The organism is Pseudomonas sp. Q1, from assembly GCF_009935975.1.
Taxonomy (GTDB): Bacteria; Pseudomonadota; Gammaproteobacteria; order Pseudomonadales; family Pseudomonadaceae; genus Aquipseudomonas; species Aquipseudomonas palleroniana.
In genome coordinates, this window is sequence record NZ_QODI01000011.1 from 54,466 (window position 1) to 110,591 (window position 56,126).

Annotated in this window: 55 protein-coding genes (2 of these 55 only partly in view); 22 read left to right on the forward strand and 33 right to left on the reverse strand. The window is 60.3% G+C overall.

Annotated features, from left to right (window positions below; all coding sequences use genetic code 11):
- From DK870_RS18320 to DK870_RS18355, 8 genes are all read right to left on the reverse strand, one after another.
- Positions 1-641 carry the 5' portion of an ornithine cyclodeaminase family protein gene (locus tag DK870_RS18320; RefSeq protein WP_161549347.1) on the reverse strand. The gene continues 364 nt to the left of window position 1, outside the view, so only the first 641 of its 1,005 coding nucleotides appear in the window; it begins with the start codon at positions 639-641; its stop codon lies off the left edge, out of view.
- A 2-nt stretch (positions 642-643) separates the two neighbouring features.
- On the reverse strand, positions 644-1,570 hold the full coding sequence (locus DK870_RS18325) for an aliphatic sulfonate ABC transporter substrate-binding protein (RefSeq protein WP_060754097.1): 927 nt from the start codon (positions 1,568-1,570) through the stop codon (positions 644-646).
- On the reverse strand, positions 1,570-2,583 hold the full coding sequence (locus tag DK870_RS18330; protein ID WP_161549348.1) for an ABC transporter substrate-binding protein: 1,014 nt from the start codon (positions 2,581-2,583) through the stop codon (positions 1,570-1,572). Before DK870_RS18330 ends, DK870_RS18325 begins: the two co-directional genes overlap by 1 nt.
- 63 nt (positions 2,584-2,646) lie before the next feature.
- The gene (locus DK870_RS18335) at positions 2,647-5,283 is read right to left on the reverse strand and encodes a TonB-dependent receptor (protein WP_161549349.1); all 2,637 of its coding nucleotides are present in this window, start codon (positions 5,281-5,283) and stop codon (positions 2,647-2,649) included.
- A gap of 241 nt (positions 5,284-5,524) precedes the next feature.
- A complete protein-coding gene (locus tag DK870_RS18340) occupies positions 5,525-6,469 on the reverse strand; it encodes a FecR domain-containing protein (RefSeq protein ID WP_161549350.1) in 945 nt (314 codons plus the stop codon).
- Positions 6,466-6,975, reverse strand: coding sequence for a sigma-70 family RNA polymerase sigma factor (locus tag DK870_RS18345; RefSeq protein ID WP_090368967.1), 510 nt, complete (start codon positions 6,973-6,975; stop codon positions 6,466-6,468). The genes DK870_RS18340 and DK870_RS18345 overlap by 4 nt, the downstream gene beginning before the upstream one ends.
- A gap of 108 nt (positions 6,976-7,083) precedes the next feature.
- Positions 7,084-7,875: a phosphate/phosphite/phosphonate ABC transporter substrate-binding protein gene (locus DK870_RS18350; protein WP_161549351.1), complete on the reverse strand. Its 792-nt coding sequence runs from the start codon at positions 7,873-7,875 to the stop codon at positions 7,084-7,086.
- A 9-nt stretch (positions 7,876-7,884) separates the two neighbouring features.
- Entirely contained in the window at positions 7,885-8,814 is a 930-nt protein-coding gene (locus DK870_RS18355) for a fatty acid desaturase (RefSeq protein ID WP_090368963.1), read from the reverse strand.
- A 133-nt stretch (positions 8,815-8,947) separates the two neighbouring features.
- Here DK870_RS18355 and DK870_RS18360 point away from each other — a divergent pair, with 133 nt between their 5' ends.
- Positions 8,948-9,352 (forward strand): GNAT family N-acetyltransferase, encoded by a 405-nt coding sequence (locus DK870_RS18360; protein WP_161549352.1) that lies wholly within the window; start codon positions 8,948-8,950, stop codon positions 9,350-9,352.
- A 37-nt stretch (positions 9,353-9,389) separates the two neighbouring features.
- Here the strand turns inward: DK870_RS18360 and def are convergent, their stop codons facing one another.
- The 3 genes from def to DK870_RS18375 form a co-directional block, all read right to left on the reverse strand.
- Entirely contained in the window at positions 9,390-9,929 is a 540-nt protein-coding gene (def, locus tag DK870_RS18365) for a peptide deformylase (protein WP_060754105.1), read from the reverse strand.
- 3 nt (positions 9,930-9,932) lie between these two features.
- Positions 9,933-10,883: a YihY/virulence factor BrkB family protein gene (locus tag DK870_RS18370; RefSeq protein ID WP_060754106.1), complete on the reverse strand. Its 951-nt coding sequence runs from the start codon at positions 10,881-10,883 to the stop codon at positions 9,933-9,935.
- 180 nt (positions 10,884-11,063) lie between these two features.
- Positions 11,064-11,249, reverse strand: a complete 186-nt coding sequence (locus DK870_RS18375; protein WP_161549353.1) for a CsbD family protein — start codon at positions 11,247-11,249, stop codon at positions 11,064-11,066.
- 200 nt (positions 11,250-11,449) lie between these two features.
- Between DK870_RS18375 and DK870_RS18380 the strand changes: the two genes are divergently transcribed.
- A complete protein-coding gene (locus tag DK870_RS18380; protein WP_161549354.1) occupies positions 11,450-11,827 on the forward strand; it encodes a hypothetical protein in 378 nt (125 codons plus the stop codon).
- 100 nt (positions 11,828-11,927) lie between these two features.
- Here DK870_RS18380 and fadD1 read toward each other — a convergent pair whose 3' ends face one another.
- Together fadD1 and fadD2 are read right to left on the reverse strand one after the other, a co-directional pair.
- Positions 11,928-13,619: a long-chain-fatty-acid--CoA ligase FadD1 gene (fadD1, locus tag DK870_RS18385; RefSeq protein WP_090368953.1), complete on the reverse strand. Its 1,692-nt coding sequence runs from the start codon at positions 13,617-13,619 to the stop codon at positions 11,928-11,930.
- Between the two features lie 416 nt (positions 13,620-14,035).
- Entirely contained in the window at positions 14,036-15,724 is a 1,689-nt protein-coding gene (fadD2, locus tag DK870_RS18390) for a long-chain-fatty-acid--CoA ligase FadD2 (protein ID WP_104994654.1), read from the reverse strand.
- A gap of 234 nt (positions 15,725-15,958) precedes the next feature.
- Between fadD2 and DK870_RS18395 the strand changes: the two genes are divergently transcribed.
- Both DK870_RS18395 and DK870_RS18400 read left to right on the forward strand, forming a co-directional pair.
- Complete coding sequence (locus DK870_RS18395) at positions 15,959-16,903, forward strand: alpha/beta hydrolase (RefSeq protein WP_161549355.1); 945 nt, start codon at positions 15,959-15,961, stop codon at positions 16,901-16,903.
- Positions 16,904-16,968: 65 nt separating this feature from the next.
- A complete protein-coding gene (locus tag DK870_RS18400; protein ID WP_060754119.1) occupies positions 16,969-17,439 on the forward strand; it encodes a MaoC family dehydratase in 471 nt (156 codons plus the stop codon).
- Between the two features lie 101 nt (positions 17,440-17,540).
- Here the strand turns inward: DK870_RS18400 and DK870_RS18405 are convergent, their stop codons facing one another.
- Positions 17,541-18,008 carry a PA2169 family four-helix-bundle protein gene (locus tag DK870_RS18405; protein WP_060754120.1) on the reverse strand — a complete coding sequence of 156 codons (468 nt, stop codon included), beginning with the start codon at positions 18,006-18,008 and terminating at the stop codon, positions 17,541-17,543.
- A 218-nt stretch (positions 18,009-18,226) separates the two neighbouring features.
- On the opposite strand from DK870_RS18405, the gene DK870_RS18410 reads away from it, so the two are divergent.
- Together DK870_RS18410 and DK870_RS18415 are read left to right on the forward strand one after the other, a co-directional pair.
- Positions 18,227-18,463 (forward strand): DUF3820 family protein, encoded by a 237-nt coding sequence (locus tag DK870_RS18410; protein WP_060754121.1) that lies wholly within the window; start codon positions 18,227-18,229, stop codon positions 18,461-18,463.
- A gap of 9 nt (positions 18,464-18,472) precedes the next feature.
- The gene (locus DK870_RS18415) at positions 18,473-19,648 is read left to right on the forward strand and encodes an aminotransferase class V-fold PLP-dependent enzyme (RefSeq protein ID WP_161549356.1); all 1,176 of its coding nucleotides are present in this window, start codon (positions 18,473-18,475) and stop codon (positions 19,646-19,648) included.
- Between the two features lie 108 nt (positions 19,649-19,756).
- On the opposite strand, the gene DK870_RS18420 is transcribed toward DK870_RS18415, so the two are convergent.
- The 3 genes from DK870_RS18420 to zwf are packed head-to-tail and all read right to left on the reverse strand — an operon-like array spanning position 19,757 to position 22,606.
- Positions 19,757-20,422: a bifunctional 4-hydroxy-2-oxoglutarate aldolase/2-dehydro-3-deoxy-phosphogluconate aldolase gene (locus tag DK870_RS18420; RefSeq protein ID WP_060754123.1), complete on the reverse strand. Its 666-nt coding sequence runs from the start codon at positions 20,420-20,422 to the stop codon at positions 19,757-19,759.
- Between the two features lie 17 nt (positions 20,423-20,439).
- Positions 20,440-21,153, reverse strand: a complete 714-nt coding sequence (gene pgl / locus DK870_RS18425; RefSeq protein ID WP_090368947.1) for a 6-phosphogluconolactonase — start codon at positions 21,151-21,153, stop codon at positions 20,440-20,442.
- Positions 21,140-22,606: a glucose-6-phosphate dehydrogenase gene (gene zwf, locus DK870_RS18430; protein ID WP_161549357.1), complete on the reverse strand. Its 1,467-nt coding sequence runs from the start codon at positions 22,604-22,606 to the stop codon at positions 21,140-21,142. Before zwf ends, pgl begins: the two co-directional genes overlap by 14 nt.
- 221 nt (positions 22,607-22,827) lie before the next feature.
- On the opposite strand from zwf, the gene DK870_RS18435 reads away from it, so the two are divergent.
- The gene (locus tag DK870_RS18435) at positions 22,828-23,688 is read left to right on the forward strand and encodes a MurR/RpiR family transcriptional regulator (RefSeq protein ID WP_174554056.1); all 861 of its coding nucleotides are present in this window, start codon (positions 22,828-22,830) and stop codon (positions 23,686-23,688) included.
- Positions 23,689-24,210: 522 nt separating this feature from the next.
- Here DK870_RS18435 and DK870_RS18440 read toward each other — a convergent pair.
- The 10 genes from DK870_RS18440 to DK870_RS18485 all read right to left on the reverse strand — a co-directional run bounded on the left by DK870_RS18440 (position 24,211) and on the right by DK870_RS18485 (position 35,298).
- The gene (locus DK870_RS18440; protein WP_060754127.1) at positions 24,211-25,056 is read right to left on the reverse strand and encodes a D-hexose-6-phosphate mutarotase; all 846 of its coding nucleotides are present in this window, start codon (positions 25,054-25,056) and stop codon (positions 24,211-24,213) included.
- Positions 25,057-25,158: 102 nt separating this feature from the next.
- A complete protein-coding gene (locus DK870_RS18445) occupies positions 25,159-26,505 on the reverse strand; it encodes a carbohydrate porin (protein ID WP_161549358.1) in 1,347 nt (448 codons plus the stop codon).
- A gap of 84 nt (positions 26,506-26,589) precedes the next feature.
- Positions 26,590-27,750 (reverse strand): ABC transporter ATP-binding protein, encoded by a 1,161-nt coding sequence (locus DK870_RS18450; RefSeq protein ID WP_161549359.1) that lies wholly within the window; start codon positions 27,748-27,750, stop codon positions 26,590-26,592.
- A gap of 2 nt (positions 27,751-27,752) precedes the next feature.
- Positions 27,753-28,598 carry a carbohydrate ABC transporter permease gene (locus DK870_RS18455; RefSeq protein WP_060754130.1) on the reverse strand — a complete coding sequence of 282 codons (846 nt, stop codon included), beginning with the start codon at positions 28,596-28,598 and terminating at the stop codon, positions 27,753-27,755.
- Entirely contained in the window at positions 28,591-29,499 is a 909-nt protein-coding gene (locus tag DK870_RS18460; protein WP_060754131.1) for a carbohydrate ABC transporter permease, read from the reverse strand. The genes DK870_RS18455 and DK870_RS18460 overlap by 8 nt, the downstream gene beginning before the upstream one ends.
- Before the next feature lie 92 nt (positions 29,500-29,591).
- Positions 29,592-30,878 carry an ABC transporter substrate-binding protein gene (locus tag DK870_RS18465; protein WP_161549360.1) on the reverse strand — a complete coding sequence of 429 codons (1,287 nt, stop codon included), beginning with the start codon at positions 30,876-30,878 and terminating at the stop codon, positions 29,592-29,594.
- A gap of 104 nt (positions 30,879-30,982) precedes the next feature.
- Positions 30,983-32,242, reverse strand: coding sequence for an AGE family epimerase/isomerase (locus DK870_RS18470; protein WP_161549361.1), 1,260 nt, complete (start codon positions 32,240-32,242; stop codon positions 30,983-30,985).
- Between the two features lie 112 nt (positions 32,243-32,354).
- Positions 32,355-33,179: an ATPase gene (locus DK870_RS18475; RefSeq protein WP_161549362.1), complete on the reverse strand. Its 825-nt coding sequence runs from the start codon at positions 33,177-33,179 to the stop codon at positions 32,355-32,357.
- Between the two features lie 127 nt (positions 33,180-33,306).
- Positions 33,307-34,305: an NAD(P)-dependent oxidoreductase gene (locus DK870_RS18480; protein ID WP_090368932.1), complete on the reverse strand. Its 999-nt coding sequence runs from the start codon at positions 34,303-34,305 to the stop codon at positions 33,307-33,309.
- 96 nt (positions 34,306-34,401) lie between these two features.
- A complete protein-coding gene (locus tag DK870_RS18485) occupies positions 34,402-35,298 on the reverse strand; it encodes a LysR family transcriptional regulator ArgP (protein WP_060754136.1) in 897 nt (298 codons plus the stop codon).
- Positions 35,299-35,414: 116 nt separating this feature from the next.
- On the opposite strand from DK870_RS18485, the gene DK870_RS18490 reads away from it, so the two are divergent.
- The 7 genes from DK870_RS18490 (at position 35,415) to DK870_RS18520 (ending at position 42,906) form a co-directional block, all read left to right on the forward strand.
- A complete protein-coding gene (locus DK870_RS18490; RefSeq protein WP_060754137.1) occupies positions 35,415-35,816 on the forward strand; it encodes an ACT domain-containing protein in 402 nt (133 codons plus the stop codon).
- Between the two features lie 5 nt (positions 35,817-35,821).
- Positions 35,822-36,421, forward strand: a complete 600-nt coding sequence (locus DK870_RS18495; protein WP_060754138.1) for a LysE/ArgO family amino acid transporter — start codon at positions 35,822-35,824, stop codon at positions 36,419-36,421.
- A gap of 178 nt (positions 36,422-36,599) precedes the next feature.
- Positions 36,600-37,196: a superoxide dismutase gene (locus DK870_RS18500; RefSeq protein ID WP_003212997.1), complete on the forward strand. Its 597-nt coding sequence runs from the start codon at positions 36,600-36,602 to the stop codon at positions 37,194-37,196.
- Between the two features lie 128 nt (positions 37,197-37,324).
- Positions 37,325-37,528: a hypothetical protein gene (locus DK870_RS18505; protein WP_060754139.1), complete on the forward strand. Its 204-nt coding sequence runs from the start codon at positions 37,325-37,327 to the stop codon at positions 37,526-37,528.
- A gap of 159 nt (positions 37,529-37,687) precedes the next feature.
- Positions 37,688-39,739, forward strand: coding sequence for a bifunctional diguanylate cyclase/phosphodiesterase (locus DK870_RS18510; RefSeq protein ID WP_060754140.1), 2,052 nt, complete (start codon positions 37,688-37,690; stop codon positions 39,737-39,739).
- A 126-nt stretch (positions 39,740-39,865) separates the two neighbouring features.
- Entirely contained in the window at positions 39,866-41,203 is a 1,338-nt protein-coding gene (locus tag DK870_RS18515) for an imelysin family protein (RefSeq protein ID WP_060754141.1), read from the forward strand.
- Between the two features lie 248 nt (positions 41,204-41,451).
- On the forward strand, positions 41,452-42,906 hold the full coding sequence (locus tag DK870_RS18520) for a TrkH family potassium uptake protein (protein WP_060754142.1): 1,455 nt from the start codon (positions 41,452-41,454) through the stop codon (positions 42,904-42,906).
- Here DK870_RS18520 and DK870_RS18525 read toward each other — a convergent pair.
- Positions 42,863-43,921: an AraC family transcriptional regulator gene (locus DK870_RS18525; RefSeq protein WP_161549363.1), complete on the reverse strand. Its 1,059-nt coding sequence runs from the start codon at positions 43,919-43,921 to the stop codon at positions 42,863-42,865. The two genes, DK870_RS18520 and DK870_RS18525, sit on opposite strands and share 44 nt — an antisense overlap.
- A 161-nt stretch (positions 43,922-44,082) precedes the next feature.
- Between DK870_RS18525 and DK870_RS18530 the strand changes: the two genes are divergently transcribed.
- The 3 genes from DK870_RS18530 (at position 44,083) to DK870_RS18540 (ending at position 46,227) form a co-directional block, all read left to right on the forward strand.
- The gene (locus tag DK870_RS18530; RefSeq protein ID WP_060754144.1) at positions 44,083-44,394 is read left to right on the forward strand and encodes a DUF962 domain-containing protein; all 312 of its coding nucleotides are present in this window, start codon (positions 44,083-44,085) and stop codon (positions 44,392-44,394) included.
- Positions 44,395-44,743: 349 nt separating this feature from the next.
- Positions 44,744-44,926 (forward strand): hypothetical protein, encoded by a 183-nt coding sequence (locus DK870_RS18535; RefSeq protein ID WP_090368921.1) that lies wholly within the window; start codon positions 44,744-44,746, stop codon positions 44,924-44,926.
- A 104-nt stretch (positions 44,927-45,030) separates the two neighbouring features.
- Complete coding sequence (locus DK870_RS18540; RefSeq protein WP_060754146.1) at positions 45,031-46,227, forward strand: MFS transporter; 1,197 nt, start codon at positions 45,031-45,033, stop codon at positions 46,225-46,227.
- Here the strand turns inward: DK870_RS18540 and arfB are convergent.
- The gene (arfB, locus tag DK870_RS18545; protein WP_161549364.1) at positions 46,224-46,637 is read right to left on the reverse strand and encodes an alternative ribosome rescue aminoacyl-tRNA hydrolase ArfB; all 414 of its coding nucleotides are present in this window, start codon (positions 46,635-46,637) and stop codon (positions 46,224-46,226) included. The genes DK870_RS18540 and arfB overlap by 4 nt on opposite strands.
- Positions 46,638-46,903: 266 nt before the next feature.
- Here arfB and DK870_RS18550 point away from each other — a divergent pair, with 266 nt between their 5' ends.
- Positions 46,904-47,434, forward strand: a complete 531-nt coding sequence (locus DK870_RS18550; RefSeq protein WP_161549365.1) for a GNAT family N-acetyltransferase — start codon at positions 46,904-46,906, stop codon at positions 47,432-47,434.
- 76 nt (positions 47,435-47,510) lie between these two features.
- Here the strand turns inward: DK870_RS18550 and DK870_RS18555 are convergent, their stop codons facing one another.
- Complete coding sequence (locus DK870_RS18555) at positions 47,511-48,398, reverse strand: LysR family transcriptional regulator (protein ID WP_161549366.1); 888 nt, start codon at positions 48,396-48,398, stop codon at positions 47,511-47,513.
- Positions 48,399-48,535: 137 nt separating this feature from the next.
- Here DK870_RS18555 and DK870_RS18560 point away from each other — a divergent pair, with 137 nt between their 5' ends.
- Positions 48,536-49,522 carry a zinc-binding alcohol dehydrogenase family protein gene (locus DK870_RS18560; RefSeq protein WP_161549367.1) on the forward strand — a complete coding sequence of 329 codons (987 nt, stop codon included), beginning with the start codon at positions 48,536-48,538 and terminating at the stop codon, positions 49,520-49,522.
- 17 nt (positions 49,523-49,539) lie between these two features.
- The gene (locus DK870_RS18565; protein ID WP_104994671.1) at positions 49,540-50,025 is read left to right on the forward strand and encodes an SgcJ/EcaC family oxidoreductase; all 486 of its coding nucleotides are present in this window, start codon (positions 49,540-49,542) and stop codon (positions 50,023-50,025) included.
- An 80-nt stretch (positions 50,026-50,105) separates the two neighbouring features.
- Here DK870_RS18565 and DK870_RS18570 read toward each other — a convergent pair whose 3' ends face one another.
- Positions 50,106-51,533 carry an amino acid permease gene (locus DK870_RS18570; RefSeq protein ID WP_060754149.1) on the reverse strand — a complete coding sequence of 476 codons (1,428 nt, stop codon included), beginning with the start codon at positions 51,531-51,533 and terminating at the stop codon, positions 50,106-50,108.
- 647 nt (positions 51,534-52,180) lie between these two features.
- Between DK870_RS18570 and DK870_RS29370 the strand changes: the two genes are divergently transcribed.
- Positions 52,181-52,318 carry a hypothetical protein gene (locus tag DK870_RS29370; protein WP_003175756.1) on the forward strand — a complete coding sequence of 46 codons (138 nt, stop codon included), beginning with the start codon at positions 52,181-52,183 and terminating at the stop codon, positions 52,316-52,318.
- Between the two features lie 74 nt (positions 52,319-52,392).
- Positions 52,393-53,352, forward strand: coding sequence for a leucyl aminopeptidase (locus DK870_RS18575; protein WP_161549368.1), 960 nt, complete (start codon positions 52,393-52,395; stop codon positions 53,350-53,352).
- 567 nt (positions 53,353-53,919) lie between these two features.
- On the opposite strand, the gene rluB is transcribed toward DK870_RS18575, so the two are convergent.
- Together rluB and scpB are read right to left on the reverse strand one after the other, a co-directional pair.
- Positions 53,920-55,131: a 23S rRNA pseudouridine(2605) synthase RluB gene (gene rluB, locus DK870_RS18580; protein WP_060754151.1), complete on the reverse strand. Its 1,212-nt coding sequence runs from the start codon at positions 55,129-55,131 to the stop codon at positions 53,920-53,922.
- 276 nt (positions 55,132-55,407) lie between these two features.
- Positions 55,408-56,126: the 3' portion of an SMC-Scp complex subunit ScpB gene (gene scpB, locus DK870_RS18585; RefSeq protein WP_161549369.1), read on the reverse strand. It continues 226 nt past the right edge of the window; the window shows 719 of its 945 coding nt (coding positions 227-945); its start codon lies off the right edge, out of view; it ends in the stop codon at positions 55,408-55,410.

Genomic DNA, 56,126 nt, shown 5'->3' on the forward strand with positions numbered 1-56,126 from the left:
TCGGGCTGATCCAGGCGAGACGCCTCGACCACGATATCGGCGCCACGCACGGTGGATTCCCAATCCTCGGTGACGATCACCGGTTTGCCCAGGTCCTGGCGCAGGCGTTCGGCAAAGGCTTCGCGACTTTCACTGCGCCGCGAATGCACGCGGATTTCGTCGAAGTCGAACAGGTGGTCGAGCAGGCGCACATTCCAATACGCGGTGCCACGCGCACCGATGTGCGCCAACACTTTGCTGTCGGGCCGGGCCAGGTACTTGGCGCCGATGGCAGTGATGGCGCCGGTACGCATGTCGGTGATCGCCGAGGCATCGAGGATCGCCTTGGGAATCCCGGTAGCCGGGTCCAGCAGGTTGAGGATCGCCAGTTCAGAGGGCAGCCCCTTGCGATAGTTGTCGACAAAGTCACCCACCACCTTGACGCCCGCGTAGCCGATATCGCCGCCCAGTACACCGCGCAATACGTTGAAGTGACCGTTGATCTCGCCGCCGGGAATCAGGTGGGTACGTGGCTCAATCACCGCTTCGCCGCGGCCCTGGATCGCCAGGCTGGCTTCAATGGCGGCAAGGATTTCATCGTTGGTCAGGCCCAGTTCGTCGATATCGAGGCCGTTGAGAAAATCAATGTAGATCGGTTGCATGATCAGGGCGCCTTGAACACGGCTTGCTGCACATCGACCTTCTTCGGGATCAGGCCGTTGGCAAGGAACAGGTCGGCAGTGCGTTGCTGGTTGCCGATGTCGACGGCTTGCAGCGGACGAATCGGCGCGGACGAGCGGTGTTCGAAGTAGCTTTTGACCACCGCCGGTTGCAGGCCCAAGGTCTTGGCCATCAACGCGATACTCTGCTCGGGCTGGTCGAGGGACAGGCGCTGCGCCTTGGCCAGCGTCTTGATGATCGCCCCGATGGACTGCGGGTACTGCCTGGCAAACGGGCTACTGACCACGAAGAAACTGCCCGCAGGATTGAGGCCCTGACCGTCACCCAGCACGCGGGCGCTGCCGTCGATTACCGCAGCGGAATAGTACGGGTCCCACACCACCCACGCGTCGACCTTGCCCTGCTCGAACGCAGCACGCCCGTCCGATGGAGACAGGTACACCACATTCACGTCCTTCCATTGCAAACCCGCACGCAGCAGGCTTTTGAGGAACAGGTTGTGGGCGCTGGAGCCCTTGAGCAGCGCCACACGCTTGCCCTTGAGCTGCGCCACGCTCTGCACGCTGCTGGCTTTGGGCACCAGCACCGCTTCGGTCTTGCCCTCGTTGGGCTCTACCGCAAAGTACTGCAAGTCGATGCCGGCCGCCTGGGCGAAGATCGGCGGGATGTCGCCAATGTTTCCGATGTCCAGGCTGCCGCCGTTCAGCGCTTCGATCAAGGGAGGGCCGCCGAGGAATTCAATCCACTGCACCTGGGTGCCGGGCAGCGCTTCTTCGAAGAGTTTGTGTTCGCGGGCCAGCACCATGCTCACCGAGCTTTTCTGGTAACCGATACGCAAGGTGGCGGGATCGGCCGCCGACACTTGGCCGGCCAGCAGGGAAAGAACCACCGCCGTGAAGACTTTAAGCATTAGAGTGCCTCCTTGATTTTGGTCGCCACAGCCGCCGGAACCCATGACTGCCAGACCTGCGGATGGTCTTTAAGGAACGCCTCAGCCACCTGGCGTGGCGGTGTGCGTTTCTCGCTCATTTCGCCGAGCACACTGTTGAGCAGGTCAATCGGCAGGTCGACCTTTTCAAACACGCTGACCAATTGCGGGTACTGCGCCTTGAACGGTGCCGAAACGCCGATTGCCAGGCGAGCCGGCATCGAGCGGGTGCCGATGGGGTTGGGGTTTTTCGCGTCGGACAGGGTTTTCCAGGCCTCGGCGTTGAAGGGCGGCTCTTCCAGCTTGACCAGCTTGAAACGGCCCAGCAGCGGCGTGGGCGACCAGTAATAGAACAACACCGGCTTGCCACGACGGATCGATGACGCGACTTCGGCATCCAGCGCCGCACCGGAGCCGGTGCGGAAGTTGACGAAGCTGTCGGTGAGCTTGTAGGCCTTGAGCTTCTGGCTGTTGACGATCTCCGAGGTCCAGCCGGTAGGGCTGTTGAGGAATCGCCCACGGCTCGGGTCTTCGGGGTCGCGGAACACGTCCTTGTAACGCGGCAGGTCGGCCACCGATTTCAGGTCCGGCGCCAGGGGTTTGATGCCCCGCTCGGCATCGCCCTTGATCACGAACTCCGGTACCCACCAGCCTTCGGTGGCGCCTTTTACGGTGTCGCCGAGGCCGAATACTTTGCCTTCGCTTTCTGCCTTGACCCACGCCGGGCTGCGTCCGGCCCACTCTTCGCCGATCACCTGGATATCATCCTTGGCCAGGGCGGCTTCCAGGCTGACGGTACTGCCCGGCAAGGTGTCGGTGGGCAAGCCGTAGCCTTTCTCGACGATCAGGCGCAGCACCTCGGTGATCAGGCTGCCGCTTTCCCAGGTGATGTCACCGAAGTGGATGGGTTTGACGGCCTCGGCGGCCGTGGTCGGCTGCGATAGAACGGCCAGCGCCAGCAGCGAACCACCGAGCAGCGTTTTAAGTCTTTTCATGCAGAACCTCGTGGTGAATCATTTTCCAGAACACAGAGAACCCCGTGTGGGATTGGAGATCGGTTAAAAGTCATAACTGAGCCGCGTGTAGTAGAACGCCCCTTCCGGCGCCGACGGCGACAGGTAGCTGTATTGCTGGCCAGGGGTCTGGCGCAGGCGAGTGTTGAAGTCATCGGGTTTGCTGTCGAACAGGTTGTTGGCGCCGACGGACACACGCAGTTGCTTGGTGAAGGCGTAGTTCACGTCCAGGTCGGTGGTCCATTGCGCGGCGAAGGTCTGGTCGTATTGCGCGTTGGCTTCGCTGGCGGCGTATTTGCGGTACTCGCCGTAGCGGGTTTCGCTGAGGGCGATGGTCCACGCGCCGATGCGGTGAGTCGCGCCCAGCACCCACTTGTCTTGCGGGTAGCCGTGCTCCAGGAAACCACGGGCTTCACGGGTGAGAATGTCGAAACCGTTGGGGTTCTCGTGGACCTTCTCGATCGTGGTGCGTGACTGGGTGTAACCGGCCGACAGGCTCAGCGCGCCGTACTGCGCCAGGTCCAGGTTGTACTTGCCGACGATGTCCACACCGCGCGTGCGCGTGTTGGCCGCATTGGTCATGAACTGCGCCCAGGTGTATTGGCCGAAGCCGGCCTGTTGCAGAATCTGCTCGGCCCGTGGGCCGGAAATCCCCCCGCTGTAGAGCAGACGGTCACGAATCGAGATCTGATAGGCGTCGATAGTCAGCGAGGCTTGTTCGATCGGACGCAGCACCAGGCCCAAGGAGTAGTTGGTGGACTTTTCGGGCTTGAGCGGCTCGGCGCCCAGGGCACGGGCGGCCGGGTTGTCGGCGGGCAGCATGCGCGTGAGGACCGGGTTGCCGTTGATGTCGACGTTGGTGGTGGTGGTCCACGAGGTGCCGATCTGGCCCAGGGTCGGTGCGCGGAACGAGTTGTTCACCGTGGCGCGCAAGCCCACTTGCGGGGTGAAGTCATAACGCGCCGAAAGCTTGCCGGTGGTGGCCGAGCCGAAGTCCGAGTAGTGCTCGGTCCGCCCGGCGATGCCTACCTGGAATTTGTCGGTGAGCTGATGCTCAAGGCCGAAATACACGCCGCCCACATCACGCTTGTAGGTGCCGGCGTCGTCCGGTGTCAGGCCAGAGGCTTGTACCGCCCCCACCTGCACGCCGTTGATGCCGCCAAACGAGTAGGACTCATAGTCGCCCTCCTCCAGACGATATTGCTCATGACGGTAGGCAATACCTGCCGAGACTGTCAGAGGATGGCTCGACCAATTGACGTCCAGATCCTTGGCGTAATCCAGGCCGATATTGGTCTGGTCATTGACCAGCGTGGCCACGTCGAATTTGGTCGGGCTGTTCAGACCATAGCTGGGGTTGACGGTGTTGAAGGCCAATTCATCGTGTTTGTCGCGACCGTAGGTGGCACTGAGATCGAAGCGACCCAGCGTCTCGTCCTCAAAGCGGGTACCGACGGTGACTGCGCCGTCTTCGTAGCGATAGCGGTACTTGGGAATGGTGCCGTTGGGGTAGATGCCCGGCACGTTGTTCGGGTTATTGGCCAGCAATGGCGGCGTGTTGTTCACCGACTTGTCCTGGCCGAAAGTGGCGAAGCTGTAGAGGCGCCACTGATCGTTCAGGCCAATCTCGGCGTTGGCCGCCAGGTTGAATTTATCGCGCCCGGCGCCGCCCCAGCGGGGGTCTTGCACCTGGCCGTTGGCGACATACTGATCGCCAATGTCGGTGGGTTTGTTGTTAAGGGTGTTGAAACTCAAGGTCAGGAAACCGTCCCCCGGCAAGCCCAGGCCGTACCAGCCGTCCGTGCTTTTGCTGAAACCGTCGCCCTGCGCATATTTGCCCAGCTGGGTGTTCACCTGGCCGCCGCTATCACGCTCCTTGAGCACAATGTTGATCACGCCGGCCACCGCATCCGAACCATATTGAGCCGAGGCGCCATCACGCAGCACTTCGACATGGTCGATGCTGCTGATAGGGATCATGTCCAAGTCCACCGGCTGCGCGCCAATGAACGGCACGCCACCGGAGATGTTCACCACCGCCGAGGCATGCCGGCGCTTGCCGTTGATCAGCACCAACGTCTGGTCCGGCGCCAGGCCGCGCAGGGACGCACCCTTGGGGTTCTGCCCACGGGTGGCGCTCTGGTTCTGCGGGAAGTTGAACGACGGCAGCAGTTGAAAGAGTGCCTGGTTGAGGCTGATGGCGCCGGTCTGTTTGAGTTCTTCGGCGTTGATCACGTCCACCGGGGCCGCGCTGGTGAGTGCGGTGGCGTCACTGCGGCGGGTGCCGATGGCGACTACGCGGTCCAGGGTCGGCGCTTGCGCTGCAGTGGTTTGCACCTTGGCATTGCTGGTGGCGTTTGTGCTCGCGCCCTCCTTGATGATGAACGCACCGTCCGGGCTGACCTGGACTTGCAGGCCGGTGCCCTTGAGCGCGGCGTCCACCGCCTGTTGCGCCGACAGCGAACCGTCCACGCGGGCCGAAGAATAGTTGCCCAGTTGCGGCGTGAACGAGATCACCTGGCCGCTTTGGCGGCTGATGTTGAGCAGCACTTCATCCAGCGGGCCAGGTGCGATGTGGTAGACCTGACGCGCCTCTTCGGCGCTGGCGGTAAACGAGAGAAACAGACTGGCCAATGGCACCAGGGCAAAGGTTCTAAGCGGCACACGGTTGAACTGACTCACTTTGGCTCCCCCCAAGGAAACGCGAGAACGCTGCTCCCCGCAGCGCTTACGCCAGTGATGTGCAACGGCGTGGGGAAACCTTGCAGATCGTTTGGTTATGTCTTTAGAACCCACACCGGATCCCGAAGCGCAGACACAACCCCTGTGGGAGGGGGCTTGCTCCCGATTGCGGTGTATCAGTGCCAAATGCATTGGCTGACACTCCGCAATCGGGAGCAAGCCCCCTCCCACATCAGCGCCATCACGCAGCACTGACGGTCACCCACAAACCGGTGCGGCGGGTGATATGGATCGGCAAGGTCTGCGCCAGGGTGTCGAGTATTTGCTGGGGGTTGTCCAGACGGTACAGGCCACTGACACGTAGACCTGCCACGGCGGGATCCAGGCGCAGCACGCCGTTGTGATAGGGGCGCAGTGCGTCGATGACGTCGGACAGCGGGCGGTCACGCACTTGCAGGAAGCCATCGACCCAGGCGGTGGCGCCGGTGGAACTGGCCTGCACCGGTCCGAAGCCTGCGCGGTCGTAGCGCACCTCATGGCCAGCAGCGAGCTGCAGGCGCTCACCGTTCTGGCCGTCGATTTGCACCGCACCATTCAGGGCGACGACTTGGCCCTGCCCTTCGCGCTCGCGCAGCACAAAGCGGTTGCCGTGGGCGCGCAGACGCGCCTGGTCGGTGTAGATCAGAAAGGGCCGAATGCGGTCGCTGGCGACCTTGGCCAGTAACTCTCCTTCGCGCAGGCGCACAAGCCGCCGTTGCGGGTCGAACTGGATATCCGCCGTACTTTGCGCATTGAGCAATAACTCGCTGCCATCCTCCAGCGTCACCGTGCGGCGCTCGCCGGTGCCGGTGCGGATATCCGCCGTGAGTTCCATCAACGGCAAGCCCAGCGGCATGGCCGACAACGCAGCGCCGAGCGCGACACCGCCGCCTGCCAGCGCAACCTGCAACACCTGGCGACGGCTGGACGGCGCGTCCAACGCCTGCTGCAACACCTGGCCACTCACCCCCTGCGCCAGGGGCACCTGGAATACGCCAAGGCGTGCTTCCAACTGTTTACACAGCGCGTCGTGGCGCGGGTCGGCGGCACGCCATTGTGCGTAGCGCTGCCAGTCGCCCGCCGTAGCCTGGCCGGAACGCAGCAGCACGTGCCAACGTGCGGCGCTGTCGATCAGTTCGTCGTTCATTCCAGGCACAGCCGCAGGCAACGGTTGAAGGCACGGTTCATGTAGTCGCTGACCGAGCGCTGGGAAATCCCCAGCTCGGCGGCGATTTCCGGGTAAGTCAGGCCATTGAGCTGGGACAGCAGGAAGGTCGCCTTGACCTTGGCCGGCAAGCCGTCGAGCAACTGGTCAATGGCTTGCAGCGCCTCAAGCATTTGCGCGAGCTCTTGTGCAGACGGTGCAGTTGAAGCTTCGTCGTTATCAAGTGCACTGAGGTAGGCACGCTCCAGATCACGGCGGCGCCACAACTGGTACACCAGGCGCTGGGCAATGGTGGTGAGCAAGGCGCGAGGCTGGCGGATGGGTACCACACCCGGTGCACTCAGGAGCTGGACAAAAGTATCGGCGGCGATGTCTTCGGCATGTGCGCGGGAATCGAGGTGACGGTGCAAGCGGCCGCACAGCCAGGCGTAATGACTGCGGAATAACCCGCCCACGTAATCGCTGTGAGAAGTGTCGGCGCCGGACATAGTGGCTCCATCTGAGTAGGTTGCACGTTATGTCCGGTGTTCCGGTGAAACGATCCTAGCAAGGCTGCTTATTCTTTAATAATACTTAAAAAGTATTTTTATATAACCTTATCTTAGATCCGCATAGCCACTGGCAATGGCCTGTCGCTGGTAGTCCAGCAGCACCCTGTAGTCGTCCTCGCTGGCCGCAAGCACTTCCTGCACGCCCAAGGTTTCAGCGACCTGCGGCAAATCTTCCAGCGCCTGATTCATCGCCAGGCGTATTGCCGTGACCTGTGCATCCTGCAAGCCCCGCGCGCCGATATACGGCAGGGTCGGGCTCGGCGCGCTGTGCGCGACGATTCGTAGCCCTGCCACTTCCTGCGGGGAGAATCGAGCCAGGTAGTCGTAGGTGACACTGTCGATGGCGGCAAGGTCGGCGCGGTCTTCCCGCAGCCAGCGCAGGCTCTCGCGGTGGGCACCACTGATGTCGACAGTGGCGAAGAAACGCCCATCGCGTTGCAACGGTGCCAGGCGCTCACGCAGCAGGTTCATGCCGCTGTTGGAGTCGTGGCCGTTGATCACACCGCGGCTGTTGTAGAAATCCGCCAGGGTGTGGCGAGGGTTATCATCGCGGGTCAGCAGCAGGCTGCAATGTGCGCCGCCACTGCTGTGGGGCAGCTCATAGCGGGGGCGGCCGATCACTCGGACCTGGCCACGCAGTTGGGTCATCAACGGATAGCCGCAGGTTTGCGCCATCAGCAACTGGGGCGCGAGCCATACGCCAGGCAAGTCAAGGTAGTCGGCGTTGAGACGACGCAGCGCCAGGTGCTCGAAGATGCGCGTCAGCCACTGGTCATTGGCCTGCCGGATCGCCTCGGGCGCGACATACATCCGCAGTTCGGCATAGTGCTCACTCATCGTCATCTCTCACGCAAAAGGGTGCCGGGGGCTATCGATGGCCTTGAGGCCATGGCGGCTGATCAACTCACCGTAGCCTTGCACCAGGAAACCACCGCTGCGGGCCACCCATTGATCACGCCGCGCACGGTAGACCGTGGGCAGCAAGTACCAGGGCAGTTTCGGCAAGTCGTGATGCACCAGGTGCAGGTTGTTGTTGAGGAACAGCCAGGTCCACGGCCAGGACGCTTCGTTGAGGACGGTGCGCTGCTCCGGTTGCGGATGCGGGCGGTGTTCATAGTAGGAACGGATCGAGGCCAGGGACAAGGCTGGCACACTGACCAGCAGCAGGTAGTGCCACACCGACAGCGCGCTGTAGTGGGCGATAAAACTCAGCATCAGCACGGTAACGCCGCCGTGGGCCAGCCACATGGGCCAGACCTGGGGCAGGCGTTGGAACTCATGACGGGCCAGCCGGCCAATCGTCAAGGGCGCCGCCAGCAGAAAGCGGCCGAGCACGGTCTTGGTCAGCCAATGCACGCCACGTTCCAATAGCACACTGTTGTCCCATTGCCGCTGGGTGAGGTAGCGGCTTTCCGGGTCGATGCCGGGCAAGGTCAGGTCTTCATCGTTGTGGTGCAGCAGATGGCTGTCGCGATACAGCGTATAGGGATACCACACGGCAAACGGCGCGTACCCGAGAATCTTATTGAACAGCGGCGATCGGGTGGGGTGGCCATGAAGCAGTTCATGTTGCACCGATAGCCACAGCGTCACGAGCGGAATCAGCAGCAGCGTACTCAACCACCGGCCCAGCCAGTGGCTGCCGAACATCACAGCGAACCATCCAGCGTACACGCCGATCAACAACAGCCAGGTCGGCCATTCGGTTCTGACGGTGAAGGTGTTGGCCAGGGCTTCGATTTCCCGGCGTTGGGTCGGATCAAGGTAATGGGCCATAGGCAGCTCGGAGCAGGTGTTTCCTGCTCTGTGCAATAAGCCGCAAAAATCTTGCAGATCATTGGGTGCTGAGCTTAGAAGCAAACCCATCAAGCGCTACAATCGCCGCCCTCGCCCTCTCACTGGTTTGAACATGCTTATCCAATTGCTCGCAGAACCCATGTGGCCGCTGCTGAACAAGTTTTATCGCAGCCACAATTCGTCGATGAAGGCGCTCAAGGGCGGGCGTCTATGGGTGGCGCGCGACAGCGAAATCGTTGCCGGTCTATGCCTGACGCCGGTGGTCGGCGGGCAGTGGCTGACCGGCGTGTTCGTAGACCCGGCGTATCGTGGCCAGGGGTTGGCCGCGAAGCTGATTCTGGAAGCGGTGGCAGCGTGCGAAGGCACCGTGTGGTTGCTGTGTCATCCGGATCTGGAAGGCCTGTACCAACGCATGGGCTTCACCCAGGACACACTGCTGCCGCAGTCCCTCAGCGAACGGCTGGTGCGCTACAAGCGCAACAAGCCGATGATCGCGATGGGCTTGGATCGTGGGTGATGCGTGATCCGTGCGTCCCCGGTCTTGTATCAGGCCGTCAGTCGTCGGCGGCGGGGTCCATATCGGGAAACATCACCTCGATAAAGCCGAATTTGCTGAAGTCGGTAATCCGCGACGGGTACAACCGGCCGATCAGGTGGTCGCATTCGTGCTGCACCACCCGCGCGTGGAACCCATCGGCAAACCGCACAATCGGCTCGCCCTTGGGGTCGAAACCTTCGTAGCGAATCTGTTGGTAACGGTTCACCGCGCCACGCAAGCCTGGCACCGACAGGCAGCCCTCGTAACCCTCTTCCAGCACCGGGCTGAGCGGCGTGATCAACGGGTTGATCAGGATGGTCTGCGGTACCGGCGGCGCGTCCGGGTAGCGTTCACTGGCCTCGAAACCAAAGATCACCAGTTGCAGGTCGACGCCAATCTGCGGCGCGGCAAGGCCGACACCGCCGACGTGTTCCATGGTCTGGAACATGTCGTCGATCAGTTGCCACAGCTCGGGGCTGTCGAACATTTCCGGTGGCACCGGTGGCGCGATACGCAGCAGGCGCTCGTCGCCCATTTTCAGGATTTCACGGATCATCGATCAGACTTCGTCGGTAGTGGGTTTGGAATGGTCCCGGCCCAGGCCTGAGACGTGGCGTTTTTCATCCGTGCCGGCGGGTTCGTCGAACTGCTTTTCGCCGGGGTCCTTGCCTTCGGCCGACATGTGCTCGATCACCGCATTCATCTCCGCCCCCAGCAACAGCACGGCGGCAGAAATGTAGAAGTACAGGAGCAGCACGATAATCGCACCGATACTGCCGTACATGGCGTTGTAGTCGGCGAAGGTTTTCACGTAATAGCCGAAGCCCAGGGAAGCGACGATCCAGACCACCACGGCCAGCACCGAGCCCGGTGTGATGAAGCGGAATTTCTGCTGTACATCGGGCATCACGTAGTACATGAGGGCCACGGCGAACATCAGCAGGATCACGATCACCGGCCAACGCAGGATGGTCCACAGGGTGACCACGAACTCTTCCATGCCGATCTGCCCGGCGAGCCATTCCATCACTTGCGGGCCCAGCACCATCAACGCGGCGGCGGCGAGGAGCATGCCGGCGATACCGATGGTGTAGAAAACCGACAGGGGAAAACGCTTCCAGATCGGCCGGCCTTCAACGACATCGTAGGCGGCGTTCATCGCGCTCATCATCAGGCGCACACCGGCGGAGGCGGTCCACAAGGCGATCACGATACCCACCGAGAGCAAGCCACCCTTGGACTGCTGCAACTGGTCGATCACCGGGTTGACTTGCTCCAGCGCCTGCGGCGGCAACACCAGTTCCGACTGCAGGCGCAGCCAACTGAAAAAGTCCGGCAGGTGCAGGAAACCAATCAGGGCGATCAGGAACAGCAGGAAGGGGAACAACGAAAACAGCATCTGGTAGGCCAGTGCCGAGGCGTAGGTGGGCATTTCGTCATCGACGAATTCCGTGACGGTGCGCACCAGCACTTTATGGAGCTTGAGACCGTTCAGTACCGGAAAAATCATAGCGTCTCCTTTCGCCGCAAAAGGTTGAGTTCGTGGGCGACTCAGGGGCCGTTTTCTACATCAAGGTAGCCCATTTGGCGACCTTGAAACAATTTCGAAACTTTAACCGCAGCACATGACACAAAAACGGCCATCCGTAGATGGCCGTCGAGCTGCGCAAAACCAGCCTGCGACTCAAGACTACTTGGTCGCTTTTTTCACCGCATCCTTGGTATCACCGACTGCCTTTTCGACCTGGCCTTTCTTTTCCTGCACGACGCCTTCGGCGCGCAGTTTGTCGTTGCCAGTGAACTTGCCGACGCCTTGCTTGATGTTGCCGACGAGCTCGTCTTTCAAACCTTTTGCCTTGTCCGATGTACTGCTCATGGTATCTCTCCGAAGAACAATCAGGTGTTTTGGGCATTGCAAGAAGATGGACCCGAAGCGGTACGGCAGAGTTTCAATTATTTTTTCGGTGCGCATTTCATCGAAAGCGGCAGGTTTGGCTTTATGTTTTGCGGCCAACCCCTGAGAATGCCCGGCACATTCAGGCTATAACGCTGAATAACAGATCCCGTAGGAAGGTTATGAAACTCAATAAAGCACAGGCCATCGCCCGCCGAAACACCGAACTGGGCGGTGCCGTACTCGGCGTCAACAACTGCCACTTCACCGACCTGGACCGCAAGCGCAACATCTGGTGGTTCGACCTGCCGGTAGGCCGCATTGCCGTGGGCCAGTACGAGTGGATTCACCTGCTGATGCACAACGCCGAGAGCGACCAGTTGCTGCACCTGAAGGTGCCGACGGTATTCCTGCGCGAAAATCTCGAAGGGCTGGTGGTGCGCAACGCCGGCAAGCGCAAGCCGGAGATCACCCTTGAGCTGAGCGCCGACAAGGATTCGTTCCTCAAGGACGTACGCCCGGCGGGTGCGGGGTTGAGTTTCGCGCAGTTCGCCCTGTAGACACCGGATTAAAATGCGTGGGGCTTGCTCCCGATAGCAGTGTGTAAGTCAGCACATCAGGTACTGAGCCACCGCTATCGGGAGCAAGCCCCCTTCCACCTTACTTCTTCAGGCCGAGCTTCTTCAGCTCTTCATCGCGCAATTCACGGCGCAGGATCTTGCCCACGTTGGTGGTCGGCAACGCATCGCGGAACTCGACGGCCTTGGGCACCTTGTAGCCGGTGACGTTGGCGCGCATATGCTCCATCACCTGGTCCTTGGTCAGGGTGGCCCCTGGCTTGACCACGATGAAGATCTTGATGTGTTCCCCGGACTTCTCGTCCGGCACGCCGATGGCCGCGCATTGCAGCACGCCCGGCAGGGCTGCCAGCACGTCTTCCAGCTCATTGGGGTAGACGTTGAAACCGGAGACCAGAATCATGTCCTTCTTGCGGTCCACAATGCGCATGTAGCCGTCCGGCTGGATGATCGCGATGTCACCGGTCTTCAGCCAGCCTTCGCTGTCGAGGATCTCGGCGGTGGCGTCTTCGCGCTGCCAATACCCCTTCATCACCTGCGGGCCTTTGATGCACAGCTCGCCGGTTTCGCCCAGCGGCAACTCGGCGCCGTCGTCGGCGATGACTTTGCATACCGTCGACGGTACCGGAATACCGATGGTCCCGATCTGAATGCTCTGGCTCGGGTTGACCGTGGCCACCGGGCTGGTTTCGGTCATGCCATAGCCTTCGCAGATGTTGCAGCCGGTGACGGCCTTCCAACGTTCGGCGGCGGCTAGCTGCAAGGCCATGCCGCCCGACAGGGTGACTTTGAGTGCAGAGAAGTCCAGCTTGCGGAAGCCTTCGTTATTGCACAGCGCCACGAACAAGGTATTCAGCCCGACAAAACCGCTGAACTTCCACTTCGACAGTTCCTTGACCATCGCCGGCAGGTCGCGTGGGTTGCTGATCAGGATGTTGTGGTTGCCGATCAACATCATCGCCATGCAATGAAAGGTGAACGCGTAGATGTGGTACAGCGGCAACGGCGTGATCAGGATCTCGCAACCCTCGTTGAGGTTGGAGCCCATCAGCGCCTTGCACTGCAGCATGTTGGCGACCAGGTTACGATGGGTCAGCATCGCGCCCTTGGCCACGCCGGTGGTGCCGCCGGTGTACTGCAGAACGGCCACATCGCCACTGGCCGGGCTGACGTCGTTGACCGGTTGCCCCTGCCCCTTGGCCAGCACGTCGTTGAACTTGATCGCCTTGGGCAAGTGATAGGCCGGGACCATTTTCTTCACGTACTTGATGACGCTGTTGATCAGCAGGCGCTTGAACGGCGACAACAGGTCAGCGACTTCAGTGACGATCACGTGCTTGACGGAGGTCTTGGGTACGACCTTTTCCGCCAGGTGCGCCATGTTGGCCAGGCAGACCAGGGCCTTGGCCCCGGAATCATTGAATTGGTGTTCCATTTCCCGCGCGGTGTACAGCGGGTTGGTGTTGACCACGATCAGGCCGGCGCGGATGGCGCCGAATACCGCGACCGGGTATTGCAGGACGTTGGGCAGTTGCACGGCGATTCGGTCGCCAGGCTTCAAGTCGGTGTGCTGTTGCAGGTAGGCGGCAAAGGCGCCGGACAATTCGTACAGTTCACCGTAGGTGATCGTCTTGCCCAGGTTGCTGAAAGCCGGTTTGTTGGCGAAGCGCTGGCAGGACTGTTTCAGTACCGCCTGAATATTCTGATACTCGTCTGGATTGATTTGTGCAGCAATCCCGGCGGGGTACTTATCCTTCCAAAAGTCTTCGTTCATGGAAGCCCACTCCTCAGCGACGCGAATTCATCATCGCATTTGATGCGATTATTATTGGTGTATGTTTTTTTAGGTGAGTCTGGCGCTTTCAAGCAGGCCGAGAAGTCACAAAGCGCGCCGAGAGTAGCAGCTTTGCCAAGGGCCGCCTAGAGCCAAAAGAGAGCCCTACAGTCATAAACACGACTGTCCTACAATATTTGGTCACACTTAAAACATTGACCGCACGTACCAGAGAAACGCTCTGGAATAGGCTTTTCAGGGCAAAAAAACAATCTGGGAGGGGGCTTGCTGTGGCGAGGGAGCTTGCTCCCGTTGACTGCGCAGCAGTCTCCGGCTGTATGGAGCCGCTTCGCCCCCCAGCGCAAGCAAGCTTGCTCGCCACAGCAAGCCCCCTCCCACATAGAGCTCATGTCAAATCAGGCGATATCGCGAAGCTCGCGCCGCAAGATCTTGCCCACCGGCGTCATCGGCAACGAGTCGCGCAGCACGATATGCTTGGGCACCTTGTACCCCGTGAAGTTGTTCTTGCAGTACGCCTTCAGCTCTTCAAGGCTAACCCCCTGGGCACGTGCCACCACGAACAGTTTCACGGCCTCCCCGGTACGCTCATCCGGCACGCCGATCACCGCACAGTTGGCCACCGCAGGGTGCGCCATCACCACGTCTTCGATCTCGTTGGGGTAGACGTTGAAACCCGAGACGATAATCAGGTCTTTCTTGCGGTCGACAATGCTGACGAAGCCATCGGTATCGATCACCGCAATGTCGCCGGTCTTGAGCCAGCCCTCGGCGTCCAGAGTCTCGGCGGTGGCCACCGGCTGTTGCCAGTAACCTTTCATGACCTGCGGGCCCTTGATGCACAACTCGCCCCGCTCGCCCAAGGGCAACTCATGGCCGTCATCGTCTATGACCTTCATGGCGGTGCCCGGCACCGGGATCCCCACGGTGCCCAGCCGCGAAAGGCTGCCGTAAGGGTTGGTGCTCGCCACGGGTGAGGTTTCGGTCAGGCCGTAACCTTCGCCGATGGAGCACCCGGTGAGCGCCTTCCAGCGCTCGGCCGTGGCCTTGACCAGGGCGGTGCCGCCGGAGTTGGTGATCTTCAGGTGGGAGAAGTCCAGAGTCTTGAAATCCGGGTGGTCCATCAACGCGACAAACAGCGTGTTGAGCCCCAGCAGGCAGGAGAATCGCCACTTCTTCAATTCCTTGATGAAGCCGCCGATATCCCGCGGGTTGGTGATCAACACGTTGTGGTTGCCGGTCACCATCATGCACATGCAGTTCGCCGTGAAGGCATAGATATGGTAGAGCGGCAGCGGCGCGATCATCACTTCCTGCCCTTCCTTCACCAGCGGCTGCCCGTCATCGGTGACCTGGGACATGCAGGCCCGCACCTGTTGCATGTTCGCCACCAGGTTGCCGTGGGTGAGCATCGCGCCCTTGGCCAGGCCGGTGGTGCCGCCGGTGTATTGCAGCACCGCGATGTCATCCAGGCTCACCGGGTGGCGCGTCACGCCCAGGCCCGCGCCCATGCGCAAAGCGCGCTTGAAGGACACGGCCCGAGGCAGGTTGTAGGCCGGGACCATCTTCTTGACCTTATCGACCACGGTATTGACCAGCCAGCCTTTGGCGGCGGGCATGAAGTCGCCCATTCTGGCTTCAATCAGGTAATCGATCTCGGTGTCGCTGCACACCTCCTGCACGCGCGAGCCGAACAGGTTGAGGTAGACCAGCGCACGCACGCCGGCATCCTTGAACTGGTGGCGCATCTCGCGTGGGGTGTACAACGGGTTGGTGTTGACCACGATCAGCCCGGCGCGCAATGCACCGAACACAGCGATGGGGTAATGCAGCACGTTGGGCATCTGCACCGCGATGCGCTCGCCCGGCTTGAGGTCGGTATGCTGCTGCAGGTAACCGGCGAACGCCGCGCTCTGGCGCTCAAGCTCGGCGTAGGTCAGGGTAATGCCCATGTTGCTGAATGCCGGACGGTCGGCAAAGGCCTTGCAGGAACGCTCGAAGACTTCGATCACCGACTTGTAGCTGGTGAGGTCGATATCATTGGAAACGCCCGCCGCGCGTTTGTCATTCCAGAAATCAGGTTGCATTATTCTTGTCCCCTTACCTGAGTATGTCCGGCCGCTGTAGCGATCACTGCAGTGATGAAAAAGCAGGCTGCTATAAAAAGCGGAGCTTTGGGGACGTTAGCAGCTATGGCCAACCAGGCAAATACGCCAAACCGTTTCATTGATTGTATGAATCTTGTCTCTGAGGCGTAGGCAGATGTCCGGCCCTCGGCGAATGAGCTATACATTGCATCGACTCCGAGCAAAGGAAGCGCCATGAACCACTGCACCTTCTGGCTGACCGCGAATGACCACAGCCGCCTGTACGTCAATCAATGGCTGCCGGACGGCCCTACCCGGGCCATCATCATGCTGTCCCATGGCATGGCCGAGCACAGTGGTCGCTACGCACGCCTGGCCCAGGCCCTGTGTGCAGCCGGTTACGGGGTGTATGCGCCGGACCAGCGCGGCCATGGCCGTACGGCGGATGAAGGCACCCTGGGGTTGTACGCCGAGCATGACGGCTGGAACAAAGTCGTCGGCGATCTGGCCAGCCTCAACCAGCACATCGCCCTTCAACAGCCGGGGCTGCCGATCATTCTGCTGGGCCACAGCATGGGCAGCTATATCGCCCAGGCCTACCTGTTGCACCACAGCGCCAGCCTGGATGGGGCGATTCTCAGCGGGTCGAATTTCCAGCCCGTGGCGTTGTACCGTGCCGCCAGGGTGATCGCACGCATCGAGCGCGCGCGCCAGGGTTTGCGCGGGCGCAGCGCACTGATCGACTTTTTATCGTTCGGCTCATTCAACAAGGCATTCAAGCCCAACCGTACGGCGTTTGACTGGCTCAGCCGTGATCCGGATGAAGTGGACAAGTACGTCAACGACCCGCTGTGCGGTTTCCGTTGCACCAACCAATTGTGGGTCGACCTGCTGGGCGGCTTGCAGCAAATCAGCAAAGCGTCCAATCTCGCCCAGATCGATCCGGGCCTGCCGATTCTGGTAATAGGTGGCGAATGTGATCCGGTGAGTGAGGGCAAGCGTCTCAAAAGCCTGGCCCATGCCCTGCGTGAGGCCGGCTGCCAGCACCTGCAATTGAATATCTACCCGCAGGCGCGTCACGAAGTATTCAATGAAACCAACCGCGATGAAGTCACTGCGGATGTGCTGACGTGGCTCGAACAGGCGCTGACTTTACGCCGGCCGACCCGCTGCGAGTAACTTCTTGATAAGTCGTTTAAAATCAGCCAATTAATTTACCGATTAGCCACAGGATGCACCCCTAGATGACCCAGGTTACCAACACCCCGTACGAAGCCCTCGAAGTCGGCCAGACCGCCAGCTACAGCAAGACCGTCGAAGAGCGGGATATCCAGTTGTTCGCCGCGATGTCCGGCGATCACAACCCGGTGCACCTGGATGCCGAGTACGCCAAGGCCACCATGTTCAAGGAGCGCATTGCCCACGGCATGTTCAGCGGCGCCCTGATCAGCGCGGCGGTAGCCTGTGAGTTGCCTGGGCCGGGCACCATCTATATCGGCCAGCAGATGAGCTTCCAGAAACCGGTGAAAATCGGCGACACCCTGACCGTACGCCTGGAAATCCTCGAGAAACTGCCGAAATTTCGTGTACGTATCGCCACCCGCGTGTTCAACCAGAACGATGAGTTGGTAGTGGACGGCGAGGCGGAAATTCTTGCACCGCGCAAGCAACAGGTCGTGACCCTGACAGCGCTGCCGCCGATCAGCATCGGCTGACAAGCCCGCCCCTACACAGGCTTGCTACCAATAAAAAAGGGTCAGTCACCCGATAAAGTGACTGACCCTCTTTTATTGGGGGAGCAAGCCCCCAGCAGCACTTACGACTGGGCGCGAGCCTGGTTACGCAGGGCTTTTACCTGGTCGTGGTTGCGCTGTACGCCGTGGTACTGACGCTCAACCAGGTCACGAATACCCAGCAGGTTGTGCTTGTTGATCTTCTCGATCGCTTCCCGGTAAGCCTTGAGGGCATGGTCTTCACCGCGCTCGGCTTCATTGAGCACCGCTTCCTCATCTTTACCGGTCACCATCGACTTCACGTCGACCCAACCACGGTGCAGTGCACCGGCTACGCTGCCGGAGTTTTCCGGATCGCCGCCCAGCGCACGCACGGCGGTTTTCAGTTCTTCAGCGGCTGTACCGCAATCGACGGAACGCTTGGCGAACAATGCCTTGAGTTCTGGGTGCTTGATGTCTTCAGCGCACTCCTTGAAACCTTTTTGACCGTCGATACTGGTTTCGATCAGGTCATTGAGTACGGAGATCGATTCTTTATTGATGTCAGTCATTTTTCAATTCCTTGGGCAGGTTTAAAGAAGCTTGTTTAAAGCTTGCATGAGGTATTGCAGCGCCCGTGCCAAGTTTTTCAATAAAAAATTTTGTTTAATTTTCAATTAGTTACGAAATATTGAACTATCTGTATGGACGTTATTTGCATGATCTGTCATTTGGCCTTCATGCAAAATACCTGTATTTTTCAGGCTCTCCCCTCAATCGCTTGATGCTCATGAACCCGGAAAAACTCGAACTGCTGATCACCCGCGAAATGCCTTTTGGCAAATACAAGGGACGGATCATTGCCGACCTGCCGGGGCCCTACCTCAACTGGTTCGCCCGCGAAGGTTTCCCCCATGGCGAGCTGGGTGGCTTACTGGCATTGATGCAGGAAATCGACCACAACGGTCTGTCCGACCTACTCGAACCGCTACGCGTGAAACACGGTAAACCCGCCCCTCGCCATTAGAGCCTTGCCATGCCACGGAATGCGCACAACGAACATCACTGGTACACCATCGCCCAGCGCTATGAGCTGGAACCCGGTCCGATCAATCTGGAAAACGGTTACTTCGGGCGCATGAGCCGTGCGGTGCGTACGCAATACCTGGAGCACGTCGCCTTTATCAATCGCAGTAACTCGGTACATGTTCGCCAGCAGTTCGAACAAGGCGAAAACGTCGAGATACGCCGCCAACTGGCCGGGCTGATCGATGCCGAACCTGAATCCATCGCCTTCACGCGCAACGCCACCGAGGCCTTGCAGTCGCTGATCCGCAACTACAATCGCCTGCAGCCGGGCGATCAGGTGCTGATCAGCGACCTGGAGTACGACACGGTCAAGGGCGCCATGCGGTGGTTGGCGGGTTATCGCGGCGTGGACGTGATCGAGGTGTCCCACACCCACCCGGCCAGTTTCGACAGCCTGCTACAGACCTATCGCGAGACCTTCAGCCGGTACCCGCGTTTAAAGCTGATGGCGCTGACCCACGTTACCCACCGCACCGGCCTGGTCATGCCCGTTGCGGCGATCGCCAAGGCTGCACGCGAGCAAGGCATCGACGTGATCCTCGACGGGGCCCACGCGCTGGGCCAGATCGAGTTCAACCTGGCCGAGCTGGGCATCCAGTTCGCCGGCTTCAACCTGCACAAATGGATCGGCGCACCGCTGACGTTGGGGTTTCTCTACATCGCTCCCGAGCGCCTGGCGGATATCGACCCGGACATGGGCGAATTCCATTACCCCAGCACGGATGTACGCGCACGCACGCCCTACAGCACGCCGAACTTTCCGGCACTGATGACGCTGCCGCTGGTGCTTGAAGAACATCGCGACCTGGGTGGCGCCGCCGCCAAGGGTGCGCGCGTTAATTACCTGCGGGATCTGTGGGTGAGCCGGGTGCGGCCATTGCCGGGGATTGAAGTGCTGACGCCGGATGATCCGCGGCTGTATTGCGGGATCACGGCATTCAAGTTCATAGGGCGGGACCAGCAGGTGATGGCGGACCGCTTGCTCAAGGATTACGGCCTGTTCACCACGACTCGCGTCGGCGCTGCGTTTGGCACCTGCATACGCGTGACGCCCGGCCTGGCGACCTCGGCGGCGGACATCGATGCCTTGGTCGACGCCATTACCGAACTGAGCACAGATTAAAAATGTGGGGTTGGCAGCAGGTTTTTCAGGCAAAAAAAAGCGGCACACCGACCAAGTGCACCGCAAAAATGCCGTTAAGCACAGCAACAACGATTCAGTAAAAGCGCATCAATCCAGCAGCGCCAGCGCTTGCGCGGTAACTTCCTGGATGCGGGCCCAGTCGCCGTTCTTGACCCACTCAGGGTCCAGCATCCAGCTACCGCCCACGCACATCACGTTTTTCAACGCCATGTAGTTTTTGATGTTGGCCGGGCCAACACCGCCGGTCGGGCAGAATTTCACTTCGCCGAACGGGCCACCGAGGGCCTTGATCGCGGCAACGCCACCGCTGACTTCGGCGGGGAACAGCTTGAAGCGGCGATAGCCCAGGCCATAGCCTTCCATGATGCCGGAGGCGTTGCTGATGCCTGGCAGCAGCGGGATCGGGCTGTGCACCGAGGCTTCCAGCAGGTCACGGGTAATGCCGGGGGTGACGATAAATTGCGAACCGGCCACCTCGGCCGCTTCGAGCATATGACGGTCGAGCACGGTGCCGGCACCGGTGCACAGTTCCGGGCGTTGCTCGCGCAAGACCTGAATGGCCTTGAGGCCGAACTCGGAGCGCAAGGTCACTTCCAATGCGGTCAAACCACCGGCTGCCAGGGCATCGGCCAGCGGCAGGATGTCCTGTTCGCGGGCGATGGTGATCACCGGCAGAATCCGCGCCTTGGCGCAGAGGCTGTCGATCAGGGCAACTTTATCCGCCATGGATACGGTCGGTTGAGGGCTGTTCATAGCGGCTGATCCTTGGCTCATGGGCACCAGTAAATCTCTAGAGTGGGTTGCAAAAACGCGCGAATCGGCATGGCAGCAACGTCATCACTGGCCAGCGCGGCGCTCAAGGTGGTCAATTTCGAACTGCCGGCAATCGACAGTACGGTGTAGTTCGCCGTGGACAGCAAGGCGCGACTCATGGTCAGGCGCTGGTGCGGCACGGTCGGCGCCAACATCGGCCAGCAACGGCGGGTACCGTTGGGTTGCAGGGCGTCGCTCAGGTTCGGGCTGTTGGGAAACAGCGACGCGGTGTGGCCGTCATCGCCCATGCCCAGCACCAGCACATCAATGGCTGGCAACTCGCCCAGCAAGCGATCGGCCTGCAAGGCTGCCTCTTCAAGATTGGCCGCGGCGCTGTACAGGCTCAGGAACCTGGCCTTGGCCGCCGGGCCTTGCAGCAAGTGCTGCTTCAACAGGCCGGCGTTGCTGTCGGCATGCTCCACCGGCACCCAGCGCTCATCGGCCAGGGTGACGGTGACCTTCGACCAGTCCAGGCCCTGCTTGGCCAGGCTCTGGAAGAACGCCACGGGGCTGCGGCCGCCGGACACGACCAGGGTCGCATCACCACGGGCACTGATGGCCGCGCGCAGCTGTTCGGCCACGTCGTTGGCCAGGCCATCCGCCAGCAAGGCGGCTGTGCGGTACTCATGGGCCGTCACGCCCTGAGGCAGTTTCAGTTCAGATATCGCCATACCACGACCTCCCATCCCGCGTGATCAGTGCAATCGAGCTCATCGGCCCCCAGGACCCCGCCGCATACGGCTTGGGCGCATCACCGGACTTCTTCCACCCGGCGATCAACTGGTCACACCACTTCCACGCGGCTTCGATTTCATCTTTGCGGACAAACAGGTTCTGATTGCCGCGCATCACTTCCAGCAACAACCGCTCGTAGGCATCGGGAATGCGTGCGCTGCGATAGGTGTCGGAAAAATTCAATTGCAGCGGGCCACTGCGCAGTTGCATGCCCTTGTCCAGGCCCTGCTCCTTGGTCATCACACGCAAGGAAATACCTTCGTCCGGCTGCAGGCGGATGATCAGTTTGTTGCTGATCTGAAGGCGCTGCTCGGGAGCGAAGATGTAGTGCGACGGTTCCTTGAAGTGGATGACGATCTGCGACAGCTTTTGCGGCATGCGCTTGCCGGTACGCAGGTAGAACGGCACGCCGGCCCAACGCCAGTTACGGATATCGGCCCGCAGGGCGACGAAGGTCTCGGTGTCGCTCTGGGTGTTGGAATTCTCTTCTTCCAGGTAACCCGGCACCGGCTTGCCGGCGCTGTAGCCGGCGATGTACTGGCCGCGCACCACTTGGGTGGTCAAGCCATCCGGGCTGATCGGTGCCAGCGCCTTGAGCACCTTGACCTTCTCGTCTCGAATACTGTCGGCGGACAGGTCGGCCGGTGGGTCCATGGCGATCAGGCAAAGCAGCTGCAGCAAGTGATTCTGGATCATGTCCCGCAGTTGGCCGGCCTTGTCGAAGTAACCCCAACGGCCTTCGATACCAACCTGCTCGGCCACGGTGATTTCCACGTGGGAAATGTAGTTCTGGTTCCACTGGGTTTCGAACAGGCTGTTGGCAAACCGCAGTGCGATCAGGTTCTGGACGGTTTCCTTGCCCAGGTAGTGGTCGATGCGATACGTGCGGTTTTCCGGGAAAAACTGCGCCACGGCGTCGTTGACCTTGCGCGAGGATTCCAGGTCGGAGCCGATGGGCTTTTCCAGGACCACCCGGGTATTTTCCGCCAGGCCGACCTTGGCCAGGTTTTCGCAGATAGCGCCATATACCGCCGCCGGTGTGGCGAAGTAGGCGATCAGTCGTTGCTCGCCTCCGACTTTTTCAGCGAGGGCGACGTAGTCGTCAGCCTGCATGAAATCGACATGGACATAGACCAGGCGCGCCAGGAAGCGCTGGGCCACGGTCTCGTCCATTTCCTTGCCGACGTAGTTGCGCAGTTCTTTTTCGATGTGGGCCAGGTGCTGTTGCTCGGACCCGGCTTCACGGGCCAGGGCCAGGATGCGCGTGTCGTCGTGCAAGAGCCCGGCGCCATCGAGTTGATAGAGGGCAGGAAATAACTTGCGCAGCGCCAGATCACCCAAGGCGCCAAACAGGGCAAAGGTGCAGGGTTCTACGGTTATCGAAGGCATGATGTTTGTTCTTTTATCAAGTTAAGCTACAAATACCTTTTTTCAAGGCATCACTCAAGGAAAAATGTAGTAATAACCACAACATTTTCCCAAAATACGCATTCCGAGTGGTGGTGTTCAGCTACCCTCAGTAGGATAGGCCACCTCAAAGGGCCGCTCGTCGATTGGTTGCTGCCCTTAATATTTGCATCGTCGCCCGAAGGAAAGACTGAATGGACCGCGTGCGAAATCTTCTGGAACAGATCCAGAACCGCCTCGAAGAATTAAACAAGGCCGAGCGCAAAGTCGCTGAAGTCATCCTGCTTAACCCGCAGCAGGCCACTCGCTTCTCGATCGCCGCCCTCGCCCAGGCCGCCTCGGTCAGTGAGCCGACGGTCAACCGTTTCTGCCGTTCGTTCGGTGTCAGCGGTTACCCTGAACTGAAATTGCAGTTGGCGCAAAGCCTGGCCAGTGGCGCGGCCTATGTCAGCCGCGCAGTGGAGGCCGATGATAACCCTGAGGCGTATACCCAGAAGATCTTCGGCAGCGCCATTGCCTCCCTGGACAGCGCCTGCCAGGCCCTGGACCCGGCCCTGATCAGCAAGGCCGTGGATTTGCTGATCCAGGCGCGGCAGATCCACTTCTTCGGCCTGGGCGCCTCGGCTCCGGTGGCCATGGACGCGCTGCACAAGTTTTTCCGCTTCAACCTGGCGGTGACCGCGCATGCCGACGTGCTGATGCAGCGCATGATCGCTTCGGTGGCCCATACGGGCGAGCTGTTCGTAATCATTTCCTACACCGGGCGTACCCGCGAGCTGGTGGAAGTGGCGCGTATCGCACGCAGCAATGGTGCTTCGGTGCTGGGCGTGACTGCCGAAAACTCACCGCTGGCCAAGGCCAGCACCGTGAGTCTTAACATTCCGCTGCCGGAAGACACCGACATCTACATGCCGATGACGTCGCGGATCATCCAACTGACGGTACTGGATGTGCTGGCGACCGGCATGACCTTGCGTCGCGGGGTGGATTTCCAGCCGCATCTGCGCAAGATCAAAGAGAGCTTGAATGACAGCCGGTATCCGGTGGGCGACGAATTCAACTAGCCACTGATCGTTCCCACGCTCCGCGTGGGAACGCCACTCTGGACGCTCTGCGTCCGCTGCTGAAAGTCGTGACGCGGAGCGTCACTGGATGCATTCCCACGCGGAGCGTGGGAACGATCTAAAGCCCACACAGACATCTGATCGTTCCCACGCTCGGCGTGGGAACGCCGCCCTGGACGCTCTGCGTCCGCTGCTGGAAGTCGTGACGCGGAGCGTCACTGGATGCATTCCCACGCGGAGCGTGGGAACGATCTAAAGCCCACACATGACACCTGATCGTTCCCACGCTCTGCGTGGGAACGCCGCCCTGGACGCTCTGCGTCCGCTGCTGGAAGTCGTGACGCGGAGCGTCACTGGATGCATTCCCACGCGGAGCGTGGGAACGATCTAAAACCCACACACGACATCTGATCGTTCCCACGCTCTGCGTGGGAACGCCGCCCTGGACGCTCTGCGTCCGCTGCTGGAAGTCGTGACGCGGAGCGTCACTGGATGCATTCCCACGCGGAGCGTGGGAACGATCTAAGCTCCGGCTCTGGCCTGCAAGCTGAGATGCGCCCTCTCCCCCGGCGCCAGGCTGGCTCCGGCCATTGCCGACTCCACGCACACAAACCCCGACGCCTCATTGAAACTCACGCCCAGCAACGGTCGGCTCCCCGGATGCCACACCACGGTGTCCGCGCTGTCGCCGGTGTCGATACACAGTTCGCGCTGCCAGGCATGGTCTTTGAGATGCAATTCGCCCTCATGCTGGAACACCCGCTGGCAGCCACCGTCCACTCGCAACTCACCTTCCTGCTGGCAGACCTGACGGTTGAGCTGGTCATAACCTTGCGCCCCATCGAGCCCAGACAGCGCTACCTCATCAACGTGACCAATACGCCAGTAAGCGTGCAAAGCATGGCTCAACTGACAAGGGAGTTCGTCCTGATGTTCAGTGCTCAGGCGCAATTCCAGGGTTTCGCCCAGGTGCGCATGCAGGTCGACCTGCCAGTCGCACAGGCGTAATTGCCAGTGCAGACGCACACCATCGTCGTCGCTGCTGCTGTCGAGCAGCTTCCAGTCGATCAGCCGCGCCCAGCCATGGGACGGCCATGCGTTTTCACTTGGATGGCGGCCATACCAGGGCCAGCACACCGGCACACCACCACGAATGGCCCCCACCTGTGGCCACTTGGCTGCACACCACAACCAGGGTTTCTGGCCGTGCGGCTGGAAATGCAACAGTTGCGCCCCCTGGCGACTGAACACCGCCTGGCACAGCGGATGATCGATCACCAATACGTCGCGCATCTGAAAGCGCTCCCAGGCGAATACCGGACGCTCGCGCAGGGATTTGAAAAAGCGTTGCAGCGGATGCTCATGCATGTGCCACGGTCCTGAAGATCATCACAGTGCGCCCCAAAAAAAGCGGGTAGCCATGGCTACCCGCAAAATGCGCACAGAGAGAAGGAGCTTATCGCAACAGCGTTAGAACGTAGACTGAATTTTCAGGCCCGCTACCAACGCGTTGTCGACCTGGTCGACGCCACCTGGGTTCTTGATGTATTGCAGGTTAGGACGCACGGTCAGCCAGTTGGTGACGTGGATGCCGTAGTTGAGCTCGACGTTGTACTCGGTGTTACGCAGAGGCGCGTAACCCGCCTGGCTGTAGTCGGTGTAACCACCCGCCTCATTGAGCAACTCGGAGTTTTTCTTCACATCACTGTTGGCGTGGATACGGGAAATACCAATACCGACGTCATCTTTGGCACGGGCATCAAATGGCCCTTTGTACACCAGCATCAGCGACTGGTAGTTATCGACCAGGTTGGTGTCTTTATCATGGAAGGTCGCGTTGGCGGCAATGTTCAAGCCGCGCGAAGCATCACCGTTATGCGTGGTGAGTTGCTGTTGCGCAACGAACCAGTAACCGGTTTTGCTGCTGCGCAGACGGTAGGCTGCACCGGTGGTGGCCGCATCGTTACCATTGACGTCTTCACGTACATCGCTGGCGTCGGCCGCGCTCTTGTAGTAACCCACACGGTATTCGCCCGGCAGGTTGTTAACCTTCGGCGACCAGACCAATTCCACCGGAATCACAGTACCCTTGGTACCGCTGCCGCTGAGCTTGAAGCCGTTACCGTGCTCCAACTGCGACGGGTTCTGGTTGTACGCACCGATTTGCGCATACAGCTCTGGCGTGATGTTGTACTTCAAGCGGATAGCGGCCTGGGCCACCGGCCAGTTGTACCAGGTGTTGACGTAGTTACCCACTTGCGAGCCGCAGAACGACAGGTTCTGGAAGTCGCATGGGAAGGTGTTGAAGTCTTCGCCTTCGCCGAAGTAGCCGAGTTTCACGTCCAGCTTGTTGTCGAACATCTGGTGCTGGATCCAGAACTGGGTCAGACGCACCATGTGGCCACGGCCATAGACTTCCATGGACGAGCTCAGCGTGCCGGCACGCGGGTCGCCGATACGGTCGTTGGAGATGTTCTGGCCATTACGGTTGGTCAACTGGATCTTGGCCTGGGTGTTGTCCCAGCCCCACAGTTTCTGCAGGTCCAGCGCCACGCCCAGACCGAACTGGTCGGAGTAACGGCCAGTCTTGTCGTCGTTGTAGCCGCCATGCAGGTTGGCGCCCATTTCACCCACGTAGTCAGCCTTGATGTCGATACCTTGCTCGATCAGCTTGGTCCGCTCGCCGCCCCAATCACCGGTCATCCACTTGGAGTCGGCACTGAATGCATCGGCCGCCATCGCATTGGCGGACAGTACAAGGGCTGCTGCTGCTGACAGTTGGCAGATCAGCCGGGTGTTGTTGTGTTGCTTTTTCATCCCTACATCCTCGTCTTTATTGTTATTAAACTGTTTTTATCTAACGCGGGTTACATTTTTTATCTAAAACAACAAGTTATAGACTCAACGACCTTTGAATTGGGCCACGTTGCCGGTGTGCCCGAGGGCAGGCGATGCGGCAGCAATGCCCAGACGCTCGCCAGTGTTGGCGTCGAACAACAGGACCTTGGCCGGATCGAATTGCAGGGTCAGGGTCTCACCGACCTGGGGCGCCACGTCGGGTGCCAGGCGGCAGCAGACCTTGGTGTCGTTGAGTTGCACGAACACCAAGGTGTCCGGGCCGGTCGGTTCGGTGACCTGGACTTCGGCACGAATGCTCGACGCGCTGTCGCCCTCGCCGTTGGCCAACATGATTTGCTCCGGGCGCAGGCCCAGGATCACGTCGCGGTCTTCAAGGCCGGCATCCGACACATTGAGCGCCAACTCGCAGCGGGCCTGGCCGCTATCGAGCAGCGCCACCAGGCGACCGTCCTTGCGCTGCAAGCGCAGCGGTACGAAGTTCATCGGCGGCGAACCGATAAAGCTCGCGACGAACTGGTTGGCCGGGTCGTTATAAATCTCTTTCGGCGTACCGAACTGCTGGATGATGCCGTCCTTCATCACCGCCACTTTGTCGCCCAGGGTCATCGCTTCGATCTGGTCGTGGGTCACGTAGACCGTGGTGGTTTTCAGGCGCTGGTGCATCAGTTTCATTTCGGTGCGCATCTCGACCCGCAGCTTGGCGTCGAGGTTGGACAGCGGTTCGTCGAACAGGTAGATCTTCGGCCGACGCGCCAGGGCACGGCCCATGGCCACGCGCTGTTGCTGGCCACCGGACAACTGGCCCGGCTTGCGATTGAGCAGGTGTTCGATCTGCAGCAGCTTGGCCACGCGCGCCACTTCGGCATCGATATCGGCCTGGGGCATCTTGCGGATTTTCAAGCCGAACTCGATGTTCTCGCGCACGCTCATGGTTGGATACAGCGCGTAGGACTGGAACACCATGGCGATGTCACGGTCCTTGGGGCTCATGCCGCTGACGTCCTGATCGCCGATCATGATCGCGCCGCCGGTGATGGTCTCAAGCCCGGCGATGCAGTTCATCAGCGTGGATTTACCGCAACCCGAAGGGCCGACCAGGATCAGGAACTCACCTTCCTTGATCGACAGTTCGATGTTCTTCAAGGTGTCGGGCAAGCCGGCGCCATAGGTCTTGTTTACATTGCGAAGTTCAAGCGTAGCCATGATTACCCCTTGACCGCGCCAGCCGTGAGGCCGCGCACGAAATACTTGCCTGCGATCACATAGACCAGCAGGGTCGGCAGCCCGGCGATCATCGCCGCCGCCATATCCACGTTATATTCCTTGGCCCCGGTGCTGGTGTTGACCAGGTTGTTCAGCGCCACCGTGATGGGCTGGGAGTCGCCGCTGGAGAACACCACACCGAACAGGAAGTCGTTCCAGATCTGGGTGAACTGCCAGATCAGGCAGACCATGATGATCGGCGTCGACATCGGCAGAATGATCTGACGGAAGATGGTGAAGAAACCTGCACCGTCCAGTCGTGCGGCCTTGATCAGCGCGTCAGGAATGCTCACGTAGTAGTTACGGAAAAACAGTGTAGTAAACGCCAGCCCGTAGACCACGTGTACAAACACCAGGCCGGTGGTGGTGCTGGCCAGGCCCATCTTGCCGAGGGTGAACGACGCGGGCAGCAGTACGGTCTGGAACGGCAGGAAGCAGCCAAACAGCAGCAAGCCGAAGAACAGCTGCGAGCCTTTGAAGCGCCAGAACGACAGCACATAGCCGTTCAGTGCGCCAATGGCGGTGGAAATCAGTACGGCCGGAACGGTGATCTTGATCGAGTTCCAGAAGTAGCCGTCCACGGTGGCCCAGGCCTTGACCCAGCCGATACCGCTGACCACGGTCGGCCAGCTCAGCAGGTTGCCGGTGCTGATATCTTCCGGGGTCTTGAAGCTGGTCAGCAGCATCACTACCAGCGGCACCAGGTACAGCAGCACCGCGAGGATCAGCACCGCATAGATCGCGATGCGGCTCAGGCTGATGGCAGGTTTGGAAGCGAGACTAGTCATGACGCTTGGTCCTCAGCTCGGAATACAGGTAAGGCACGATGATCGCGAGGATCGCGCCGAGCATCAGGATTGCACTGGCCGAGCCCATGCCCATCTGGCCACGACTGAAGGTGAACGAGTACATGAACATGGCGGGCAGGTCGGACGAGTAGCCCGGACCACCGGCCGTCATGGCGGCGACCAGGTCGAAGCTCTTGATCGCAATGTGCGCCAGGATCATCACTGCACTGAAGAACACCGGGCGCAGGCTGGGCAGCACCACGCTCCAGTAGATGCGCGGCAGGCTGGCGCCGTCGATCTGCGCGGCACGGATGATCGATTGATCAACACCACGCAGGCCCGCGAGGAACATCGCCATGATGAAGCCGGAGGCTTGCCACACGGCGGCAATCACCAGGCAGTAAACGACGCGGTCAGGGTCGATCAGCCAGTCGAGACGGAAGCCTTCCCAGCCCCAGTCCCGCAGGAGTTTGTCCAGGCCCATGCCCGGGTTGAGCAGCCATTTCCAGGCGGTACCGGTGACGATCATCGAAAGCGCCATCGGGTACAGGTAAATGGTGCGGATAAAGCCTTCACGACGGATCTTCTGGTCGAGGAAAATCGCCAGTGTCACGCCGATCACCAAGGTGATACCGATAAACATCCCGCCGAAAACCGCCAGGTTCTTGCTCGCCACCCACCAGCGGTCGTTGTCGAACAAGCGCGCGTATTGCGCAAGGCCGGCCCAGGTGTAGTTAGGCAGGAACGTGGAGGTGGTGAACGACAGCACGAACGTCCACAGGATGTAGCCGTAGAAGCCCACCAGAACGATGAACATGCTGGGCGCCAGCACCAGTTTGGGGAGCCAGCGCTGCAGTGCATCGAACGGCGAGGCCTTGCTGAACACAGCAACAGAACTCATGGGAAAATCCAGTACAGGGAAAAAGGACTACAAGAGCATGCCTTGTGAGGAGTCAGGGGGTTTCCCCTCACAAGGACCAGCCGTGCTAACCGTTACTTCGCAGACTTGATCGCAGCGCCAAGTTTCTTGGCGGTGTCGGCCGGGTCGGCTTTCGGGTCGTTGATGTAGTTGGTCACGACATCAAAGAACGCACCTTGCACGGCCAGGGTGGTGGCCATGTTGTGCGCCATGCTTGGCTGCAGGCCGCCGGTCTGGGCATCAGCCAGGAAGTCCTTGGCGGCAGTCTGAGCGCAGGAATCGAACCCGTAGGAGTCCATTTTGTTCAGCATGTCGTTACGCACCGGGATCGAGCCCTTGTTGATGCTGAACACTTTCTGGAAGTTTTCACCCAGCACCACTTTGGCGATGTCCTGCTGACCGGCCTGAGTGCCCTTGTCTTTGACCTTGAACACCGCCAGGGAGTCGATGTTGTAAGTAAAGGCTTTGTCGGTGCCCGGGAAGGCTACGCACTCGTAGTCTTTGCCGGCGACTTTCTTGGCGGCAGTCCATTCGGACTTGGCCCAGTCACCCATGATCTGCATGCCGGCCTTGCCGTTGATGACCTTGCCCGCTTCGAGGTTCCAGTCCTGGCCTTTACCGTCGACGTCCATGTAGGTCGCGACTTTCTTCAGTTCGGTCAGGGCCTTGACCATTTCCGGGCCGGTCAGCGCGGCGTTGTCCAGGTCAACCAGGGCTTTCTTGTAGCCATCAGCCCCCATCACCGACAACACCACCGCTTCGAATACGGTGCTGTCCTGCCAAGGCTGGCCACCGTGGGCGAGCGCAATGAAGCCCGCGGCCTTGAGCTTGTCACCGGCAGCGTAGAACTCTTCGAGGGTGGTCGGGTTCTTGGTGATACCGGCTTTCTTGAAGACTTCCGGGTTGATCCACAGCCAGTTCACGCGGTGGATGTTGACCGGCACGGCAACGTAGTTGCCCTCGTACTTCACGGTATCGGAGACTTTCTTGTCGAGCAGGGAGTCCCACTTTTCTTCTTTGGCGACGTCTTTGAGCACGTCAGTGTCGAGCAGGCCGGTGGATGCCCATTCCTGGATGTCCGGACCTTTGATCTGAGCAACGCCTGGTGGGTTGCCGGCGACCGCACGGCTTTTCAGCACGGTCATGGCAGTGGCGCCACCGCCACCTGCAACAGCGCCGTCCTTCCAGGTGAAGCCGTCTTTCTCAACTTGGGCCTTCAGGACATCTACGGCCGCTTTTTCACCGCCGGAGGTCCACCAATGCACAACTTCAACCGTGCCTTTCGAGTCGGCGGCAAATGCACTGAGGGGAAACAACGAGGCAATGGAAATAGCGACGGCGAGGCGATTAATCGCGTTCATCTGAGTACCTTTTCTTGTTGTTATGCATGCAAGTCTAGAGCTTGCGCTGCACGGAGTTTAAACAGGGATGTTCAGGGCGCAGGTAACAAAGGGACGCACAAATGTCACCACCTTGTGACATACAGGCCCCGACCTATAGCACTGGTCATACTGGGTGACAGAGGGAGTGCGGGCAGCACCACCGCTTGCCAGGCATGGTACAGGTCCGGCTTGCCACCCCAAATGTTGCTGCTGGGTTGGTTGTGCGGGTCGAGTTCGTGGTGCCAGCTGCCGTGGGTCCTGTCGATAAAGTGGGTCTCGCAGAACTCCCAGAAGCGTCGGTACCACATCTCGTAATGCGCATCAGCGGTACGCTTGAGCAGTGCCTGGGCAGCGGCACTGGCTTCGGCGTGGGTCCAATGCAAGCGTTCGCGTACCACCGGGCGCTGGTTCCAATCCAGGGTGTAGACGATGCCGGGGGCGCCATCCACGGCCCAGGCGTGCTCGCAGGCGCTGGCGAACAGGCCTTGAGCATCGCTCACCAGCCAGTCCGGCGTGATCAGCCCGGCTTGCAGACGCGCAGCCTCCAGGTGCAGCACCAGCCGCGCCCACTCAAAACCGTGACCGGGGGTGATGCCGTAAGGGCGAAAGCCGTCGGCCGGGTTGTCTTCGTTGTAACCGGGTAGCGGTTGCCAACGAGTGTCGAAATGCTCGATCACCATGAACCGATTAGCCGCCGCGTGGGTGTGGATAACCCGCTCGACGATACGCAGCGCCCGGTCCAACCAGCGTCGATCACCGGTGACATCGGCCAGGGCCAGGAATGCTTCGGTGGCGTGCATGTTGCTGTTGGCACCGCGATAGGCTTCGACACCGGTCCAGTCCCGGGCAAAGGATTCGAGCATCACGCCCTCCTCCTCGCTCCAGAAGAATTGGTCGATGACATGGATGGCATCGTTCAACAGGTCCTGTGCACCTGGCGCGCCGGCCACCACCGCCGAGCTGGCGGCCAGGGCGACGAAGGCATGCAAATAAGCCGCTTTACCGTGGTTGCCATCGCGGGCATTGGGGGTGGCGAACCAGCCGGCGTGCTCACTGTCGCGCAGTGGCCCTCTGAGCGCCGCGACGCCGTGGGCGACCAGGTCGGCGTAACCCGGCAGCCCCATGACCTGGGCCATGGCGAAACTATGGGTCATGCGCGCGGTGTTCATGGTTTCGGCGTAGGCATCGGCCGGCAGTTGGCCTTTGTCATCGAGATTGCCGAAGCCGTCAGGCAGTCGAGAGGCTTTGGCAAATGCCAACAGGCGCTGTCCTTCGCCGGCAAGCCAGGCGTGATGGGCAGGTGCATTCAGCCAACTGCTGGCAGGCAGTGGTTGGGTGGTCATGGGTGGCCCTTGTTTTTTTTATGGGATGACCGAGTCTAAACAAGGGCGAAAGAGGGGCAAGTAACGAAACTGATGGTAAATGTCACCAAGCGGTGACATTTACCAACAAGCTTTACTGACCGAGCGGCGTAGCGGCCGCTGGCGCATTGAGACGTTGATTCAAGTTCTGCACCTGGCTCTGCAAGGTGGTGATGTTGCGCGTGGTCTGGATGCGGAACACGTCGAACTCTTTATTGGTGGGTGCGTCGCTGTTGGCGGGCTGGTTTTCCTGTGCGCTCTTGAGTACCAGCAGGTCCTGCTCGAGGCGGGCGATGGCCGCGCTCGGATTGCCCTGTTTCTTCAAGGCCGCCACGTCGTTCGCCAGCTCCTTGGTCTCACCCTGCGCCGCCTTGAGGCTGGCGACGGCCTCGGTCAACGCCTGGACCTGGCCCTGCAACTTGGCATTGGCATTCGCAAGCTCCGTGGCATTGGTGGTCATTTGCGCCAGGCGCTGGTCCAGTTCGCTCGCCTGACCGGCCACGCCCACTTGTTGCTTGCCCTGCTCCAGCAATTGGGTTTCCAGCTGCTTGATCTGCAACTTCAGCGCTTCGCTGCCGTTGTTGACGTTGGCCTCACTGGCCACGACCTTGCCGGAAATATCCTGCAGGCGCCCCGCCGCTTCCTCGCTGATGCGCGCGAAACTCTCCTGGGTGGCGACCAACTGCTGGCCCATCAGGGAAATCTGCTGGAAGCTCCACCAGGCCAGGCCGGCAAAGGCGATCAGCAGCGCGCCGACCAAGGCCCACAATGGGCCGGTGCTGGCTCTTTTGACATTGACCACCTTGGTGTTGCGCGAGCGCACGGAGGTGGCGGGAGTCGGCACGAAATCATCGTCATCCCCTTGATCGGCCCGCAGGGTGGGAACGTTGTCGAATTCGTCGTTGGCATCGTTACGCATGAATCTACCTTGAATCAATGAGATGGCTAGCTGGAAGGCCGAGCGCCGGGATTATAAACCGCGTTCCCCGCGCACTGGTCGACCCGGAACCACGAATTCGGTTCCCGATGTGTCGCTGCTGGTGAAACTACTTCAGGCCGGGGTCCTGGGCCTTCCACCAAGCGCAGAACTCGTCGAGCGCGGTCCACAGGCTGACCTTGGGCTCGTAGTCCAGATAATGCCTCGCCTGACTGATGTCGAGGGTGAAATCTTTGTTCATCACCTGCATGCCCAGGCGTGACAGCGCCGGCTCCGGACGACCCGGCCACATCGCGCAAAACGCTTCGTTCAACGCCGCCACGCTGTAGGACAAGCCGTAAGATCGATAACGGGTGACCTGCGGCAGGTCCATCTGGCGCATCACGTAGTTCACCACATCCCACACCGGCACCGGCGTGCCGTTGCTGATGTTGTAGGCCCGGCCCAACGCCGAACCTGGGGCCAGCAAGCTACTGAGGAGAGCTTCGTTCAGGTTGTGCACGCTGGTGAAGTCGACCTTGTTCAGCCCGTCGCCGACAATGGCCAGGCGATTCTTGCGCTGCATCTTCAGCAAACGCGGGAAGATGCTCATATCGCCGGCGCCGGTCACAAATCGAGGGCGCAAAGCCAGCACTTCCAGGCCGAACTCCTGGGCCCCGAAGACTTTCTGTTCCGCCAGGTATTTGGTGGCGGCATAGGGGTGCTTGAAACGCTTGGGCACCTGTTCTTCGGTCAACCCCAGATGATCGCGCCCGTCAAAGTAGATCGACGGTGACGACAAGTGCACCAGGCGCCCGACCCGTTGCTTGAGGCAGGCTTCAACGACATTTTCGGTGACCAGCACATTACCCTGATGAAAATCCTGGTACTTGCCCCACAGCCCGACAGCGCCGGCGCAGTGCACCACGGCTTCGACGTCGCGGCATAGCTCGCGCACCAGGTCGGCATCATTCAAATCACCCTGGATAAACTCGGCACCGCGCCTGACAAGGTGCTCGACCCCCTCGGCACGTCGCCCGTTGACCCGCACGTCCAGGCCCTGCTCCAGGGCGAAACGCGCAAAACGCCCGCCGATGAAGCCGCTTGCGCCGGTGACCAGAATTTTCATGAAGCCTCCTACGGATGCAGCTGCCAGCGTCAAGCCTCAAGCTACAAGTTAAAAACGATCCGCAAGCTTTTCTTGCAGCTTGCAGCTTGACGCTTGTTACTGCTGATAGGGCACCAACCATTGGCCACAGGCCTGGGCCAGATGGTCGGTCAACAGCCCCAACAACTGCCCGCCACTGCGCCAATGATGCCAGTACAGCGGCACATCGATGGGCTTATCTGGCAACAACTCGACCAGTACGCCTTTCTCCAATTGATCACGCACCTGCAATTCGGGCACTAGGCCCCAGCCCAGGCCGGCCTCTGTCAGGCGAATAAAACCTTCGGACGAGGGGCACAAATGGTGCTCAAAACCACCGTCCACGCCGAGGGATGCCAGGTAACGGTGTTGCAGGAAATCATCCGGACCGAACACCAAAGCCGGCGTACGCGCCAGTTGTTCGGCCCGCACGCCCTCGGGAAAGTGCCTGGCAATAAAGGCCGGGCTGGCCAGCGCACGATAACGCATGGCGCCGAGCAACAGGCTGCGCGCTCCCGCCACAGGGCGTTCGCTGGCGCAGATACAGGCCGCCACTTCGCCGGCCCGCATGCGCTTGAGGCCCACGGTCTGGTCCTCCACCACCAAGTCCAGCAACAAATGCTGCTCGGCGCAGAAATCGCTGACCGCCTGCGCCCACCATGTCGCGAGGCTGTCGGCATTCAGGGCGATGCGCAGCCGCTCAGGCATACCTTCCTCGTCCAGTGCGGGCACCTGGCTTTGCAGGTCACGCTCCAGCAACCGCACTTGTTGGACGTGGTTGAGCAGCCGCCGGCCGATATCCGTAGGCGTCGGCGGCGTAGCCCGCACCAGCACCGGTTGGCCGATGCGCGCCTCGAGCAACTTGATGCGCTGGGAAATCGCCGACTGCGACAACCCCAACACCTGCGCACCGCGCTCAAAGCCCGCCTGTTCCACCACCGCCGCCAGGGCGGAGAGCAATTTATAGTCGAACATCAGTTTCTCTAATGAGCGATCAGCAATATTGGTTTTTCTTATACAGCCTACCCGATGAAAATGACCAGCATTGCTTCGTCGTATTTCACCTCTTCACGTTCGAAAGGAACCTTCACATGGCTGGCGAAACCGCCCTGGCAACCCTGCTGCGCAGCATGAGCCCGCAGTTGCATGAGGGTGACTACGTGTTCTGCACCCTGCCCGACCGACGTATTCCCGAAGGCTGCGAGATCATCGGCAGCTTTCGCGAGCAGGAAGGCCTGACCCTGATCCTCGAGCGCCAACAAGCGCAACAAGCCGGCTTGGCTTTCGAGTATGTCGCGGCCTGGATCACCTTGAACGTGCATTCGGCCCTGGAAGCCGTGGGCCTGACCGCCGCTTTCGCCAGTGCGCTGGGCAAGGCCGGCATCAGTTGCAACGTGATCGCCGGCTACTACCACGACCACCTGTTTGTCGGCCGCGCCGACGCCGAGCGCGCGCTGCGGGTTTTACGGCAATTGGCAGCGGACGCGGAGTAAACCTTATGTGGCAAAGTTATGTGAACGGACTGCTGGTGGCGCTTGGCCTGATCATGGCGATCGGCACGCAGAACGCCTTTGTATTGGCGCAAAGCCTGCGCCGTGAGCATCACCTGCCGGTGGCGGCCCTGTGCATCGTGTGCGATGCCATCCTGGTGGCCGCCGGGGTGTTCGGCCTGGCCACGGTGCTGGCCCAGAACCCACTGCTGCTGGCGATTGCCCGCTGGGGCGGCGCGGCGTTCCTGTTGTGGTATGGCACCTCGGCGCTACGTCGGGCGTTTTCAAAGCAAAGCCTGGAACACGGCGACGCCTTCAAGGCGCGCTCACTGCGCGCTGTATTGCTCAGTGCCTTGGCGGTGACGCTGCTCAACCCCCATGTGTATCTGGACACCGTGCTGTTGATAGGCTCCCTGGGCGCTCAGCAAACCGAACCGGGCGCCTATGTGGCCGGTGCGGCCAGCGCCTCGTTCCTGTGGTTCGCCAGCCTGGCGCTGGGCGCGGCGTGGCTGGCGCCCTGGTTGGCACGCCCGGCAACCTGGCGCCTGCTGGATCTTTTGGTCGCGGTGATGATGTTCAGCGTGGCCTATCAATTGATCAGCGCCTGACGAATATTCCAAAACGCTCTGGAACCTCTATCCCACACAGTTGTTGCGTGGTTTTGCCACACCCCCGGTGCTATGATCCGGACCCTGCGCCGCAAAGAGTTCAAACTCCCCGGCGCTTGTTTGGCCGCCCGTGATCGGCCTTGCGCTCACCGCAACTGACCTGATTAGGAGAATCATCATGGCTTTCGAATTGCCGCCGCTGCCGTACGCACACGATGCCCTGCAGCCGCACATTTCCAAGGAAACCTTGGAATACCACCACGACAAGCACCACAACACCTATGTCGTGAACCTGAACAACCTGGTGCCTGGCACCGAGTTCGAAGGCAAGACCCTGGAAGAGATCGTCAAATCCTCTTCGGGCGGCATCTTCAACAACGCCGCTCAGGTCTGGAACCACACCTTCTACTGGAACTGCCTGGCGCCAAACGCCGGCGGCCAACCGACCGGCGCCCTGGCTGAAGCCATCAACGCTGCGTTCGGTTCGTTCGACAAGTTCAAGGAAGAGTTCACCAAGACTTCCGTCGGCACCTTCGGTTCCGGTTGGGGCTGGCTGGTGAAAAAGGCTGACGGTTCCCTGGCCCTGGCCAGCACCATCGGCGCCGGCAACCCGCTGACCAGCGGCGACACCCCGCTGCTGACCTGCGACGTGTGGGAACATGCTTACTACATCGACTACCGCAACGTGCGTCCAAAGTATGTGGAAGCGTTCTGGAACCTGGTCAACTGGAAGTTCGTGGCTGAGCAGTTCGAAGGCAAGACCTTCACTGCCTAAGCAACACTTGCAGTAGAAAAAGCCCGGCGAATGCCGGGCTTTTTCATGGGCGACGGAACTGAGCGAACCGGCAACGCCACCCAGGCATGCAGAGGAATTCGCCTCTCATACCTGTCGGAGAATTAACTATGTCTATTGGAGCACTCGCCGCGCTGCCCCTCATCGGCGACGTCGCCAAAGCCGCTGGAGATATCACCAGCGCCGTCACCCCGCTTGTCCAACCCTTCGCCAATGTACTGGCCAAGGCGCTGGGCAACGCTCTGGAGCCTCAAAACAAAAACCTGGATTTTTCGAGTCTTCAAGAAACGACAAAGCGTACGTTGACCTTCTGATACCGACTGCGCCCCTTGCAGGCGGATGCAAATCCGCCCTGCACCACCTGATGACCGACTTCAAACCTGCTTTGCCCCAATGTTCCTTTGACTGACACCCCGAGATTGCCAATACTCATGGCATATTGAGGCTACCCGCATGGAACAAGGAATGACCCTTTGAAGCTGGAACTCAAAAACAGCTTGTCGGTGAAGTTGCTACGGGTTGTGCTGTTGTCGGCATTGATCGTGGGCGTGGCGTTGAGCGTGGCGCAGATCGTTTTCGATGCCTACAAGACACACCAGGCCGTGGCGGGCGATGCCCAACGCATTCTCGACATGTTTCGCGACCCCTCGACCCAGGCCGTCTACAGCCTGGATCGCGAGATGGGTATGCAGGTCATCGAGGGTCTGTTTCAGGACGACGCCGTGCGCATGGCCTCCATTGGCCATCCCAACGAAACCATGCTCGCGGAAAAAAGCCGCGCCTTGCAGCAATCGCCCACCCGCTGGCTGACCGACCTGATTCTGGGCCAGGAACGCACCTTCACCACCGCATTGGTCGGCAAAGGCCCCTACAGCGAATATTACGGCGACCTGAGCATCACCCTGGACACGGCCACCTACGGCAAAGGTTTTATTGTCAGCTCGGTGATCATCTTTGTGTCCGGCGTACTGCGCGCCTTGGCAATGGGCCTGGTGCTGTACCTGGTGTATCACTGGCTGCTGACCAAACCGCTGTCGCGGATTATCGAACATCTGACATCAATCAACCCGGACCGGCCCAGCGAACACAAAATCCCCCAACTCAAGGGCCATGAGCGCAATGAGCTGGGGTTGTGGATCAACACGGCCAACCAGTTGCTCGAATCCATCGAGCGCAATACCCACCTACGCCATGAGGCCGAATCCAGCCTGCTGCGCATGGCCCAGTACGACTTTCTCACCGGCCTGCCGAATCGGCAGAAGCTGCAGGAGCAGTTGGACAAGATCCTGACCGACGCCGGCCGCCGACAACGCCGTGTGGCAGTGCTGTGCGTCGGGCTGGACGACTTCAAGAGCGTCAACGAACAGTTTACCTACCAGGCCGGCGACAAATTGCTGCTGGCACTGGCCGACCGTCTGCGTGCCCACAGCGGCCGCCTCGGCGCCCTGGCCCGCCTGGGGGGCGACCAGTTCGCGCTGGTTCAGGCCGATATCGAGCAGCCTTACGAGGCCGCCGAGCTGGCACAAAGCATCCTGGATGACCTGGAGGAGGCCTTCGCCCTCGACCAGGATCAGATCCGCCTGCGCGCCACCATCGGCATCACGCTGTTCCCGGAAGACGGCGACAGCACTGAGAAGCTGCTGCAAAAAGCCGAACAAACGATGACCCTGGCCAAGAGCCGCTCGCGCAACCGCTATCAGTTCTACATCGCCAGCGTCGACAGCGAAATGCGCCGCCGCCGCGAACTGGAAAAAGACCTGCGCGATGCCCTGAGCCGGGACCAATTCCACTTGGTGTACCAACCCCAGATCAGTTACCGCGACCACCGCGTGGTCGGCGTGGAAGCGCTGATCCGCTGGCAGCATCCGGAACACGGCCTGGTACCACCCGACCTGTTTATCCCCCTGGCGGAACAGAACGGTACGATTATTCCGATTGGCGAGTGGGTACTCGACCAGGCATGCCGACAGTTGCGCGAATGGCACGACCTGGGTTTCACCGAGCTGCGCATGGCGGTCAACCTGTCCACCGTGCAGTTGCACCACACCGAGTTGCCGCGGGTGGTCAATAACCTGATGCAGATCTACCGCTTGCCACCCCGTAGCCTGGAGCTGGAAGTCACCGAGACCGGCCTGATGGAAGACATCAGCACCGCCGCCCAGCACTTATTGAGCCTGCGACGCTCCGGCGCGCTGATCGCCATCGATGACTTCGGTACCGGCTATTCGTCGCTGAGCTACCTGAAAAGCCTGCCCTTGGACAAAATGAAGATCGACAAGAGCTTCGTCCAGGACCTGCTCGATGATGACGACGATGCCACCATCGTGCGCGCCATCATCCAGTTGGGCAAAAGCCTGGGCATGCAGGTGATTGCCGAGGGCGTTGAAACTGCCGAGCAAGAGGCCTACATCATCGCCGAGGGCTGCCATGAGGGGCAGGGTTACTACTACAGCAAACCCCTGCAGGCCCGTGAGTTGGCGGTGTACTTGAAACAATCCGAGCGCAATAACGCGGCGATTCTTTGACCGTGCAAAGCAATACCAAATATTTCCCGCGTATAACGCTTTACACAAAATGCAAATCTTTCGCATTATGTCGCAGTTTTGCGCGCCCTCGCGTGCCCCAACCCCAACCGAAGCAGGATGTTCGCCATGATTCGTATGCCCCTGGCCACCGCCAGTCTGCTGGCCCTTGCCATTTCTCTCGCCGGTTGCGGCGAAGGTAAAGACAAGGCGGCCGCGCCTCAAGCACCCGCAGCCGCCAGCAGCACCGCACCTGCGGCGGCTCCGGCTGGCCAGGTCGACGAGGCAGCCGCCAAGGCCGTGGTCGCGCATTACGCCGACATGGTGTTCGCGGTGTACAGCGACGCCGAATCCACCGCGAAAACCCTGCAGACCGCAATCGACACCTTCCTCGCCAACCCGAACGACGAAACCCTGAAAGCCGCCCGCGCCGCTTGGGTTGCCGCCCGTGTGCCGTACCTGCAGAGCGAAGTGTTCCGTTTCGGCAACACCATCATCGACGACTGGGAAGGCCAAGTGAACGCCTGGCCTCTCGATGAAGGACTGATCGACTACGTCGACAAATCCTACGAGCACGCCCTGGGCAACCCGGGCGCCAACGCCAACATCATCGCCAACACCCAGATCCAAGTGGGCGAAGACAAGGTCGACGTGAAGGACATCACCCCGGAAAAACTCGCCAGCCTCAATGAACTGGGGGGTTCCGAAGCCAACGTCGCCACCGGCTATCACGCGATCGAGTTCCTGCTCTGGGGCCAGGACCTCAACGGCACCGGCCCAGGCGCGGGCAACCGCCCGGCGTCGGACTACATGACCGGCGACGGCGCCACCGGCGGCCACAACGAGCGTCGTCGCACCTACCTGCGCGCCGTGACCCAATTGCTGGTCAGCGACCTGGAAGAAATGGTCGGCAACTGGAAGCCCAACGTCGAAGACAATTACCGCGCCACCCTGGAGTCGGAACCTGCCACCGACGGCCTGCGTAAAATGTTGTTCGGCATGGGCAGCCTGTCCCTGGGTGAGCTGGCCGGTGAGCGCATGAAAGTCTCCCTGGAAGCCAACTCGCCGGAAGACGAGCAGGATTGCTTCAGCGACAACACCCACAACTCGCACTTCTACGATGCCAAAGGCATCCGCAACGTCTACCTGGGCGAGTACACCCGCACCGACGGCACCCAAATGACCGGCGCCAGCCTGTCGTCGCTGGTGGCCAAGGTTGACCCGGCGGCCGACGCTGCGCTGAAGGCTGACCTGGCTGCCACTGAAGCGAAGATCCAAGTCATGGTCGATCACGCCAACAACGGTGAGCACTACGACCAACTGATCGCCGCCGGCAATGACAAAGGCAACCAGATCGTGCGTGACGCGATTGCCGCGCTGGTCAAGCAGACCGGCGCGATCGAAACCGCCGCCGGCAAGCTGGGCATCAGCGACCTGAACCCGGATAACGCGGATCACGAGTTCTGATCCGTGCCGCATTGAACAAGGCGACCTTCGGGTCGCCTTTTTCATACGCCCTATCTACCACCACAAATCCCTTGTGGGAGGGGGCTTGCTCCCGATGACGGTGGCTCAGTGAAAGATCTATCTGCTGACCCGCCGTCATCGGGAGCAAGCCCCCTCCCACATTTTGACCCGGGTCGCCCTGCCCCCCTCGGTTTACAAGACTCGCACCACGGGTAGAATGGCGCCACTCCCACATCCGAGCTTTCTTCATGGCGTTGCCGACCCTACGCATCATCGGTTTCATCATCGGCATCTTCCTGATCACCCTTGCGATCGCCATGGTCGTCCCGATGGCGACCCTGGTGATCTTCGAACGCACCAGCGACCTGCCCTCGTTCCTGTGGGCCAGCCTGATCACATTTCTCGCGGGCCTGGCCCTGGTCATCCCTGGCCGCCCCGAACACGTCCACCTGCGTCCTCGGGACATGTACCTGCTGACGGTCAGCAGCTGGCTGGTGGTGTGCATCTTCGCCGCGTTGCCGTTTCTGCTGACCCAGCACATCAGCTACACCGACTCGTTTTTTGAAAGCATGTCCGGCATCACCGCCACCGGTTCCACCGTGCTGAGCGGCCTGGACAGCATGTCCCCAGGCATATTGATGTGGCGCTCGCTGCTGCACTGGCTGGGCGGCATCGGCTTTATCGGCATGGCGGTGGCGATTCTGCCGCTGCTGCGCATTGGTGGCATGCGCCTGTTTCAGACCGAATCCTCTGACCGCTCGGAGAAGGTCATGCCACGCTCGCACATGGTGGCGCGGCTCATTGTGGCCACTTATGTCGGTATCACCATCCTCGGCAGCCTGGCGTTCTGGTGGGCGGGAATGGGCTTGTTCGACGCGATCAACCATGCGATGTCGGCGATTTCGACCGGTGGGTTCTCCACCTCCGACGAATCCCTGGCGCACTGGAAACAACCGGCGGTGCACTGGGTTGCTGTGGCGGTAATGATCCTCGGCAGCTTGCCGTTCACCCTGTACGTGGCCACCTTGCGTGGCAACCGGCGAGCGCTGATCAAGGACCAGCAGGTGCAGGGCTTGCTGGCGTTGCTGGTCGTGACATGGCTGGTGCTGGGTACCTGGTATTGGTGGACCACCGATTTGCATTGGCTGGATGCACTGCGCCATGTGGCGGTGAACGTCACCTCGGTGGTCACCACCACCGGCTTTGCGTTGGGGGACTACAGCATCTGGGGCAACTTCTCACTGATGTTGTTCTTCTACCTGGGTTTTATCGGCGGCTGCTCGGGCTCCACCGCCGGCGGGATCAAGATCTTCCGTTTCCAGGTCGCCTACATCCTGCTCAAGGCCAACTTGAACCAACTGATTCACCCGCGAGCGGTGATCAAGCAGAAGTACAACGGCCATCGCCTCGACGAAGAAATCGTGCGTTCGATTCTGACGTTCTCGTTTTTCTTCGCCATCACCATCTGTGCCATCGCCCTGGCCCTGTCGCTGCTGGGCCTGGACTGGATGACCGCATTGACCGGCGCGGCGAGCACGGTATCGGGCGTCGGCCCGGGCCTGGGTGAAACCATCGGCCCGGCCGGCAACTTCGCCAGCTTGCCCGATGCGGCCAAGTGGATCCTGTCGTTCGGCATGCTGCTGGGACGGCTGGAGATTATTACGGTGTTTGTATTGTGTATCCCGGCGTTCTGGCGTCACTGACCTGCGATGTCTGCAGCAGCCGCGTACGGTATTCGCCGGGCGTGGCGTCGAACCAGCGCCGGAATGCGCGAAAGAAATTGCTCGGGTCGGCAAACCCCAGCAAGTAGGCAATTTCCAACAGGGTCATGCTGGGCTGCGCCAGGTATTGCTCGGCCAGTTCACGACGGGTGTCGTCGAGCAACGTCTGGAAACTGGTGCCCTCCTCCTGCAGACGGCGCTGCAAGGTGCGTTGCGAGAGGTGCAGGGTCTGGGCCACCGCTTCACGCTTGGGCTCGCCCTGGGGCAACAGGCGGCACAGCACCTGGCGGGCATTATGGGTCACGCGGCTCTCGGAAAAGCGCGCCAGGTACTCACCGGCAAACCGATCGTGCAGCAGCGCCATCGCCTCGTTGGCCGTGGGCAACGGTGCATCCATATCGGCACGCTCGAAAATCAGCGCGTCGTAGGGCGCATTGAACTCCAAGGGCGCATGAAATGCTTGCTTGTAGGGCGCCAGGTCCAGTGGCTGGTCGCCTTGCAACATGACTTTACGCGGTTGCAGGGTGCGGCCGCTCAGCCAGCCGCATAGCGCCAACGCACAGGCCAACGAGGCTTCGGCGCTCTGCCGGGTGGGCGGCAGATGATCACCGTGCACGGTCAGAATCAGTGCATAACCTTCGGACAACAGCCGAAAGCTCAGGTCGGCGCTTTCGGCGATGATGCGCTGGTAACGCACCAGGCGCATGAAGCCTTCAGCCAGCGTGTTGCTGGACATCAGCGCATAACCGGCCACGTGAAACGACGCCGGGCGCACCACCTTGCCCATATTCAGGCCAATCGCCGGGTTGCCCGACAACTCCACGGCCCGCTGCCAGAGGCGGGTCATGGAGTCTTGCGTAAAGCGTGCATCAGGGTCACTGAGAGCGCTGTAATCCAGGCCCAACTGCTTGAATAACGCACGGCAATCCAGGCCGTCCATTTCCAATGCCTTGACTATACCCATCGCCCAGCTTGCAGAAGTGGTTCGTTCACTCATGGCGTCGTCTTCTAGAAAGCAGGCTTATCCGGCAACCAGCAAGCCAAGGATACTAAAGTGGCATCTATTGTCACTGGCTGTTACCACTGATCACTCTAGACTCAAATAAGCTACCCACCGAACATCTGCCGAGCGGCATCACCGTCAAAGGCCCGACCAGCATGGAAAACGTCAAGCAATTCAACAGCTTTGCCGAGTTCTACCCTTACTACCTGCGCGAGCACGGCAACAGCACCTGCCGTCGCCTGCACTTTATCGGCACCACCCTGGTGATCGGCATTCTGGCCTATGCCATCGGCCGCGGTTCGCTGGGCCTGCTGCTGGCCTTGCCCGTCGCCGGCTACAGCTTTGCGTGGATCGGCCACTTCTTCTTCGAAAAGAACCGCCCGGCAACCTTTCAACACCCGTTTTACAGCCTGTTGGGCGACTTCGTCATGTACCGCGACATGATTCTGGGCAAGGTGCCGTTCTGACCACGCGACCGTCTGGACGATGAAAGTTCATGCATCCGACGACATTAAAATCTTTTTGTCATTTTCAGTGCTGTATCCTGCCAAGGCTTTTTGAGAGCGCGCAATTACCTGCGATTGAAAACAGACCTTGCGAGGAGCGACCCACATGCACGAGATCCCTAATCTCCCCTTCCCAAGCCTGCACCCGACTGAGCAGCCAACACCGCAGCAGGCCGGCAACAAACAGCCTGAGACCCAACAAGCAAAACCAGCCGACAGCAAACGCCAAGGCTGAAGCCGTACCAGACCGTATGGAAAGCGCAACGTTGAAGCGCTTTCCACACGGCCTGCATCACCCGAGATACCCGCTATGACCGATACCCTCCCTGCTTCCCCCGACGCCGCCGTACTCGACGCTGCCTTGCAGATGGTCGAAGTCTGGAACCGCCTCAGCCCCGAAAAACAAGCCGTGCTGCTCAAGCGTTTCGGCACCCAGGAAAACGCCTTGGCGGCCTTGGTGACCACGCAGTTACTGGCGCCCGCTAAATCCTGATGGGGGCTTGATCCAGCCTTTTTGAGATTAGCCGCCCTGCCCGCGCCCAGCGACAGGTATCATTAGCAGCCTATCTTTACCTGCTGCGACAGTGGATCCCTCTCATGCCAGATACCCAGCGCCCCATGGCGGTCACGCTGCAAGTCGTTTCCATCGTGCTGTTCACCTTTATCGGTTACCTGAATATCGGCATCCCCCTGGCCGTGTTGCCGGGCTATGTGCATAGTCAGTTGGGCTATGGCGCGGTCATCGCTGGTTTGGTGATCAGCGTGCAATACCTGGCCACCCTGTTGAGCCGCCCGTACGCCGGCAAGATCATCGACAACCTGGGCAGCAAGCGCGCCGTGCTGATCGGCCTGGTCGGCTGCGGGCTGAGCGGCGTGTTCATGTTGCTGGCCGCCTGGTTCTCCAGCCTGCCGGCCGTGAGCCTGGGCAGCCTGCTGATCGGTCGACTGGTGCTGGGCAGCGCGGAAAGCCTGGTCGGGTCGGGCGCGATCGGCTGGGGCATCGGCCGGGTCGGCGCCGCGAATACGGCCAAGGTCATTTCATGGAATGGCATCGCCAGTTACGGCGCGCTGGCCGTCGGCGCGCCGCTGGGGGTGTTGCTGGTCAGCCAGTTCGGGCTGTGGAGCATGGGTGTCAGCATCGTGTTGCTGGCGGTGCTGGGCGTGCTGCTGGCCTGGAACAAGGAAGCCGCACCGATCGTGGCCGGTGTGCGCCTGCCGTTCATGAATGTGCTGGGCCGCGTGCTGCCCCACGGCTGCGCATTGGCGCTGGGCTCGATCGGCTTTGGCACCATCGCCACCTTTATCACCCTGTATTACACCACCCAGCACTGGGATAACGCGGTGTGGGCCTTGAGCCTGTTCGGCGCCAGCTTTATCGGCGCGCGCCTGCTGTTCGGTAACCTGATCAACCGTATCGGTGGTTTTCGCGTGGCGATTGCCTGCCTGTCGGTGGAGGTCCTCGGCCTGCTGTTGCTGTGGCTCGCACCGAATGCCCACCTGGCCCTGGCGGGAGCGGCGTTGAGCGGCTTCGGCTTTTCCCTGGTGTTTCCGGCGTTGGGTGTGGAGGCTGTCAACCTGGTGCCCGCGTCCAGCCGCGGTGCGGCGGTGGGGGCTTATTCGCTGTTTATCGACTTGTCGCTGGGCATCACCGGCCCGCTCGCCGGGGCGGTGGCATCAGGCTTCGGCTTTGCATCGATCTTCCTGTTCGCCGCCCTCGCAGCCGCAGGTGGCTTGCTGCTGAGTGTGTACCTGTACCGCCAGGCGCCCAAGGCTCGCGAGACACGGGACGCCTAGAAGTCGACCTTGCCGCGCCCGGCCTTGATACTGCCGCGCTTGGTCTTGGATTCCAGCCTGCGCTTCTTGGAGCCCAGCGTAGGCTTGGTCGGACGGCGCTTCTTCTCGACCTTGGTGGCGCTGAGAATCAGCTCCACCAGACGCTCCAGCGCATCCGCGCGGTTCTGTTCCTGAGTCCGGTATTGCTGGGCCTTGAGCACCAGTACACCTTCGCTGGTGATGCGGCTGTCACGCAGCGCCAGCAAGCGCTCCTTGTAAAACTCCGGCAAGGACGAGGCCGGAATATCAAAGCGCAGGTGCACCGCGCTCGACACCTTGTTGACGTTCTGCCCGCCGGCGCCTTCGGCGCGAATGGCAGTCAGCTCGATCTCGGCGTCGGGCAGGTGGACGGTGTTGGAAACCTTCAGCATTGCATTCTCATGATTGCGAAAACTCTCGATCGCCATAAACCCTGTTTGATCATTTGGGCTCAGGCGTTCTTTGATTGTCTCAGTATTTCACTCCACAACGTGGTTTTTCAGGCAAAACGGGAAAGCCGCCCGAACAATTGGCCTGGCGCTTAAACTCTGTTTTGATGTCGACAGCGCCAAATACAGGCGGGCCGTTGGCATCCAAGGAAAACTGGGACGCAAGGAGCATCAATGTGGCGCTCCGTGCGAATCAATCAGGGAGACGCATGATCAACATTCGTGAAGCAACTAAAGCCGACCTCGACGCGCTACGGGAAGTCGGCTGTGCGACCTACCGAGAGCATTTTTCAAGCATCTGGTCGCCTGCCGGCATGCAGGATTTTCTCAATCAAGACTTCTCACCGAGCGCACTCGGCCAATCACTCGAATCCGGCGCGAGTCATTTGTGGCTTATTGCCTCAGACGACAGCGGTAAGGTCGTAGGCTTTTCCAAAGTCAACTGGTCAACACCTGCGCCGTTGACTGGCGAGGTGGGCGCAGAACTGCAAAAAATCTACTTCCTCCAATCCGAAGCAGGACGAGGGTATGGGAAACAGCTGCTGAGCTTTATTTGCAACCGAGCGATAGAGCGCGGCGCACGCTTGCTCTGGCTCGACGTACTCAAGACCAACTCGAATGCGCGCCGCTTCTATGAAGGTTCCGGTTTCCAGGAAATCGGTGAAATCCCTTTCAAAACCGATCTGGCTGAAATCGGCATGGTTGTCATGGGCCGTCGCCTGACAAGTCCCACGGGCTAGCACCTTGGCGGCACTGCCTTTGGAATTGCGCGAAAAATAACACCGATAACCGGCAGAAACCGGCCAGGAGTCGCCCTTAGTCGGAGGTAGACGATACCTGGGCGAGATACCCCAAGTACCCCTGCGCAAAATCCAGGTACGCCCGCACAATGGCAGACGGGTGCCGATGCGACGGGTAGAGCAAGTTGATGTGCTGCTCGGGTAGCGGATGCTCGGGAAGTAGCGCAAGTAACGTCCCTTCTCGAATGGCGCTCGCCGCCAGAAATGGCGGAAGCTCCGTTACCACATCACCGACCAACGCCCGCCTGCGCAGGTGCGCATAGTCGTTGGTGGACAGAATCGCTTCAGGTTTGAATACCACGGTGCCCAACTGCCATGTCGCATGGGCACCCTGGGTCCAGACCGCACATGGATAACCATGTAACGCTTCGACACCACTGGGCGCACCCAGCCGTTCAATCAATGTCGGGCTGGCGACGAGAATGTGACGATAGGTCAGCATGCGGCGAGCGACCATGGTCTCGTGCGCAATCATGCCTACGCGCAGCGCCACATCGACACCATCCTCGATCAGATCGATGCGACGCTCAGTGGTGTAGACGCTGATCTGGATCTGCGGATAGCGATCCTGGAAAGCCGACAGTACGTCCCACCACGGCTCAAACGACGGCGGCAGAGACAGCCGCAAACATCCCTTCAATTGTGCCTGATCACTGATCACGGCCTGTTCGCTTTCAATCAACGCCTCAATGCCACGACTGGCGTGTTCGTACAAGCGCGTCCCCGAGTCCGTAAGTTTGGTGCCACGTACAGAACGTTCGAGCAATTGCACCTTCAACTGCTGCTCAAGCTCGCGAATGCGTCGGCTCAAGGTCGGTAGCGGAATGTCCAGACGCTCAGCTGCGGCCGAAAGGCTACCGGTCTGGGCCACGCTGACAAACATCCGGACGGCGTTTAAGTCCATGACATTGCTCCTCTCATTTTTGAAAGCAAGCCTATCCATTCCGAGGATTATCTTCCACATTCGAGTAGTGGATAGTGCACTCACTGGCTTGTAAAGCAACGTTTCAATCAACCAGCCAGGTACCTGAGGAAACGACCATGAAAGCTTATGTGATTGAACAACCGGGCGGCCCGCAAGTCCTCCAACTGCGAGATATCCCATCACCCGAGCCAACCTCGGACGAAGTACAAATCCGTGTCCGTGCATTTGGACTCAACCGCGCAGAAACGTATCTGCGCGCTGGAAAAATGGGCGAAATCAATGCACCTCGCGTACCCGGTATCGAAGCTGTGGGCGAAGTTATCCATGACCCCGCCGGTATCTTGCGTACTGGCCAGCGCGTAGCCACGGCCATGGGCGGCATGCAGTTCAGCCGCAATGGCAGCTATGCCGAGCAGGTGACGGTGCTGCGTAGCAACGTGATCTCACTGGATGACACCTCGCTCTCGTGGGAAGAGCTCGCCACGCTGCCGCAAGCGTATCTGACGGTCTGGGGGGCGCTTGACAAGAGTTTAGCCATTCAAAAAGGCCAGACTTTGCTGGTACGGGGCGGCACTTCATCGGTTGGCCTGGCTGCCATCACCTATGCCAAGTCCCGTGGGTTAACCGTGATTGCGACTACACGTACCGCGACGAACATCCAACGTCTTTATGATATGGGAGCTGATGAGGTGGTCATCGACAACGGTGAAATCGCCCAGCGAATTCGGGAAATCGCTCCTCTAGGGGTGGATGCCGCGCTCGAAGTTGTCGGCGCCACAACACTGCGCGACACGATCAAGACACTGCGACCGTTTGGTGCAGTGAGTGTCATCGGCCTGCTCGGCGGCCCGCCGATCATGGAGAATTTCCATCTGATGCAAGACCTCCCTGCCGGGGTGCGACTGAATTTCTTCCCGAGCGCCTTGCTGGGGACTCCCGCCCTGCCATTGTTGGCTACGCCGTTGCCGTGGCTCGCAAAGGAAATTGCTGCCAAGCGAATGCCTTCCATCCATACCCGAACCTTCGCCTTCGACGAGGTCCGCCACGCGCACCGCTTGATGGAAAGTGATCGTGCACTCGGCAAGCTTGTCGTCTTGCTCTGACATTCTGGAGTACTGCCATGCGTACCACATTGATTGCACTGGTTCTCAGCGCTTTTTTACTACCCATAACCGCCCAGGCCGCCCAATCCGCCCCCGAGGATGCGGTGAAAACTGCCATAACCCAGCAACTCAACCGCTATGAAGCCGCATTGAACTCCTCTGATATCGACCGAGTCATGACCTTGTATACGGACGATGCCGTGTTCATGCCGCAGTACAGCCTGCCGGCAGTAGGCCGTGACGCAGTGCGCGCGGCGTATCGTCAGGTCTTCAACACAATCAAGCTCGACATACGCTTTACCATCGATGAAATCCGACCGCTGTCACGTGATTGGGCGTTTGCGCGTACGCGCTCTAACGGTACGGTCAAGCGGCTGTCCAGCGACCAGCAAAGCAGTGCCGAAGGCAACCAGGAAATCTTCCTGCTACATCGAGAAACCGGTGGTCAATGGCGCTTTGCGCGCTACATCTTCACGACCACCCAGCCGCCCAAATTGCCGTGAGGTACACGAGCGCATCCTCGCTCAAGCCCTTAAACAACAAACCCGGCACATGGCCGGGTTTGCTTGATCACACCTTGCGCTTACTTCGCCACGGACACCGATACTGTCGCGTCCAGCGCCTGCTGCGCACTGCGTTTGTGCTTGATGGCGTAGCACGCCGCCATGAACGCCACCCATACCGGGATCGCATACACCGACACCTGGATGCCGGGAGTCATCAACATGATCACCAGGATAAACGCCACGAACGCCAGGCAGAGGTAGTTGCCGTACGGGTACCACAGCGCCTTGAACAATGGCACCTGGCCGGTGCGGTTCATGTGCTGGCGGAACTTGAAGTGGGAGTAACTGATCATCGCCCAGTTGATCACCAAGGTGGCCACTACCAGGGACATCAGCAGTTCCAGCGCATGTTGCGGGATCAGGTAGTTCATCAGTACCGCCACCAGGGTGATCGCCGCTGAAGCGAGGATCGAACGCACCGGCACGCCGCGCTTGTCGATCTTCGCCAAAGCCCGTGGCGCATCGCCCTGCTCGGCCATGCCCAGCAGCATGCGGCTGTTGCAGTAGGTGCCGCTGTTGTACACCGACAGCGCTGCGGTCAACACCACGAAGTTGAGGATGTGCGCGGCGGTATTGCTGCCCAGCATCGAGAACACTTGCACGAATGGGCTGCCGCTGTAGGCATCACCGGAGGCATTGAGGGTCGCCAGCAGGCTGTCCCAGGGCGTCAGCGACAACAGCACCACCAAGGCACCGATGTAGAAAATCAGGATGCGGTAGATCACCTGGTTGATCGCCTTGGGGATCACCGTGCGTGGTTTGTCGGCTTCGGCGGCGGTAAAGCCGAGCATTTCCAGGCCGCCGAACGAGAACATGATGATCGCCATGGCCATCACCAGGCCGCTGACGCCGCTGGGGAAAAAGCCACCGTGATCCCACAGGTTGCTGACCGAGGCTTGCGGGCCGCCGTTGCCGCTGACCAGCAGGTAGCTGCCCAGGGCGATCATGCCGACAATGGCCACGACCTTGATGATGGCGAACCAGAACTCCGCTTCACCAAAGACTTTGACGTTCGCCAGGTTGATCAGGTTGATCAGCACAAAAAACACCGCCGCCGAGACCCAGGTCGGGATCTCCGGCCACCAGTAGTGCACGTATTTGCCGACAGCGGTCAGCTCCGACATGCCCACCAGAATGTACAGAATCCAGCAGTTCCAGCCCGACAGGAAGCCGGCGAAACCGCCCCAGTACTTGTGGGCGAAGTGGCTGAAGGAGCCGGCAACCGGCTCTTCGACGATCATTTCGCCGAGCTGGCGCATGATCATGAAGGCGATGAAGCCACAGATGGCATAACCCAGGATCATCGATGGGCCGGCGGACTTGAGCACCCCGGCCGAGCCCAGGAACAGGCCGGTGCCGATGGCGCCCCCGAGGGCGATCAACTGGATATGCCGATTTTTCAGGCCGCGTTTCAGCTCGCCTGAAGAAGAATGGGGTCCACTCATGAAAAGGGTCTCACGCAAGGTTTGATGATGTTGAATGCACGTTGCTGTCTTGAATCTCGACTCAAGCAGCGCCGCTCAAACCCCAGCGCAGGCACCAGGAGTACAGCGTCTTTCTAACGGTCATGCGTCACCTGTTTGTTTTTATCTGTGACGAAATCGAACCCGTCCGGCTCGTGGCCGGGCGGAGTGATCAGGGGTGATAACCCTGAGGTCTTGGCCTTTGGCGTGGGTACGCAAGGGAGTCACAGTAAAACGCGGCGCATTGTACACCGCTCGACAGCTTGAGGCCGACCTCTGCAAGCGACCGCGACAATCTGTCAGAGATTCCTTACGGCCAGCCCATGCCCCCCAATACCCGGCCTAACCTGTAAATATGTCGTTACAACCCGTAAAACCAGCGTTACAGGCAGCTCAATCTGTCATCTAACGGAAAATTGTCGGTAGGAAAAACCTGATCAATCGGTTCAGCCAGCCTTCTGTTTTTTCAGAAAAAAAATCAACGCCGAAAAAACAGAACAAAAAATTCAAATGAGACCGTGTCAATAAATTTTTTGCATTCTGAAACGCTCTCGCCTAGGTTCTTGAACTTGCCCAGCGAAGCCCGCTGGCATGCCCGTTCTCAAACAACGTCCTCTAGGAGATACACCATGCAAGCACTGGAAAACGACCTGGAAACCGAACTGCAACTCGACGATTGGTTTGAAGCGCCGACCCATGAGGCCGCCGTTGAAATGATGCAAGCCGATGCCGTGGTGCCGTTCGGCACCGCGATGTGGCCTTTCTAAGAAACGGCAGGCATCCGGCAGGTGCTGTGCACGGCACCTGCCCCCCTTACCCAAGGCATCAAAGGACGTACGTCATGGACAAGGCCCGCGCCGTCGAACACTTTCTCTACTACCTCGCTCATCACCCGGCCCTGAACGGCCTGAACCGCCCTACCGTGCTGCTCGGCCATACCGACCGCTACGACGCCATCGCCCAGACAATCATCCAAGGCAGCGCCGCGCGCTTCAACTTCCAGGTACAGCGCCTGGACCTGGCGCCCAGCGAAGCCCTGGCCCAAGCCATCGAGGCCTGTGACCTCTACCTGTTTCTCTACGACTCTTCGACCCTGCCTAACCCACGCGCCGAAGGCCCGGACTTTATCCGCGCCCTGCAAGGCGTGATGGCCGAGCACTGGAAGAAATCCCTGCTGTTCAAGGATTATGGCGACTATTTCTACGACACGTTCAGCGTCGAGCCCCAGCGCATCGCCGACCTCAACGCCACGCTGATCCGGCGCATGTCCGATGCCCGCGTGCTGAGCTTTACCGACAAACACGGCTCACGCCTGGAGGCGCCGCTGAGCAGCATCAAGAAGTGGACCAATATCAACGGCGTGGGCAACCACGACCTGGCCCCCGGCGAAATCGCCACCCACAGCGAGGCCATCAATGGCCAGGTGCGCTTTGTCGGCACCTTCCTCAGCACCATCCCCTTTGCGCGCAAATACGGCGTTCTGCAATCGCCGTTGGAGCTGTGGATCGAAAACTCGACCGTTTGCAGCGTGGCCAGTGACGTGCCTGGGCTGGCGGATGACTTCAACAAATACCTGAACGCCAACCCGTCCAACCGTCGTGTGGAGGAGCTGGGAATTGGCACCAATGAAGGGGTCAAGGATTTGTATGCGCGCAACGCCGGCTTCGAAGAGCGCCATTGCGGCTTGCACCTGGGCTTGGGCGGCGGGCAGAAAGGCAGCCATCACCTGGACTTGATCTTCGCCAGCGGGGTGCTGGCGCTGGATGACAAGCCGGTGTTTGACGGCACCTTTGCCTTCTGAACACCGACTTCAACCTCCACAGAGATCAATTGTGGGAGGGGGCTTGCTCCCGACGGCAGTGGGTCTGCTTATGAAGATGGTGGCTGGTACACCGCTATCGGGAGCAAGCCCCCTCCCACACTTTTTGACCTGATTCCAAGGCAAAAAAACAGCCATCACTTGGATTGGACGGCGCTTTTGCCTTCTGAACACCGACTTCAACCTCCACAGAGATCAATTGTGGGAGGGGGCTTGCTCCCGATGGCAGTGGGTCTGCTTATGAAGATGGTGCCTGGTACACCACTATCGGGAGCAAGCCCCCTCCCACACTTTTTGACCTGATTCCAAGGCAAAAAGGTAGCCATCACTTGCAGTTGACGGCGCCTTTGCCTTCTGAACACTGACTTCAACCTCCACAGAGATCAATTGTGGGAGGGGGCTTGCTCCCGATGGCAGTGGGTCTGCTTATGAAGATGGTGCCTGGTACACCGCTATCGGGAGCAAGCCCCCCTCCCACACTTTTTGACCTGATTCCAAGGCAAAAAAAACGCCAACCCCTAGGGTTGGCGTTTTTGTGCAGCACTTACCTTACTGCGGCTTCTTGCGACCAAAACCCGGGCGCTGACCCGAACCGGCCGGTGCGCCACGGCGCTTGCCCGACGGCTCGTCGGCGACCAGTTTAGGGCCGGGGCGCTTGTTCGCCGCCGGCTTGGAAGGACGCTTGGTGTTGGCGCTGTCGGCGGGGCGATCCGCTTCACCACGGTTGCTGCGACCACCGGCCGGAGCCGGACGCGGCGCGCGTGGTGCACGTTCACCTTCCTGACGCGATGGCGCGGTTGGGCGACGCTCGCCTTCGATGTGCGGCTCACGGGAAATACGACCACCGGTTGCCGGCGCATTGAGTGCCGGGCGCAGGGTCCGGGCCACGCGTTCGGTACGCGCCACAGGGCGCGACGATTTACGCTGCATGCGCTCGAGCTTGTCTTTGCTCTTGGCGTTCATCTGTGGCATCGCCACTGGCGTCAGGCCGACTTCGGCACTGAGGATGTCGACTTCGTACTGGCTCATTTCACGCCAGCGCCCCATCGGCAGGTCGGAGTTCAAGAACACCGGCCCGAAACGCACGCGCTTCAGGCGGCTGACCACCAGGCCCTGGGATTCCCACAGACGACGCACTTCACGGTTACGACCTTCCATCACCACGCAGTGGTACCAGTGGTTGAAACCTTCGCCACCTGGCGCCTGCTTGATGTCGGTGAACTTGGCCGGACCGTCTTCCAGCACCACGCCCGCCTTGAGACGTTCGATCATCTCGTCATCGACTTCACCGCGTACACGCACCGCGTATTCACGATCCATCTCGTAGGACGGGTGCATCAGGCGGTTGGCCAGCTCACCGTCGGTGGTGAACATCAGCAAACCGGTGGTGTTGATGTCCAGGCGACCGATGTTGATCCAACGGCCTTCCTTCGGCTTGGGCATCTTGTCGAACACGGTCGGACGGCCTTCCGGGTCGTCACGGGTGCAGATCTCGCCATCGGGCTTGTTGTACATGATCACGCGGCGCACCGACTCGGCGGCCTCTTCACGCTTGATGACCTTGCCATCAATAGTGATTGCATCGTGCAGGTCCACGCGCTGGCCAAGAGTGGCCTCGACGCCGTTGACCTTGATGCGCTTCTGGGTGATCCAGGCTTCGACGTCGCGGCGCGAGCCCACGCCGATACGCGCCAGCACCTTTTGCAGTTTTTCGCCTGCTGGGCCGATTTCCTGGCTGTCGTTCTGGTCTTTGTCGTTCATCTTAAGCACCTCCCGGTGGGTCGATTCAGGCGCGGCCTGAAGAGTGTTGAAAGCGGGGCTTTGGCCGAATAGGTCGGCAAAGGGTCGCGAATCATACGCGCATGGCGCGTGTTGCGCACCACAGAGTAGTCGATTAGCGCCAAGTCATTCACTTTTCCGCCGACCGGTGAGGATTGTGGGAGGGGGCTTGCTCCCGATTGCGATGTGTCAGTCTCAATCTCCTTGACTGAGCCACCGCTATCGGGAGCAAGCCCCCTCTCACATAAGGTCCTTGAGTCAGTCTTCGAACTGGCGTCGCTCGGCCTCGATGGCTTCGGCCAGGGCTCGGGCTTCGTCCTCTTCGTCGCTCAGCGGCGGTTGTTCGAGGGCAGCGACGGCGGCCAGGAGCTTTTCCCGGGCCTGGGCAACGCCGAGGATGTCTTCCTCTGACTCTGGCTCTGGCTCTGGCTCTGGCTCTGGTTCTAGCTCTGGCTCAACCTGTTCCTGGGGTTGCGCCTGCACAGTATCCTCGCGCAGCAAATCGTCGAAGTCCGTCTTGATGCCCTGTTCCATGTCGTCCAGTTCCAGCAACAACGTATGGAAACTGGTTTCGTCCTTCGGCTCTTCCGGCTCGGCCGTGGCGTCCGCCAACTCCTGCAGGCCGGGGGGAACCGGGGCATCGTCGAAGTCGAGCACCGGCTCGGCCTCCATCTCGCGCAGTTCGGCCAAGGGCGGCAAGTCGTCGAGATTTTTCAGGTTGAAGTGGTCGAGAAACATCTTGGTGGTCGCGAACATCGCCGGCTTACCGGGTACGTCCCGGTAACCGACGATGCGAATCCACTCGCGCTCAAGCAACGTCTTGACGATATGGCTATTGACCGCCACGCCCCGCACATCCTCGATCTCGCCCCGCGTGATCGGCTGGCGATAGGCGATCAGCGCCATGGTCTCCAGCATAGCCCGCGAATACCGCTGCGGGCGTTCCTCCCACAAGCGGCCGACCCATGGGGAAAATT

Bases quoted from the DNA above. Each gene is read 5' to 3' on its own strand.
- DK870_RS18555 (WP_161549366.1), bottom strand. From the start codon at position 48,398: ATGGACTTAAACGCCGTCCGGATGTTTGTCAGCGTGGCCCAGACCGGT.
- DK870_RS18560 (WP_161549367.1), top strand. From the start codon at position 48,536: ATGAAAGCTTATGTGATTGAACAACCGGGCGGCCCGCAAGTCCTCCAA.
- DK870_RS18550 (WP_161549365.1), top strand. From the start codon at position 46,904: ATGATCAACATTCGTGAAGCAACTAAAGCCGACCTCGACGCGCTACGG.
- DK870_RS18405 (WP_060754120.1), bottom strand. From the start codon at position 18,008: ATGACTGACATCAATAAAGAATCGATCTCCGTACTCAATGACCTGATC.
- DK870_RS18575 (WP_161549368.1), top strand. From the start codon at position 52,393: ATGGACAAGGCCCGCGCCGTCGAACACTTTCTCTACTACCTCGCTCAT.
- def (WP_060754105.1), bottom strand. From the start codon at position 9,929: ATGATCCGTGAAATCCTGAAAATGGGCGACGAGCGCCTGCTGCGTATC.
- DK870_RS18485 (WP_060754136.1), bottom strand. From the start codon at position 35,298: ATGTTCGACTATAAATTGCTCTCCGCCCTGGCGGCGGTGGTGGAACAG.
- DK870_RS18350 (WP_161549351.1), bottom strand. From the start codon at position 7,875: ATGAGTGAGCACTATGCCGAACTGCGGATGTATGTCGCGCCCGAGGCG.
- DK870_RS18570 (WP_060754149.1), bottom strand. From the start codon at position 51,533: ATGAGTGGACCCCATTCTTCTTCAGGCGAGCTGAAACGCGGCCTGAAA.
- fadD2 (WP_104994654.1), bottom strand. From the start codon at position 15,724: ATGCAACCTGATTTCTGGAATGACAAACGCGCGGCGGGCGTTTCCAAT.
- DK870_RS18465 (WP_161549360.1), bottom strand. From the start codon at position 30,878: ATGAACGCGATTAATCGCCTCGCCGTCGCTATTTCCATTGCCTCGTTG.
- DK870_RS18480 (WP_090368932.1), bottom strand. From the start codon at position 34,305: ATGAAAATTCTGGTCACCGGCGCAAGCGGCTTCATCGGCGGGCGTTTT.
- DK870_RS18445 (WP_161549358.1), bottom strand. From the start codon at position 26,505: ATGAAAAAGCAACACAACAACACCCGGCTGATCTGCCAACTGTCAGCA.
- DK870_RS18475 (WP_161549362.1), bottom strand. From the start codon at position 33,179: ATGCGTAACGATGCCAACGACGAATTCGACAACGTTCCCACCCTGCGG.
- fadD1 (WP_090368953.1), bottom strand. From the start codon at position 13,619: ATGAACGAAGACTTTTGGAAGGATAAGTACCCCGCCGGGATTGCTGCA.
- DK870_RS18420 (WP_060754123.1), bottom strand. From the start codon at position 20,422: ATGAACAGCCCTCAACCGACCGTATCCATGGCGGATAAAGTTGCCCTG.
- DK870_RS18340 (WP_161549350.1), bottom strand. From the start codon at position 6,469: ATGAACGACGAACTGATCGACAGCGCCGCACGTTGGCACGTGCTGCTG.
- DK870_RS18380 (WP_161549354.1), top strand. From the start codon at position 11,450: ATGAAACTCAATAAAGCACAGGCCATCGCCCGCCGAAACACCGAACTG.
- DK870_RS18410 (WP_060754121.1), top strand. From the start codon at position 18,227: ATGAACCCGGAAAAACTCGAACTGCTGATCACCCGCGAAATGCCTTTT.
- DK870_RS18325 (WP_060754097.1), bottom strand. From the start codon at position 1,570: ATGCTTAAAGTCTTCACGGCGGTGGTTCTTTCCCTGCTGGCCGGCCAA.
- DK870_RS18505 (WP_060754139.1), top strand. From the start codon at position 37,325: ATGTCTATTGGAGCACTCGCCGCGCTGCCCCTCATCGGCGACGTCGCC.
- DK870_RS18540 (WP_060754146.1), top strand. From the start codon at position 45,031: ATGCCAGATACCCAGCGCCCCATGGCGGTCACGCTGCAAGTCGTTTCC.
- DK870_RS18455 (WP_060754130.1), bottom strand. From the start codon at position 28,598: ATGACTAGTCTCGCTTCCAAACCTGCCATCAGCCTGAGCCGCATCGCG.
- DK870_RS18370 (WP_060754106.1), bottom strand. From the start codon at position 10,883: ATGATTTTTCCGGTACTGAACGGTCTCAAGCTCCATAAAGTGCTGGTG.
- DK870_RS18530 (WP_060754144.1), top strand. From the start codon at position 44,083: ATGGAAAACGTCAAGCAATTCAACAGCTTTGCCGAGTTCTACCCTTAC.
- DK870_RS18535 (WP_090368921.1), top strand. From the start codon at position 44,744: ATGACCGATACCCTCCCTGCTTCCCCCGACGCCGCCGTACTCGACGCT.
- zwf (WP_161549357.1), bottom strand. From the start codon at position 22,606: ATGCCTTCGATAACCGTAGAACCCTGCACCTTTGCCCTGTTTGGCGCC.
- DK870_RS18525 (WP_161549363.1), bottom strand. From the start codon at position 43,921: ATGAGTGAACGAACCACTTCTGCAAGCTGGGCGATGGGTATAGTCAAG.
- DK870_RS18395 (WP_161549355.1), top strand. From the start codon at position 15,959: ATGAACCACTGCACCTTCTGGCTGACCGCGAATGACCACAGCCGCCTG.
- DK870_RS18515 (WP_060754141.1), top strand. From the start codon at position 39,866: ATGATTCGTATGCCCCTGGCCACCGCCAGTCTGCTGGCCCTTGCCATT.
- DK870_RS18520 (WP_060754142.1), top strand. From the start codon at position 41,452: ATGGCGTTGCCGACCCTACGCATCATCGGTTTCATCATCGGCATCTTC.
- pgl (WP_090368947.1), bottom strand. From the start codon at position 21,153: ATGGCGATATCTGAACTGAAACTGCCTCAGGGCGTGACGGCCCATGAG.
- DK870_RS18360 (WP_161549352.1), top strand. From the start codon at position 8,948: ATGCTTATCCAATTGCTCGCAGAACCCATGTGGCCGCTGCTGAACAAG.
- DK870_RS18375 (WP_161549353.1), bottom strand. From the start codon at position 11,249: ATGAGCAGTACATCGGACAAGGCAAAAGGTTTGAAAGACGAGCTCGTC.
- DK870_RS18415 (WP_161549356.1), top strand. From the start codon at position 18,473: ATGCCACGGAATGCGCACAACGAACATCACTGGTACACCATCGCCCAG.
- arfB (WP_161549364.1), bottom strand. From the start codon at position 46,637: ATGCTGAAGGTTTCCAACACCGTCCACCTGCCCGACGCCGAGATCGAG.
- DK870_RS18500 (WP_003212997.1), top strand. From the start codon at position 36,600: ATGGCTTTCGAATTGCCGCCGCTGCCGTACGCACACGATGCCCTGCAG.
- DK870_RS18450 (WP_161549359.1), bottom strand. From the start codon at position 27,750: ATGGCTACGCTTGAACTTCGCAATGTAAACAAGACCTATGGCGCCGGC.
- DK870_RS18565 (WP_104994671.1), top strand. From the start codon at position 49,540: ATGCGTACCACATTGATTGCACTGGTTCTCAGCGCTTTTTTACTACCC.
- DK870_RS18460 (WP_060754131.1), bottom strand. From the start codon at position 29,499: ATGAGTTCTGTTGCTGTGTTCAGCAAGGCCTCGCCGTTCGATGCACTG.
- DK870_RS18495 (WP_060754138.1), top strand. From the start codon at position 35,822: ATGTGGCAAAGTTATGTGAACGGACTGCTGGTGGCGCTTGGCCTGATC.
- DK870_RS18330 (WP_161549348.1), bottom strand. From the start codon at position 2,583: ATGAAAAGACTTAAAACGCTGCTCGGTGGTTCGCTGCTGGCGCTGGCC.
- DK870_RS18470 (WP_161549361.1), bottom strand. From the start codon at position 32,242: ATGACCACCCAACCACTGCCTGCCAGCAGTTGGCTGAATGCACCTGCC.
- DK870_RS29370 (WP_003175756.1), top strand. From the start codon at position 52,181: ATGCAAGCACTGGAAAACGACCTGGAAACCGAACTGCAACTCGACGAT.
- DK870_RS18490 (WP_060754137.1), top strand. From the start codon at position 35,415: ATGGCTGGCGAAACCGCCCTGGCAACCCTGCTGCGCAGCATGAGCCCG.
- DK870_RS18440 (WP_060754127.1), bottom strand. From the start codon at position 25,056: ATGCATGAGCATCCGCTGCAACGCTTTTTCAAATCCCTGCGCGAGCGT.
- rluB (WP_060754151.1), bottom strand. From the start codon at position 55,131: ATGAACGACAAAGACCAGAACGACAGCCAGGAAATCGGCCCAGCAGGC.
- DK870_RS18400 (WP_060754119.1), top strand. From the start codon at position 16,969: ATGACCCAGGTTACCAACACCCCGTACGAAGCCCTCGAAGTCGGCCAG.
- DK870_RS18345 (WP_090368967.1), bottom strand. From the start codon at position 6,975: ATGTCCGGCGCCGACACTTCTCACAGCGATTACGTGGGCGGGTTATTC.
- DK870_RS18355 (WP_090368963.1), bottom strand. From the start codon at position 8,814: ATGGCCCATTACCTTGATCCGACCCAACGCCGGGAAATCGAAGCCCTG.